This window comes from Clavibacter sp. VKM Ac-2873, from assembly GCF_015351075.1.
In the GTDB taxonomy this organism is placed as follows: Bacteria; Actinomycetota; Actinomycetes; order Actinomycetales; family Microbacteriaceae; genus Clavibacter.
Window position 1 is genome coordinate 1 of record NZ_JADKRS010000002.1, and the last position, 56,048, is coordinate 56,048.

Genomic DNA, 56,048 nt, shown 5'->3' on the forward strand with positions numbered 1-56,048 from the left:
GCACGACCGCCGTCACCGACCAGCTCGTCGTCGGCATCGCCAAGATCACCGTCAACACCAAGTAGCACCCCACCCGGCACGCCCGGGACGCACGACAACGAACGGCCCGGCCCTCGACGCCGGGCCGTTCGTCGTGCGCCGGGGAGGCGGCGACGGAGGCCGCACGTGCGGAGGGTCGCGGCCCCGCGCGCAGGGAAGCCCCCTCGCATGCGCAGCGAGGGGGCCCCTGCCGGGTGACTCGGACCCGGCGCTTGGGCTTCGGAACGGAGGGGCGATCGGGCGGGCGGCCCGGCCCGCGCGATCGGGAACGGACGACGCGCCTCGCCGCTCGCGGTAGCAGGGACTCCCGATGGGCGCCGCATCCATGCACATCGGAGACTTCCAGCCGCGGGCCGCACCCTACGTGCATGAGCGTTCAACGAATCCCCGTCTCCCTGCTCGCCCGCGGCACCGCCGCCCTCGCCGGCGTGGTCGTCCTCGCCGGCTGCTCGGCGCCGGGCGCGGCCTCGGCCGCCTCCGACACCACCCCCGACGCGACCACCGCCGTCGCCACCTCCGCCTCCGCCCCGGCGGGCGACGGCGGCACGACGGCCGACCGCACCGACTCCGACACGGAGGACCGGAACGCGACCGTCATCTCGACGCTGTTCACCGACGCGTTCCCGGATCCCGCCTCCGCCGGAGCGCAGGCCGCCGTGCTGGCGGCCGTCGCCCCGGACTCCACCGCGAACGGCGTCGGGGCGAAGGCCGGCCCGAGCGGAGTCCTCGACGAGTTCGCCACCGCGCACCAGCGCGTCCCCGGTGCGCACGCCGTGATCAAGCACATCGCCGCCGACGGCGACCTCGTGGCCGTGCACTGGCAGGTCGCCTCGAACCCGGACGACGAGCGCACCGGCGAGGCCGCGGTCGACCTCTTCCGCCTCGCGGACGGCAAGGTCACCGCGCGCTGGACGTTCGACCAGCCCATCCCCCAGGGCAAGCCCGCCAGCGGCAACACGAACACGATGTTCAGCGACCTCTACGAAGGCAAGGCCGACGCGCCCGAGCTGACCGAGCAGCAGGAGGAGGCGAACCGGCAGCTGGCCGTGGGCGCCTACGACACGCTCTTCCGGGATCACGACGCGAGCGTGCTCGACCGCTCGTTCGACCCGGCGTACCTGCAGCACAACACGGTCGCCGCGAACGGCACCGCGGCGCTCAAGGCGTTCTTCTCCGGGGGCGCGCAGTTCCCGGCGCAGCAGTCCGTGATCTCGCTCTCCGACGGCGACCTCGTCTGGACCTTCTCGCAGCCGGTCGGCGCGAAGGCGGACGACCCGTTCCTCGCGGCCGACATCTTCCGGGTGGACGGCGGCCTCATCCGCGAGCACTGGGACGTGGTGCCCGCGAGCTGATCCGACGCACGCACGCACACGACGGGACGGCCATGCGGCCGTCCCGTCGTCGCGTCAGCGGCCCGCGGTGTAGTGGTTCTGGACCTGCGTCGCCGTGAGCGCCGCGGAGTACACGGCGGCGAAGCGCATGCTGCCCGAGAAGTAGCGGCTCCCGGCGCCCGGCCAGGTGTCGAGGTTGTCGTAGCCGATGCGCCACCAGCCCGTCGTGCTCTCCGCCGTGCGATACGACGGGTTCGCCGCGACGGCCACCCCGTCGAGCCACAGGGTCATGCCCGCGGTGGGCGACATCGTCGAGACGACGTGGTGCCAGGCGCCATCCGTCACGGTGCCGGGGCTCGTGAGGGTCATGATCCCGGCGGCCTGCGTGAAGTCGCCGAACACGAGCTGGCCCGCGGTGTTGATGTAGGTGTGGCGGTCGTACGAGCCCGACAGGCCGGTCTGGCTGTCGCCGAAGCCGATGAGCTTCCCGCCCTTGACCGTGGTCTTGAACCACAGCTCGGTCGAGAACGCGCGCGGCGAGGTCTGCTGCAGGCCGTTGGTCACCTGGCTCGACGAGCCGTCGAGCAGGTAGGACGAGCCCGAGTCGCGCGCGCACGCCTGCGGGGAGGTGGCCGTGGTGCGCATGCTGCCGCGGTAGGTGCCGGGGTACGCACCCGAGTCGCTGTCCGTGGCGCGCGTGGAGCCAGCCGCCTCCGTGAACGCGTAGGCGAAGAGCGCGTCGGATCGGTCGGCCGCGAACGCGCTCGAGCACGTGAAGTACGCGGCGGAGGCGGCGGTGTCGTTCGAGTTGGTGATGGCCGCGGTGTACGCCCCGCTCGTGCCCGGCGCGAGGAGGAGCACGGCGCCGAGGGCGACCGCGGAGACGGACGCGGCGATCCCGGCGAGGCGGGCGGAGACGCTCACGCGCGACGCCGCTCGCGCTCGGCGGGCAGGCCCACGATCAGCGTGATGAGGAGGGGGAGCGCGCAGAGGACGGCGAAGAGGATCCAGCCCCAGAGCGGCAGGTCGAGCGTGGAGGACACGTCGTGGAAGCGACCCGCCTCGCCCGCGGGCGCGGTGATGGTGCCGACCTGGCCGGCGGCGAGGGTGGCGTGGGTGCCGCCCTCCGCGGCGATGCGGATGGGGAGCATGCCGGTGGAGACGACCGTCGCCTCCACGTCGCCGCCGCGGGTCGCGGCGTCGAGCACGACGAGTCCGACGAAGGGCTTGAGCAGGAAGACGGTGACGGCCGCGACGAGCGCGCTGCCGAGCATGCGCATCGAGGCGCGGTGGGTCGGCGAGCCGATGGGGCGGGTCAGCACCATGACGATGACGATGCCGGCGACGAGCAGCGGCACGCCCTTCGCGAGCCAGCCGAAGCCGGGGAGGATCGTGGTGGCCTGGCCGACGAGGTGCGCCTGGTCGGTCTTCCAGGGATCCACCGCGCCGTTGATGTCGCCGCGCGTGGTGAGCCCGTCGGCGTCGACCGCGATGACGCGGTGCGTGTAGGTCTCGTCCGGGGTCGTGGAGGGGTGGAAGCTGACGACGTCGCCGACCTGCACGTCCGGGAGGAGGACGGGGGTCGTGAGGAGCAGCGTGCCGACGGGGGCCGTGGTGCCCATCGACGGGGTCTGGACGACGAACCACCGCCCGCCGGACGCCTGGAAGAGGAGCGTCGTCGCGACGAGCGCGGTGAGGAGGACGGTGGCCGCCCACATGAGCACGGTGCGGCGGCGGATCGTGCGGGATGCGCGCGCGGTGCGGCGGGTCGCGGCACGCAGGGGGAGCTCGGGCGCGGGGCCGGTCGGCGCGAGGTGCGGGTCGTCCGCGAGGAGATCGAGCTCGTGGCCCAGCTCGAGGTCGAGGTCGAGGTCGAGCTCCAGCGCGAGGTCGAGCTCCAGGGCGTCGATCGCCGCGGTGTCGGTCGTCGGGACGGCGACCGCGGGGGCGGTCGGGCGGTCCTGGATGTCGGTCATGGGGCGCCTCCCGGGTCAGGGGCTCGTGGGGGACGGGGTGCGGGGCCGCCTCTCGGCGGCCCCGCGGGGGGATCCGGCGGGGAACCGGCGCAGGGGACTAGCTGGCGAAGGTCCAGGTGAGGGGCAGCGAGGCGCCGAGGCCCTGGTACGTGTTGCCGGCGGAGGAGTCGAGCGTGACGGCGAACGTGAAGTCGGTGCTGCCGTTCGCGGCGAGCGCGGTCAGCGTCTTGGCCGAGGAGCCGGCGAGCGCGGCGGCGGTGCCGGAGTAGACGGGCGCGCTGGTGCCGGCGGCGGTGATGACGACGTTGAGCTTGGCGCAGAAGTCGGTGGCCGAGCCGTTGACGGTGCCGTTCTTGGACTGCGAGCAGGCGGCGCCCGGGGTCAGCGTGAAGGTGGAGGCCTTCGACGAGCCGACGTTCTTGATGGTGACGACGCTCGTGACCGTCTGGCCGGGGATCATCGTGGTCGAGCCGCCGAACTTGTTGATGGTGGAGCAGGTGGCGGCGTTGGAGTCGACCCCGCCGGTGGCGCTCGTGCTGAGGCAGGTGACGGTCGGGGCGCCGTTGGCGCCGGCCTGCGACTCCTGCATGACGAGCGAGCCGGAGGCCGCCGTGTTGGTGTCGTTGGTGATCGAGGCGACGAAGCCCGACAGCGTGCCGGACATGGAGACGGAGAGGAGGACGGCGGCGGCGACGCCGGTGGCGATCGCGAGGGGCGCGAAGCGGACGCGGGCGGTCTTGGCGGTGGGGGCGATGTGGTGCGACATGGTCTGACTCCGGGAGGTAGGGGGAGGACGGGGCGGGTGAGCCCCTGGGGAGGGAGCTCGGTGACTCGCTGGGCAAGTACCTCGAATATACAGATACTCAGATTCCGTGCAATCACCCCACTGCGGGGGGCAGGCGTTCGCCGAGGGGATCGCGGCCGCGCGGGGCGCGTTACAGTCGCTGGACCGCCCCGGATCCGCCGGATCCCCCGACGCAGGGACACCCGACATGAGCCCGGAGAGATCCGCTCCCCGTCGCCGCGACGACGCCGCGGCCCTGGACGCGCTCGCCAACGCGCTGCACATGGTCGAGACCGCGCAGCGCCACCTGCGCACGCGCATCGCCCAGGACATCGGGGTGAACGTGACCGACCTGACCGTGATCAGCGTGGTCGGCGAGCTCCACCGGATGACCCCCAAGCACCTGGCCGCCGAGATCTCGATGGGCACCGGCGCCGTGACCGCCGTGATCGACCGGCTGGTCGGCGCCGGCCACCTCGACCGCGTGCCGAACCCGCGGGACCGCCGCAGCGTCTTCCTCGAGCTCACCGCCACCGGCCGGAAGACCCTCGCGCGCATGGAGGCCGACTACCGCACGGCGGCCGCCGTCGCGCTGCGGGCCTCCCCCGCGCTCGGCACCGAGGAGACGGCCGAGGACATCGCGCGCGCCGCGATCGCGATGACGGCGCACACCATCGACGGGCCGGACGCGGGCGCATCCGCGTGAGGGACGGCCGCGTGAGGGACGGCCGTGCCGGATCTCGCCGACCAGGTCGCGGCGCGGATCGCGCGCGGCGGAGGTCTCAGGCCGGGCCGGGGTGCGCGCGCTCGGCGTCGAGTATCCCGCGGAGGAACCCGGCGTCGGCCGAGTAGGAGGCGGCCTCGTCCCGGAGGTGCGGCTTCCCGAGCTCGTCGGCCTTCGCGAGCGAGATCTCCGCGAGGTCGTGGAGGCGCAGCATGGCGATGCGGATCACGTCGGTCCAGGTCGCGTCGGATCCGTACGCGTCGAGGAGCAGGGCCACCCGGCGGCGCGCGTCGTCCCTGCCGGGCGCGCCCTCCGGGGTGGATCCGGTGAGCGGCACCGCGCGCGTGGCGAGGTACGCGATGTCCCAGATGCGCGGGCCGGGCGAGCACATGTCGACGTCGATCACGCCGATCAGGCGGCCGTCGGCGAAGACCAGGTTGTGCGGCGCGAAGTCGTTGTGGCAGATCACCTCGGCGGGCACCTTGACCTCCGACTGCCAGACGGCGCCGCCCAGCATGAAGCCGATGCTCGCGTCGTGCAGCTCGCGCAGGCGGCGGCCGGCCTGCACGAGCACGTCGTCGGCCCAGATCCAGTCGGGCAGCGGGTAGACGGGCACGTCGCCGTGCATGAACGTGAGCCGCTCGCGGCCGCCCTCGATGCCGAGCGGCTGCGGGATCCTGTCGACGCCCGCGAGCGCCAGGTGCCGCAGGTACCGGTGCACGGTCGGGGTCCAGGGGCCGGCGTCGCGCGTGACGGTGTCGCCCTCGCGCTCGACGCGGTTCATGTTGCCGCCGGCGAGGGGTCCGTCCATCGGGCCAGCGTAGGGGCGGGCCCGTCCGCCCCGCGACCCTGCCGCGACACGTCCACCGACTAGGTTGCGACCATGAGCACCACCGCGCCCGGACGCATCGACGAGCCCGCCGCCCCTCCCCGCCGACGGGTCGCCGCGTGGGCGCTCTGGGACTGGGGATCCGCCGCCTTCAACGCGGTCGTCACCACCTTCGTCTTCAGCACGTACCTCGCCAGCAGCCTGTTCGTGGATCCCGCCATCGTCGCGGCCGCCGGGGACGACGCCCGGAACCCGGCGCTCGTGGCCGCCAAGGCCGACACCTCCGGCGTCATCTCGCTCGCGCTCACCATCGCGGGCCTGTTCATCGCCCTGCTCGCGCCCGTGCTCGGGCAGCGCTCCGACGGATCCGGGCGCCGTCGCCTCTGGCTCGGGATCAACACCGGGATCGTGGTGCTCGCGATGCTCGGCATGGTGTTCGTGGAACCCGTGCCCTCGTACCTGTGGCTCGGCGCCGTGCTGCTCGCCACCGGCAACGTGTTCTTCGAGTTCGCGAGCGTGAACTACAACGCGATGCTCGTGCAGGTGAGCACGCCGCGCACCGTCGGCCGCGTGTCCGGCCTCGGCTGGGGCATGGGCTACGTGGGCGGGATCGTGCTGCTCGCGCTGCTGCTCGGCCTGTTCCTCTTCGACTTCGGGACGCCCGGCGCGTCCGGGCTCCTCGGCCTGCCCTCGGGGGCCGCGGGCGGCGCGCTCGACGTGCGCATCGCGATCCTCGTGGCCGCGATCTGGTGCGCGGTGTTCTCCATCCCCGTGCTCGTGGGCGTGCCCGAGATCCCGGCGATGCCGGGTCGCGCGCGGCAGGGCATCGTGGCGTCGTACCGCACGCTGTTCCGCCGGATCGCCGAGCTGTACCGGGAGTCGCCGCGCGTGCTCGTGTTCCTGCTCGCGAGCGCCGTGTTCCGCGACGGGCTCGCGGCGGTGTTCACCTTCGGGGCGATCATCGCCGCGCAGGTCTTCGGGTTCACGACCACCGAGGTGCTGCTGTTCGGCGTCGCGGCGAACGTGGTGGCCGGCATCGGCACGTTCGCGGCCGGCTGGTTCGACGACCGGTTCGGCGCGAAGCCGGTGATCCTCGTGTCGCTCGCGTGCCTCATCGTCGGCGGGTCCGCGGTGCTCGCCGTCGGCGACGCCAAGGCCGGCTTCTGGGCGACGGGCCTGTTCCTCTGCCTGTTCGTGGGGCCCGTGCAGTCGTCGAGCCGCACCTTCCTGGCGCGCATCTCCCCCGCCGGCCGCGAGGGCGAGATGTTCGGCCTCTACACGACCACGGGACGCGCGGTCTCCTTCCTCGCGCCCGGCCTGTTCGGCATCGCGGTGGCGATCACGGGGGACACGCGCTTCGGGATCATCGGCATCGTGATCGTGCTGCTGGCAGGGCTGCTGCTCATGCTGCGGGTGCGCGGGGCGGACGCGCGGGTGGCGTGACGCGCCCGCGCCGTCAGGCCAGCTCGAAGTCGTAGAGCTCGGATCCCGCCCCGGCACGGCCTCGCGCGGCCCGGCGGTCGGCGAGCGGCATGATGACCCGGTCGCGCACCGCGGCGCCCGCCGGCCCGAGGAGCTTGATCCGATCGAGCCACTGCCCCTGCTGGATCACGTACGCGACCCTCTCCTGGCGGCGGCGGACGAGCTGCGCCACGACGCCGGCCGGGTCCGAGCCCGCGGCGAGGAGGCGACCGAGCACGGCCGCGTCCTCGAGCGCGAGGGACGCGCCCTGGCCCGATGACGGGGAGATGGGGTGCGCGGCGTCGCCGACCAGGACGACCCGGTGCGAGCCCCACGCGGGAGGGGCCTCCCGGCGCGGGAGGCGGGCGTCGAGGTCCGGCGTGGCGGGGATCAGCTGCGCGAGCGGCAGCCCGTCCCGGGCGCCGAGCCGCAGCAGCGGATCCGCCCAGTCCTCCGACGCGACGGGCGCGGCCGGGGCGGACCCGCGGCGGGTGACGGGGACGCGGGGGTTCGCGAACCAGCCGGTGGTGCCGTCCTCGAGGATCGCGTACGCGAGGAAGCAGTCGCGCCCGAAGCGGAACTGCAGGGTGCCCGGCAAGGAGGCGGAGGCGGGCAGCGCGCCCGCCCGGGCCGTGCCGCCGACGTAGACGAGGCCGGTGACGCGCTCCGCGGTGCGGGCCGCGTGCGCACCCAGACCCGCCCGGACCGCCGAGCCCACCCCGTCCGCGCCGATGACGAGGTCGCCCGCGTGCCGTTCCCCGTACTCCGTCACGAGGGTCGCTCCCCGCCCGTCCTGCTCGACGGAGGTCACGCGGGCCGCGTGCACCGTGCGCGCGCCGACGCGCGCCGCCTCCTCGCGCAGCAGCGCGTGGAGGTCCGCTCGCCGCAGCGAGCGGGTCATGAGGCCCTCACCCGGCTGGGGGCCGAGCGGCAGGTCCGCCGTGCGGCGCCCGTCGGCCGCGCAGATGCGGACCCGCGGGGTGGCCTCGCCGAGGGAGCCCGCCGCGTCGCCGAGCCCGATGGCGTCGAGCGCGACCATGCCGTTGCTCGCGATCTGGAGCCAGGAGCCCGTCGCCTCCGCGGCGCCCCGGCGTTCGAGGACGGTCGCCGCGTGCCCCGCGCGGCGGACGGCGATGGCCGTCGCGAGGCCGGCGATGCCGCCGCCCGCGATCACGACGTGCATGCGGGTGTCCCGAGGTCGAGCATGGTGAGCCTCTCAGGCGTCCCGGATCCGTGGCCGGCGTGACGCGCGGACAGAGGACGACGCCCGCGAGGGTAGGCGGCGCGACCCGGGAGCCGCTGGGCGGATCCCCAGGCCCGGGCGCGACGGAGGAGGTCCGCCGCGCCCGCGGCCCGCCGCTCAGTCGAGCGAGCCGCCGCCCACCTTCACGTCGGTCGCGGTCGCGAGCGTCGCGCGGACGACGGCCGTGAGGGCCGTCGCGATCCGGTCCATGCGCATGTAGGGGCGATCGGTGCCGATCGCCTCCTCCGTCGAGTAGGGGATGTGGACGAAGCCGCCGCGGGTGCCGGGGCGCGCGCGCAGCTCGTGCATCAGCAGGTAGAAGACGTGGTTGCAGGTGTAGGTGCCGGCGGTCTGCGAGACGACCGCGGGGATCCCCTTCGTGCGGACCGCGGCGACCGCCGCCTTGATCGGCAGGGTGCTGAAGTACGCCGCCGGGCCGCCGTCGACCACCGGCTCGTCGATGGGCTGGAAGCCCGTGTTGTCCGGGATGCGGGCGTCGTCGACGTTGATCGCGATGCGCTCCACCTCGAGCGTCTCGATGCCGCCGGCGAGGCCCACGGAGATCACGACGTCCGGATCCACCTCGGCGAGCGCCGCCCGCAGCGCGTCGTCCACCTTCGCGAAGTCGACGGGCAGCTGCCGCACCTGGATCTCCGCGTCGCCGTCCCAGCGGTCGCGCACCTCCTGCACGGCCGTCCACGACGGGTTGCTGGTGTCGCCGTCGAAGGGCTCGAATCCGGTGAGGAGGACGGTGGGCATGCGGGGGCTCCTGGGCGTTCGGGTCGGTGGGGAGACGGCCGCGCGAGACGCCTCGCGACAACGCTACGCCCCGGGCGAGGGCCGCCAGGACTGGGGTGGTGCGCCGCCCCATGGTCCGGAGAAGGATGCGCCGTGAGGGTCATCGGGGCCCGGGACGGAGCGCACCACCATGATCCGCACGACACGGAGACGACGTCTCCCCCTCACGGCGCTGGCCCTCGCGCTCGTCGCCGGCACGGCCCTCGCGGGGGCGGTGCCCGCGCAGGCGGCCGATGCTGCCGCGAGCAGCAGGACGCCCGGCGCATCCACCCCGGCGGCGGCCGCCATCCCCGCTCCGATCTTCTCCAGCGGGGAGAACCTCGGGAAGGGTCCGGAGCCGACCATCCGCGGGATCATCCGCCTGGGGCCGGGCACCCCGGACACCACGGGGCTGGACTACGAGTACCAGCTCGATGGCGCACCGTGGAAGGAGCTGACCTCCGCCGTCGACTTCGACATCGAGTACGACGTCCCCGCGCCGGCCGGGGATCACACCCTCGCCTTCCGGGTCGCGGGTGTCTGGGACGGCGTCCCGGTGGTCGGCGCGGCCTCCTCGACGCGGACCGTGCGCTCCTTCGGCGTCGCGCTGGCCTACACGCCGGAGGTCGTGGTGGACGGCCCGCGCATCACCGTCAGCTGGGACCTGCGGGCCGCGCTCAACGGGACACCGGATCCTGCCGTGTACTACATCGTGGGCGGCGAATTCGTCGACGTGGACGCGGTGGACTCGGTGACCTTCGAGCCCGGGTACGACGCCAGCGTCGACTTCACGCTGACCTACGGCCCGAACAGCGACGCCGCCCGCTCCTTCACCCGGGTGTACTACACGGGCAGCGCGCCGGGCGGCGCGGCGCTCACCTCGGTGCCCACCCCGGCCATCGTCGGCCGGCCGATCGTCGGCACGACGCTCTCCGTGCGCACCGGCCTCTGGCAGCCCGCGCCCGTGACGCTCTCCTACCAGTGGTACAGCGACGGCACGCAGATCCCCGGTGCGTCGGGGCCGACCCACACGGTCAGCGGCTACGACGCCCGCACGCGGATCACCGTCGAGGTGCGCGGGACCCGCGACGGCTACCGGGCCCAGACGCGCATGTCCGCGCCCACGCCGCGCGTACCCGTGCCCGTCGTCACCGCCGGGCGGCCGACGATCCGCGGGAAGGCCGTCGTGGGCGGCACGCTGATCGCGAACCCCGGATCGTGGAAGCCGGCGTTCCTGGAGCTCACGTACGAGTGGTTCCGCGACGGGGAGAGGATCGACGGAGCGACCGGCACCACCTACCAGCCGACCGCGGCCGATCGCGGCCACGACATCACCGTGCTGGTCTACTCGGATGACGCCTACTACAGCGGCACGACGGCGATCAGCGCGGCACGACGCGTCTCCTGACCCAGCGCCCCCGTCCGGCGAGCACGGCCCGGACGGGGGGATGCGCGGCGGCCACCTCGGCGAGAACCATGGACACGGGCGACCCGGCCCGCACGGAAGGAAGACCATGACCCGCACCTCACCGAGGCGACGCCTCCCCCTCACCGCCCTGACCGTCGTCGTCGCGGCCGGCACCGCGTTCGCGGGCGTCGCGCCCGCGCAGGCGGCCGACGCACCCGCACCCGCCGCCGGCTCCTTGACCGCCGCAGCGGTCCGCATCCCCGCCCCCACGGTGCGCGGCTACGGCTTCGACTACAGCGCCCAGGCGAACTTCCACGGCGTGATCTCGGTGGACCTCGCCGGCATCACCGACAACTCCGGCCTCCGCTACGAGTACCAGCTCGACGGCTCCGGACCCTGGCTCTCGGACGGGACCGGCAGCGTCTCCGGCGACGAGGACGAGGTCTACATCCCGGCCTCCCCCGGCGAGCACCTCATCAGCGTGCGCGTCGCCGGGACCGTGGACGGCGTCGCCGTCACCGGCACGGCATCCGCGCCCACGACGGTCCGGTCGGTCGGCGGCCCGGACGAGTACACGCCCGAGGTGATCGTGGACGGCCCGTCCGTCACGTTCCGCTGGGACGTGCGCGCGGCCCTCAACGGCTTCACGCCCGAGGAGAGCGACATCTTCTACCAGATCGACGGCGGCGCGCTCGTGGACGCCGGCGGCACCGGATCCGTCACCGTCACCCCGGGCTACGGCAAGCGCGTGGCCTTCGACCTGACCTTCGGCCCGATCCCGGACGCCTGGCGCTACGTGCACGTCGAGGCCGACACGGCGAGCGCGCCGGGCGCGCAGGCCCTCACGTCCGCCCCGCAGCCCCAGATCCTGGGCACGGTCGAGTACGGATCCACCCTCTCCGTGCGCACCGGCCTCTGGCAGCCCGCGCCCGTGACGCTCGAGTACCAGTGGTTCCGCGACGGCGAGCGGATCCCCGGAGCGACCGGCGCCACCCGCACGGTCGACGCATACGACGCCGGGCACCGCCTCACGGTGTCCGTGCGCGGATCCCGCGACGGCTACGTCCCCGTGACCCGCACGTCGGGGCAGACGAAGAAGGTCGCCGCGCCCGTCATCACGGCCGGCACGCCGCGGATCACGGGCAACCCGGTCGTCGGCCGCACGCTGAGCGCGCAGCCCGGCGTCTGGAAGCCGTCGTCGCTCGAGCTCGGCTACCAGTGGAAGCGCGACGGGAAGGTCATCACCGGAGCGACCGCGAAGACCTACACGCTCACCGAGGCGGACCGCGGGCACAGCGTGACCGTCGTGGTCAGCGCCGTCATCTACCTGTACGACAACCAGGCGCGCGCGAGCGCGGGCGTGAAGGTGCGCTGACCCGCGCATCCGACCCGCGACGGGCCCGGCTCCTCCACGGGGCCGGGCCCGTCGGCGTCCGCGCCCGTCCGGGTGATCGCTCGGGCGGGAGCGCTCCCGGCCGCTAGCTTCGGGGGATGATCCCCTCCGCCGCCGCCAGCATCGGCATCGCCCTCTACATCCTCGTGATCCTCGCGCTCGTGGCCCTCTCGGTCGTCGCGACCGTGGTGCTCATCCGGCTCGCGCTCACCGCCCGGCGCACGCTGCTCGTCACGACCGAGCTGCAGGAGGCCCGGCTCGAGCTGATCCGCGAGCAGACCGCCCGGCTGCAGGCGGACGACGGCGACGGCGACGCGGTCGGCGGCCCGTACGCGCCGGGCGCGGGCCCCGTCGGGCCGGGCGCCTGACCGTGGGCGGCACGTCCGACAGCATCCTGCTGCCGACCGCCTACGACATCGGCTGGTCGCTCGCGCTGCTCGCGGCCGTCGCGCTGGTGGCGCTCGGGGCGGTGCTGCTCGTCGTGCTGGTGCGGGTCGCGCTCGACGGACGCCGCACGCTCGCCGCGACGTCGGCGCTCGACGAGGCACGGATCGAGCTGGTGCGCGAGCGCACGGCCCGGCTGCGCGCGGGCCTGCCGGACGCGGCGGGCCCCGGGGCGGAGGATCCGGCCGCCTGACTCCCGGCCGAGGTCACGCCTGCGAGGGCTGCCCGTCGCTCGGCGTCGTACCGCCGTCGACCGGTCGCCGGCCCGCCCTCCGCCACCGGGGCCGCGGAGTGTAGTACCCCGTCCGGCACCCGGGAACCTCGGAGGAAGCGGGCGTCTAGTTGTGTCAGTGCAACTACTTTCGTCGATCACCTGGGAGGGCCTCCTCCCCGATTCCGTGGTCGTGACGACCGCGGAGCACGACGTGGAGGGGATCCTCGGGGACGACGAGAGCGACGCCGTCGCGACGGCTCTCCCGGGCCGGCGCGCGGAGTTCGTGACCGGTCGCGTGCTCGCCCGGCAGGCGCTCGCCGCGCTGGGCGTCCGATGCGGATCGATCCCGGTCGCGCGGAGCGGAGCGCCCGTGTGGCCGGCCGGGATCGTCGGCAGCATCACGCACTGCGCCGGGCTCCGCGCGTGCGCCGTCGGACGCCGCGACGAGCACGCCGGGATCGGCATCGACGCGACGCCCGCCCTCCCCCTCCCGGGAGGCGTGCTGGCGCGCGTGGCCGATCTCGGCAGCGCACCCGTCGCCGCGGGCCTCGACGCGCTCCGCGCCGCGGGGGTCGCGAGTGCGGACAGCGTGCTCTTCGCGGCCGCCGAGGCCGTCGCGAAGGCGCGGACGTCGGCGCATGGCGGGTGGTACGGCATCGACGGCGCGCACGTCGCGCTCCATGCGGACGGCTCCTTCGCCGTCCGCGCCCGTCGGGGACCGGCGTTCGCCGGGAACGGGAGATGGGCCGTGGCCGAGGGGATCGCAGTGGCGGGCATCGCGCTCGACGAGCACTGAAGCCGGCGCGCAGGAGCGCGCCGGGACGAACGAGGAGAGGACGAACACATTGGGGACCGAGCACATGGGGACCGAGCAGATGGGGACCGAGCACATGGGGAGCGAGCACGACGACACGTCGATCGAGGCGATCTTCGAGCGGCACGCCGACCGCACGGCGCTGCGGGAGCGGTCCGGGCCGGACATCGCGGACACGAGCTTCCGGGAGCTGTGGGACCGGGCGAGCGCGCTGGCCGCGGCGCTCGGGGAGACGGTGGCCGCCGGCGACCGCATCGCCGTGCTCGGCACCGCGACCGCGGACGCCGTCACGCTCGACCTCGCCACGTGGATCCTCGGCGCCGTGAGCGTGCCCCTGCAGGCGAGCGCGCCCGTGGCGGCCCTGCAGGCGATCGTGGGGGAGACGACGCCGGTCTGGATCGCCGCCACCGTCGAGCAGGCCGCGACGGCCCGGGCGGTCGCCGACGCATCGGGCGACGACATCCGGACGATGCTGCTCGACAGCGGACGCGACAGCGGCAGCGATACCGACCTGACGCTCGACGCGCTCGTCGCCCGCGGGGCCGGCCTCCCGCGCCGGAGCCCGTGGCACCCCGCACCCGGCGAGGATCCGCTCGCGCTCCTGCTGTACACGTCCGGCAGCACCGGCACGCCGAAGGGCGCGATGTACACGCGCTCCATGGTCGAGCGGATGTGGCACGTCCTCCGGCCCGACCCCGCCCGGGCCGCGGACGCCGCGGACGGCATCGTCGGGTACGCGTACCTCCCGATGAGCCACCTCACCGGCCGCTCCTCCCTGCTCGCCACGCTCGGCCGCGGCGGCACGGTCGCGCTCGCGACCTCGAGCGACCTGTCGACGCTCTTCGAGGACCTCCGGGCCTTCACCCCGACCGAGTTCGTCTTCGTGCCCCGCGTCGCGGAGATGCTGCGGCAGGAGGGCGACCGCGAGGAGCAACGGCGGCTGGCCGCCGACGGCGAGGACCCGGACGCGGTCCGCGCGGCGGTCCAGGCCGACCTGCGCGTGCGGGCGTTCGGCGGACGGATCCGCCAGGCGATCTGCACCAGCGCCCCGCTCACGCCCGGGCTCCGCACCTACGTGGAGGAGTGCCTCGGGCTGACCCTGCACGACCTGTACGGGTCGACCGAGGCCGGCGGGATCCTGCACGACGGGGTCGTCCAGCAGCCTCCCGTCACCGCGCACAAGCTCGTCGACGTGCCCGAGCTCGGGTACCGCACCACCGACCTGCCGCACCCGCGGGGCGAGCTGCTCATCAAGAGCACCGCCGTGATCGCCGGGTACTTCCGCCGGCCGGACGTCACCGCCGCGGTGTTCGACGAGGACGGCTTCTACCGGACCGGCGACGTCATGGCGCAGACGGCCCCCGACACCTACGAGTACCTCGACCGTCGGAACAACGTGATCAAGCTGTCGCAGGGCGAGTTCGTCGCGGTGGCGTCCCTCGAGGCGACCTACGGCGGGACGCCCGAGGTGCACCAGATCGCGCTGCACGGCGACAGCCGGCACGCGTTCCTCGTCGCGGTCGTCGTGCCGGCGACCGCCGGGGCGTCGGAGCGCGACATCCTCGCCGCCCTCCAGCGCACGGCCCGCGAGCACGGGCTCGCCCCCTACGAGGTGCCCCGCGGCGTGATCGTCGAACCGCAGCCGTTCACGGTCGACGACGGCATGCTCTCCGACGCCGGCAAGCTCCTGCGCCTGCGCCTCACGCAGCGGTACGGCGAGCGCTTCGCCGCCCTCTACGACGCGCTCGCGGAGCAGCAGACCGGCACGCTGGTGGCCGCCCTCCGCGAGCGCGTGGGCGACGAGCCGACGGTCGACACCGTGGTGCGCGCGGCCCTCCAGCTCCTCGGGGCCGAGGTGCCCCCCGCCACCGCCGCAGCCGCCCGGTTCCAGGACCTCGGCGGGGACTCGCTGTCCGCGCTGACGTTCTCCGGGATCCTCGAGGACGTGTTCGACGCCGAGGTGCCCGTCGGAGTCATCACCGACCCGACCAACGACCTTGCCGCCGTCGCCGCGTTCGTGGAGCGCTCCGCCTCCGACGACCGGCCGACCGTCACCCGCGTGCACGGCGCCGGCGCCTCCACCCTCCGCGCGAGCGACCTCCGTCTCGACCGGGTGCTCGGCGGCGTCCCGGCCCCGGTCCGCCGCGCCCCGGCCGGCCGGCCGGGATCCCGGACCGTCCTGCTCACCGGCGCGAACGGCTACCTCGGTCGGTTCCTGGCCATCGACTGGCTCGAGCGCCTCGCCCCGGAGGGCGGGTCGCTCGTGTGCATCGTGCGCGGCGCCGACGACGCCGACGCCCGGCGCCGCCTCGACACCGCGTTCGCGGCCGACCCCGCGTTCGCCCGGCGCTTCGCCGAGCTGGCGGGCTCGCTCGAGGTGCGGGCCGGCGACGTCAGCGAGCACCACCTCGGCCTCGACGACGCGCGGTGGGAGGATCTGGCCGCCCGGGTCGACCTCGTCGCGCACGCCGCGGCGCTCGTGAACCACGTCCTCCCCTACTCGGCGCTGTTCGGTCCGAACGTCGTCGGCACGGCCGAGGTGATCCGTCTGGCGATCGCCGCCGGCAGCGTGCCCGTCACCTTCGTCTCGAGCGTCGCCGTCGCGGGCGGCGCACGACCGAGCGCTGCCGCCGACGCCGCCCCGTCCGCGCCCGCCGCGCTCGACGAGCACGCCGACATCCGCGCCCGGATCCCCGAGTGGTCCGTCGGCGACGAGTACGCCAACGGGTACGGCGCGAGCAAGTGGGCGAGCGAGGTCCTGCTCCGCGAGGCGCACGACCAGCACGGCGTCCCCGTGGCCGTGTTCCGCTCCGACATGATCCTGGGGCACCCGCGCTGGCGCGGCCAGCTGAACCTCCCCGACGTCTTCAGCCGGCTGATGTGGAGCGTGCTCACCACCGGGCTCGCCCCGGCGTCGTTCGTCCGGCGCGGCCCCGACGGCGAGCGGCAGCGGTCCCACTACGACGGCCTGCCTGCCGACTTCACGGCGGCGGCGATCGACGGGATCGGCGCGGCGCTCACCGAGGGGCACCGCACCTTCAACGTCGTGAACCCCCACGACGACGGCGTCTCGCTGGACACCTTCGTCGGCTGGCTCCGGGAGGACGGCCACGACATCGAGCTCGTCCCCGACCACGCGGAGTGGGTCGCCCGGTTCCGCCAGGCGCTGGGGTCGCTCCCGGACGCGGATCGCGCCCGGTCGGTCCTGCCGCTGATGCACGCGTTCGCCGCACCGGAGGAACCGCACGCCGGATCGGCGATCCCCGCCGACGCGTTCGCCGAGGCCGTCCGCGCGGTCCGGCCGCTCGGATCGCCGGAGATCCCGACGCTCGACCACGCGCTCATCACCAAGGTGGCCGACGACCTCGCGTTCCTGGGGCTGCTCGCGCCGATGCCGGTGCCGGTGGCGGCCGCTTGACGCCCACGCACGGGGACTGAGTTCGAGGGGCCGGCAGCCACGCGCTGCCGGCCCCTCCTGTCGTGTCGGCGGCCGGCGACGACGACCGGATCCGTCGCCGGAGGAGAAGATACACGCCGGTAACACGAGGGAAACCGCGGTGATACGGGGCAGAACCACACTGGACGGAAATACCTATCAAACGATAGATACTCCGACCGGGCAACCGGATCCGCGGCGCATCCCCACCCCGCGCCCTCCGTGAGAGGCCAGCAGATTGAGCACCCCGCACACCCCATCGCCGGCGGCGACACCCGCCGCGGCCCCGACTCCGCTGATCCCGCCCGGCTACGCCCAGGAGCTGCACCGCGGTGTCGGCCCCTTCTCCTCGTTCGCGGCCGGGTTCTCCTTCGTCTCGATCCTCACGACGGTGTTCCAGCTCTTCGGCCTCGGCTTCGGGCTGGGCGGCGCCGCCTTCTTCTGGGCGTGGCCGATCGTGTTCGTCGGCCAGCTGCTCGTGGCGCTGAACTTCGCGCAGCTCGCCGCGTCGTGGCCCATCTCGGGCGCGATCTTCCAGTGGTCGAGCCGGCTCGCGGGCACGACGTTCGGCTGGTTCACCGGCTGGACCATGATCGTCGGCCAGATCCTCACGGTCGCCGTCGCGGCCATCGCGGTGCAGGCCGTGCTGCCGTCCATCTGGGCCGGGTTCCAGATCGTGGGCGGGCCGGACGCGGATCCGTCGGTCGCCTCCCCCACGGGATCCGCCAACGCCGTGCTGCTCGGGATCATCATGCTGGCGGTCACGACGGTCGTGAACATCCTCAGCGTGCGGCTCATGGCGCGGGTGACGACGGCGGGCGTCGCCATCGAGATGGTCGGCGTCGTCGCGCTCGTCGCCGTGCTGTTCCTGCTGCCGAAGCGCGGGCCCGAGGTCGTCTTCTCGACCGCGGGATCCGCGAGCGAGGAGCCGTACGTGTGGGCGTTCCTCGCCTCCTCGCTCATGGCCGCGTACGTGATGGTCGGCTTCGACTCCGCGGGCGAGCTCGCCGAGGAGACCCACAGCCCGCGGAAGACCACGCCCAAGACGATCATCCGCGCGCTCACGGTCTCCGGGCTCGGCGGGGCGCTGCTCATCGTGGGCGCGCTCGTCGCGGCGCCGAGCCTCACCGACGGCCAGCTCGCCACGCAGGGGCTCGCGTGGGTGATCACCTCGGTCGCCGGCGAGGTGGGCGGCCGCCTGCTGCTCTGCGCGGTCGCGGTCGCGGTGTTCGCGTGCACGCTCGCCGTGCAGACCTCGGGCACCCGCATGATCTACTCGATGGCCCGCGAGAGGGCCCTCCCCTTCCACCGCCAGCTCGCGCGGGTGTCGCCGCGCACGGGCACGCCGGTGCTCACCTCCGTCGTGGTCGGGGTCGGCGCGGTCCTCGCGCTCGTGGTCAACGCCGGGCAGTCCGCCATCTTCACGGCGCTCTCGAGCCTCTGCATCGCGATGCTGTACCTCGCCTACCTCGGGGTCACCGGGCCGCTGCTCGTGGCCCGGATCCGCGGGCGCTTCCCGGCGGGCGGCGTCGACGAGGACGGCAAGCCGCTGTTCACGCTCGGCCGCTGGGGGATCCCGGTCAACGCCGTCGCCGTGCTCTTCCAGGCGGCCATGGCCGTGAACCTCATCTGGCCGCGCCCCGAGATCTACGACCTCACGGGCGAATCCTGGTGGCTGCAGTACAGCGCCCTGCTCTTCATCGGCGCGACCCTCGCCGTGGGCTGGGGCTACCACGCGTGGCGGCACCGCTCCGACGGCCCCATCCGGCTCACCGAGGTGCCGACGACCGCGACCATCCCCGTGGTCGAGCCGGCGGCAGCGGGCATCCGATGAGGGACCTGCGCACCACCGACAGCGTCACCGCGTCCCGCGCCGACGCCCGCGCGCAGGCCGACCGCCGGAGCGAGTGGATGCCGTACGTGCCCGCGTCCTCGTCGCCGCACCGGCCGGACGGCGTGGCCGCGGACGCGCTCACCTGGGCCGAGACCGTGGCGCCCGGCGGGTACGCGCACCGGGTGCTGGCGCGCGGATCCCGCCTCCGCCTCGACGACCCCACTGGCGACGCGTGCGCGCACGTCGTGCTCTACGACGCGCTCGCGCCGTGGGAACGGCTGAACGTCGCCGACACCGTGAAGATCCCGTGGCAGGCGTACCTCGGCGAGGGCTCCCCGCTGCTGAGCGGCGACGGCCGGATCCTCGCGAGCGTCGTGGAGGACACGTCCGGCCACCACGACGCGCTCTGCGGCACCTCCACCGACGCGCTCAACGACCGGCGCTACGGCGGATCCGCGCCCGAGGGCCCCACGCCGAGCGGCCGGTCGCTGCTCGTGAAGGCCGCCGCCAAGCACGGCCTCACCCGGCGCGACCTGCCTCCGAGCGTCTCCTTCTTCCAGGGCGTGCGCGTGGAGGAGGACGGCGCGCTGCGGCCCACCGGGTCCGCGGGCGCCGGCACGCACGTGACGCTCGTGGCCGAGATGCCGCTCCTGGTGCTGATCGCGAACGTGCCGCACCCGCTCGACCCGCGGCCGGCCTACACGACGGGCCCGCTGCGGATCCATGCCTGGCGCGGATCCCCCACCGGGCCCGACGACGCGCGCTTCCACGCCACCCCCGAGCTCACGCGCGCCTACCTGAACGCGATCGACCACTGCGAAGCGAGAGGAACCCGATGACCCGCACCGTGGCATCCCCCGTCCCGACCGGCGCCGTCCACGCGCCCGACGCCGTGCTCGACTGGGGCTCGTCGCTCGTGGCGGGCCGGGTCGTGCGCGACGACCGCGTGGCGCCGCTCGCGCCCTGGTCCGCCGTCGTGCGCGCGGGCGAGGTGCTCACGATCGTGGACGTGGGCGGCAACCAGTCCGCCGACTGCCTGGTCTACGACGCCCAGGACACGCACGAGCGCTACAGCGTCCCCGACACCCTCGTGGCGCAGGGCAACGCGTACATCCGCACCGGCACCGTGCTCATGTCGAGCGAGGGCCGGCCGCTGATGACCGTGGTGGGCAACGAGATCGACCGCCAGGACACCCTCGGCGGCGCCTGCTCGAAGGAGTCGAACACGCTCCGCTACGGGCACCACACCGCGTACCAGCACGGCTGCCGCGAGAACTTCCTGACCGAGGCGGCGCGGCACGGGCTGGGCGCGCGCGACATCGTGTCGAACATCAACTGGTTCATGAACGTGCCCGTGGAGGCCGACGGATCCCTCGGCATCGTCGACGGCATGAGCGCGCCCGGCAAGCGGGTGGCCCTCCGCGCGGAGCGGGACGTGCTGGTGATCGTCTCCAACTGCCCGCAGATGAACAACCCGTGCAACGACTTCAGCTGCACGCCGCTGCGGATGATCGTGGTCGCGCCGTGAGCGCCCTCGTGAGCGGCGCCGGCGGCGAGCCCCGCGCGCTCGACCTCGACACCGTCCTCGTCGCGAACCGCGGTGAGATCGCGTGCCGCGTGATCCGCACCGCGAAGGCCATGGGGATGCGCACGGTCGCGGTCTTCTCCGACGCCGACCGCGCAGCCCCGCACGTGCGCGAGGCCGACGAGGCCGTGCGTCTGGGCCCGGCCGCGCCGCGCGAGTCGTACCTGCGCATCGACGCGATCATCGAGGCGGCGCGCGCGACGGGCGCCGGCCTCATCCACCCCGGCTACGGGTTCCTCAGCGAGAACCTGGAGTTCGCGTCGGCCTGCGAGGAGGCGGGGATCCGCTTCGTCGGGCCGACCGCCGACCAGATCCTCGCGTTCGGCGCGAAGCACACCGCGCGCGAGCTGGCCGAGGCCGCCGGGGTGCCCCTGCTCGCCGGGACCGGCCTCCTCGCGGACGCCGACGAGGCCGTGGGCGAGGCCGAGCGCATCGGCCTGCCCGTGATGCTCAAGGCCACGGGTGGCGGGGGCGGCATCGGCATGCAGGCGTGCGCGACGGCCGCCGAGGTCCGGGAGGCGTTCGGGCGGGTGACGCGGCTCGCGGAGTCGGCGTTCGGATCCACCGGCATCTTCCTCGAGCGGCTCGTGCGCCCGGCCCGGCACGTGGAGGTGCAGCTCGTGGGCGACGGCGCGGGCCGTGTCGCGGTCATCGGCGACCGCGACTGCTCGCTCCAGCGCCGCAACCAGAAGGTCATCGAGGAGGCGCCGGCGCCGGCGCTGCCCGACCGCGTGCGCGCGCAGCTGCACGCCTCGGCCCGCGCGCTCGCGGAGTCGGTCTCCTACCGCAGCGCCGGCACGGTCGAGTTCGTCTACGACCCGGTGCGCGAGGAGGCCGCGTTCCTCGAGGTGAACACGCGCCTGCAGGTCGAGCACCCCGTCACCGAGGAGGTGCACGGCGTCGACCTCGTGGAGCTCATGCTGCGGCTCGCGCGCGACGGCGCCGCGGGGCTGCCCGACGACCTCTTCACGCGGGAGTGGATCCCTGCGGGCCACGCCGTCGAGGCGCGCGTCTACGCGGAGGACCCGGCGAAGGGATCCCGGCCGTCGAGCGGCCTCGTGACGCAGGCCGTGCTGCCGTCAGGGCCCGGGATCCGCGTCGACGGCTGGATCGAGACCGGCCTCGAGGTCTCGGCCTCCTACGACCCGCTGCTGGCGAAGGTCATCGCCACGGGCGAGACCCGCGACGACGCGCTCGACCTCCTCGGCGAGGCGCTGGACGGCTCCCGGATCGACGGCATCGTCACCAACATCGGCCTGCTGCGGGCGCTCACCGACGACCTCGAGCTGCGCACGGCCACGCACTCCACGTCGACGCTCGACGTGACCGACGACCCGGCGCCGCGCATCGACGTGGTCTCCCCCGGCACCATGACCACGGTGCAGGACCTGCCCGGTCGGCTCGGGTACTGGCAGGTCGGCGTGCCGCCGAGCGGGCCGTTCGATCCCGTGTCGCTCGCGGAGGCGAACCTCGCGGTCGGCAACCCGGAGGGCGCGCCCGGGCTGGAGATCACGGCGGACGGGCCGACCCTCCGCTTCTCGACCGCGTCCGTGGTCGCGGTCACGGGCGCTCCCGCGCCCGTCACGATCGACGGGGAGCCCGCCCGGATGTGGGAGCCGCTCGAGGTCGCCGCCGGGCAGGCGCTCGCGATCGGCCGCGCTGACGGGCCCGGGCTCCGCCTGTTCCTGGCCGTCCGCGGCGGGATCGACGTGCCCGCGTACCTCGGATCCGCGTCCACCTTCACGCTCGGCCGCTTCGGCGGGCACGCGGGCCGGGCGCTCCTCGCGGGCGACGTGCTGCGGCCCGGATCCCCCGACTCCGACGCCGACCACCCCGCGTTCCCCGCGGGCGCGCGCCTCGGGATCATCGGCGGCCCGACCCCGGCGCACCGCCGGCCCGCGCTCACCTCCGCGTGGGAGATCGGCGTCACGGAGGGCCCGCACGCGGCGCCCGACTTCTTCACGCGCGCCGACATCGACGTGCTCTACGCCACCGACTACGGCGTGCACCACAACTCGGCGCGCACCGGGATCCGGCTCATCGGCCCGCGGCCCGGCTGGGCGCGCGAGGACGGCGGCGAGGCGGGCCTGCACCCGTCGAACATCCACGACACCCCGTACGCGGTCGGCGCGATCGACTTCACGGGCGACACCCCGATCATCCTCGGTCCCGACGGGCCGTCGCTCGGCGGGTTCGTGTGCCCGGCGGTCGTGGCGAGCGGCGAGCTGTGGAAGCTCGGCCAGCTGCGGCCCGGCGACACCGTGCGGTTCGTGCCCGTGACGGAGGCGGCCGCCGCGTCGCTCGTGGACGCGCGCTCCTCGCTCCAGGTGATCCGCGCGGGCGGCGACGGCGACGACGGCGTGATCGGACGGCTCGAGCCCACCGATGCGCGCCCGGGCGTCGCCTACCGCCGCGACGGCGACGACAACGTGCTCGTCGAGTACGGCGACATGACCCTCGACATCGCGCTCCGCATGCGCGTGCACGCGCTCATGACGCGCCTGCAGGAGCACACGCCGCCGGGCGTGCTCGAGGTGACGCCGGGGATCCGCTCGCTCCAGGTCCGCACCGACGCGCGCGTGCTGAAGGCGACAGCCGTCACGCGGCTGCTGCAGGAGCTGGAGGACGAGATCCCGCCCACCGGGCAGCTCGTCGTGCCGTCGCGGAAGGTCCGGCTGCCGCTCTCCTGGGACGACCCGGCGACGCGCCTCGCGATCGAGCGCTACATGGCGGGCGTCCGCGACGACGCGCCCTGGACCCCGTGGAACATCGAGTTCATCCGCCGCATCAACGGCCTCGACTCGGTCGACGACGTCTTCCGCACGGTCTTCGACGCGAGCTACCTCGTGCTCGGCCTCGGCGACGTGTACCTCGGCGCGCCCGTGGCCACGCCGTTGGATCCGCGCCACCGCCTGGTGACCACGAAGTACAACCCGGCGCGCACCTGGACCGCCGAGAACTCGGTCGGCATCGGCGGCGCGTACCTCTGCATCTACGGGATGGAGGGGCCGGGCGGGTACCAGTTCGTCGGCCGCACGGTGCAGATCTGGAACCGCTTCCGCCGCGGCGGGCTCTTCCAGGACGACCCGTGGGCGCTGCGCTTCTTCGACCGGATCGAGTGGTACCCGGTCGGCGCGGAGGAGCTGCTCGAACTGCGCGCCGAGACGGACGCCGGACGCGGTCACTACGAGACCGAGGACGGCGAGTTCTCCCTCGCCGACCACCACGCGTTCCTGGCGGCGAACGACGCGTCGATCCGCTCCTTCCGCCAGACCCAGACGCGCGCGTTCGAGGAGGAGAAGGCGCGCTGGCGCCTGTCGGGCGAGTTCGACGTGCGCGACGAGCCGCCCGTCGTCGAGGCCGCGACCGTGGCGATCCCGCCGGGCGCGACGGCCGTCACCGCGCCGTTCACGTCCACCGTCTGGCGGGTGGACGTGCGCCCGGGCGATCCCCTCGGCGTCGGCGACGCCGTGCTCGCGGTCGAGGCGATGAAGATGGAGTCCGTCGTGGGCGCGCCGGTCGCGGGCCACGTGCTCGACGTGCTCGTCCGCCCCGGCGAGCAGGTCGCGCCCGGGCAGGTGCTCGCCGTGATCGGAACAGCGTGATCCCCACCTGCGAGGATGGCCGGATGGCCAAGGACGACAAGCCGGCCCGCGTCGGCCGCCCCCGCGCGGTGCCCGACGCCGGGTCCCCGCTGAGCCCGCGCGAGCAGATCCTCGACGCCGCCGCCGCGCTCTTCGCGGAGCACGGGCTGAGCGGCACGTCCACGCGCGCGATCGCGGAGCGGGTCGGGATCCGGCAGGCATCCCTCTACTACCACTTCGCCGGCAAGGACGACCTGCTCGTCGAGCTGCTCACGCGCTCCGTGCGGCCCAGCCTCGACGTGGTCCGCGGCATCGAGGACCTCGTCCCCGACCGCGCCTCCGCGGCCGCCGCCCTGCACGCGCTCGTGATGGCCGACTTCCGCACGCTCGCCGACACCCCGCACAACATCGGCACGCTCTACCTGCTGCCCGAGGTGCAGGGCGAGCGCTACGACGGCTTCCGCCAGCAGCGCCGGGAGCTGCAGGACGCCTATGGCCGCATCGGCACGGCGGCGGCGAGCGCCGACGTCCGGTCGACCATCGGGCCGGAGGCGCTGGGGGCCGTGCTGATCCAGCTGGCCGAGCTCGTGATCCAGCTCCGCCGCCGCGGCGAGCCGGGCGACGCCGACCGCGACGCCATCGCCGCCACGTGCCTGCGGGCCTGCGGGCTGGGCACCGCCGAGATCTTCGAGGCGCGACGCGACGCGGAGCAGCTGCTGGCTGTCACGACATGAAGACCGACTCGTGCTTACGTGGGCGCGCTAATCGTGACACCCCTCCCGAACATCACCTGTCGTTGACTCAGTACCCGCAGGACCACCACAGAATATACTCGGTCGAGATTTTACTAGCGCTATGTCTTTGTGGGCGTTAGTACAAAGACGTGAATCGGCATTTATGCCGCAAGCCCGAGAGCCCGATGACAGTCATCGGCGAATTGCTTTAGTTCCACCTGCCCACCCTCGGTCGAGAGCCGAATGCGCCAGCAGTTTATAACGAGCTCATCTTCGGCCTGCCCGAGCCCTTGCGCTAGAATTGCTAGTCGATCGTGAGGATCCGTACCTATTGTTGCTTCTAATATATCACGCACGCGGTCGGGCGGGTAGCCATGTTCGATATTAACGTCGGCAAGAATGTCGATGGCCCCCTCCTCAGGAGACACTGAACCAGGAAGCGCGATCAGCATTGTCTTCGAGCTCTTGAGCTGCTCCCTCGCATCTCCATCGAGAACACCGACAAAACGTGACGTTGCGCCATTTACCTTTTGGGCCAAATCGCTGGCAGATATGACGCCTGCCGAATCCTTTGCCATCCAAACTTCCACAGCATCGTAGTCCGGAAAAGCAATATCAACCAGCAAGCGTCGAAGAAGCGCACGGGCGATCCGATCTTCGACAACAAAAACATATTTAATAGGTGCCGAGACACGCAGGGTTGTCCACAACTTGGCTTCCGATGCAGACTCAATACGACTATTGCCGTCGACGCCAAGGCGCACCATCACTTGCACCTCGACTGGAGTTCGAGATACTCCAAGGTAGCTATGCGAGGAAATTATTGTTGGCGTTTTGCGTTCGTTCGACCAGTTAGCCAGCATTGCAATAATTTTTGCGGACGAGTTCGGACTTAAAAACGCATCCGGTTCGTCCCAAAAGTACACGTCGCTAGCGCTTGCCTGTTTCATCAGCCAAAGAATGGTCAAGATGGATATTTCACCCCGACTTAGTTGATCAGAATCAACGGTTCTAGCGTACGATTCGACTCTGAAAACCGGAACGATCTCCGGACGGAAGGCGTGAGGATCGGCGCGGTAGGTGTCTACTTCAGTGTTATCAACTTCGGCGACAAAAATGGATTTATACTCACGACCCAGTACGAATGCGGCGTCCCGAACCTCACTGGCCTTAAACGCATAAAAACCGGCTTGATCTAGAAGATCCACGTAAGTCTCCTGTCGAAACAGTTTGACTTGCCTTTCAATAAGGTCAAAGAGGTCGATGAAATGACTATCTGCAGGCCGCGGGCCGACCCATTCCACACTTGCGCAAGCATCTTCAACGCCCGTAGTTTCACGATACAGTTCCCGCAGAAGACGAGACTTTCCGGAAGAATTGATTCCGGCGACCAGAGCAGCCCCACCCACTAGAGGCACGAATCCAGGCGAAAAACCAAGGCGGGTGTCTGTGATGCGTATCCCACCAATAGCCGTTTCACCAGACCAAGACTTGGAGACACGATTCCAGCTGTGTGCAAGTTGCACTTCCTTCATCGGAGCTTACTCCATTCAGGATGATCGACCAGGGCCTCCAGAACTGCGTCCGCGAAGCCTTCACGACCCCTGTGCACTTTCTGTCCCAAATATTGGACAAGGGGTTTTACGGTGCTTGGAAGGTGAACTCCTGAGTTGAAGTCTGCAATGGCCATCCATGCCACAGCATCGCGGGCCTGCACCGATAGGACATCCGTCACTCGAAGGCTAGCGCGATTTGCGTAGAGGGCTATCAAGGGCGCCGTTGTTGCGTCCGGCGCCAGGGAGGCATAGGCCTCGTCGACGTCGCGGCGCCCCAGGACAGCTCGACCGGCTTCCAGCAGATAGAGAGGCTGTCCGAGATTTATTCCTGATGCCGGCGTGCGCACCACCCTACTTGCGACCAATAGCCAGGTAAGTAGGGTGGCTTTATTCAGGCGCATTCGCTGCGGCATCCGCTTAAGAGCGTGTGTGATGGCTTCCATTGCACTTCCGACGACAGCTATGACATCGTCGTCAAACCCTTTGGAATCGCGGTAGAAGTCTTCCATGTTTCGCGGACTCAAGTCCGTTCGAAGAGTGTTCTGGTGCACATAGACGCAGGTTCGAGCGATGACGTCGTCGTATGCCATACGACCGTCACCGAAACCGAATAGTTCTCTACTCCAGCCGTATCCTTCGCCAAACACTACGAGGTGGCGAACCTGATCGCGCGTGCGCCCAGCCAGTGCATTTCGCTTTTCAGCCTGGGTCAAACCTGTAGGTAGATTTAGCCGAAAAAATAGCTCGTATGGCTCGTCGGGTGAGTAATCCGAGAGTCGGTAGCCGGATATTCTAGAGTCAAGTAGGCGGCGTTGTTGCTGAGACGATAGTTGTCCGAAGCTTTTGCCAGCCAGCGCTTGAGTTGCCTCATCCGTCGGAGGGAAGGCTTTCAACGGCCAATCTCCGTCAAGAAAATCAAAAATCGACTGCAGCCTTTGTTGCCCGTCGAGGATAGCTAGAGATTCGTCTTCGCCAACGAGAAAGTGGACAGGTGGAATGCGCCAACCGCGAATGAGGGTGTCAAGCAGACGTGCCTTTTTTTCTCTGTTCCACACTAGACCCCGCTGAAATGATGGCTGCAAGTCTAGACTGCCTTCGCGGTACCGGGCGTAGAGCGAGCGCAAGTCCGGATCCCAGCTCTCGACTTTCATGGTGTCTCCAATTGGTAAGTCTTCGCATGTAGCTTAAATCAAAAAACGGCTTGGACCCGGATGGCGAGCATGCAGGGAACCGCCGTGCTTAACGCGGGGCTGGTGGGATATTTATCGACGGATTATAGCGTGTCGCCGGAAGAGCCATCGACCATGTCGATAACCATAGTTGATACTCAGGCCCCGCTCAACCTTGCAATCGACTCGTAGGCAAGGTAAAAGACTTAGTCTTCAAGAAGATGTGCTGCACCATCTCTACTGCAACTCGACGCGGAGCGGCGCAACAATGGGCGATCAACCGGATCGATTTGCTTCCGCTCGATCTTCCGCAACCGCGTGAGCAAGGGCTTTAATGGCAGTGATGACTCTAGTACGCGATACCGGGTCACATTTCAGCTTAGGAGTAACGGGGGCACCAGCGACCGCTCGAGCATCAGGGCCGAGGCGACGGGATGCGACCGAAGCAGCGACTCGTCCGTAAGCAGGTGGGCGTCACCGTCGTAGAAGAGAACTTCCGGGCGACCTCAGTGACCAGTTCGCGCGCTCCGCTCGAGGTTGCTCTCGCCGGTGACTAACGGATCCCGCGACGTGCCGTGCACCGGCAACGGCAGGCGATGCCGGTCACTACGGCGTCGTTCGCGACGACCGGGTCACGACGCCGGCGGCAGCCCCGCCTGCTGGCGCACCCCGGCGAGCAGCAGGTCGAGCCCGGAGCGGAACACGTCGAGGTCGTCGTGGGTCGCCATCTCGGCCGCGGCGTCGTGGGCGAACGGGAACTCCTCGGGGTCGAGGTCCCGCCAGCGGTCGGCGAGCGTCCCCAGGTACCCCTCCCGGTCCAGCCCGCTCTCCAGGAACTCCTTCGGCGGCGGCTCGGCGAGGTCGGCCGCGACCCCGACCACGTAGCTGACGATGGACGACACCGCGTGGAAGCGCTGCCGCGGCGTGAGGTCGAGCCCCAGCAGCTGCTGGCCGATGCGGTCGTACATCCGCAGGGAGTTCGGCTGCAGCCCGTTGTTCCGGAGCATGTGCTGCCCGAACCAGAGCCGGCGCACGAGCTCGTCGAAGAGCGCCAGGGCGACGGCGCGCACGTTGTCGACCGGGTCGGATCCGCGGGTCAGCGGCTCCGTCTCCGCGAGGACCCGGCCCATCACCTCCTCGGTGCACCGCTCGAGCAGCTCGTCGCGGCTCGCGACGTACCAGTAGATGCTCGCGACGCCCCCGCCAAGCCGTGCCGCCAGGGCCCGGAAGGTGAGCGCCCGCTCCCCCGACTCGTCGAGGATCGCGATGGCCTCCGCCAGCACCGTGTCGAGCGAGTGCGACGCGCGCTGGCGTCCCCGTGCGCGGGCGGGCGCGGCGGTGCCGCCGCCCGTCTCCGTGGATCCGTCTGCCGCCATGGCTTGCATCCTACCGAACGCCGTTCCATACTATCGAACGTCGTACGGTTCTCGTACGGCGTTCGAGAGGAAGAGGATCCCGATGAGCACCCCCACGATCGCCTCCGCGCCACCCCGCGGCTACCCGTCCCTGCGTGCAGCAGCCATCCCGCTCGCCGCGCTCTGCCTCGCGTTCTTCGTCGAGATGGTCGACAACACGCTGCTCTCGATCGCCCTGCCGACGATCGGGCGGGCGCTCGACAGCGGCACGACGGGGCTCCAGTGGGTGACGGGCGCCTACTCGCTCGCGTTCGGCGGGCTGCTGCTCACCGCCGGATCGGCCGCCGACCGTTTCGGACGGCGCCGCGTCCTGCTGATCGGCCTCGCGGCCTTCGGCCTCATCAGCCTCGCCGTCGTGCTCGTCACCGACATCGGCCAGCTCATCGCCCTGCGCGCGGCGCTCGGTGCCGCCGCCGCGGCCATGGCGCCCGTCACGATGTCGCTGATCTTCCGCCTCTTCGACGACGAGAGGCTGCGCATGCGCGCCATCACCATCGTCATGGTCGTCGGCATGTCCGGGTTCGTCCTCGGCCCGCTCCTCGGCGGGTCGATCCTCGGCGCCCTGAGCTGGCAGTGGCTGCTCGCCGTGAACGCGCCCCTGGCGCTGCTGGTGTGGATCGGCGTCCGCACCGGCATCCCCGCCGACCGCCGCGAGGACCTCACCTCGGATCGCCTCGACCTGCCGGGCACGGCCCTCACGATCGCGGCGATCGGGCTCGGCTGCTACACGCTCACGAGCGGCGTGGAACGCGGCTGGCTCGCGCCCGTGACGGTCGCCTGCGCGCTGGGCTCGGTCGCCGCCGTCGCGGGCTTCATCGTCCGGGAGCGCCACGCCACCGCGCCCATGATCGACCTCGCGATCTTCCGCGCGGGGCCCGTCCGCGGCGCCGCGCTCACGCAGCTCGGGGCGTCGGTCGCGTTCGCCAGCATCATGTTCGGGCTGATCCTGCACTTCCAGTACGCGTACGGCTGGAGCCCGATGCGCGCGGGCTTCGCGAACCTGCCCATCATCGTCACGATGCTGGCCGCGAGCCCGATCGCCGAGCGCCTCGCCACGCGCCTCGGCCACCGCGTGGCCTGCCTCGTCGGCACCGGGCTCCTGGTGGGCGGGCTGGTCGGCATGGCGTGGGCCGTCGAGAACGGCTACCTCGCCATCCTGGTGATGATGGTCCTGTTCACCGTGGGCCTCCGGACCATCACGACCATCTGCGCGGTCGCCCTCGTCGCGTCGATGCCCGCGAACCGGACGTCCATCGGCGCCGCCCTCAACGACACCGCGCAGGAGCTCGGCACCAGCCTCGGCACGGCGGTCGTCGGCACCCTGATCGCGGCCCTGGTGACGACCGCGCTCCCGGCCGGCGCGTGGAGCGCCGACCTCATCCACTCGTTCTTCGCGGGCGAGCGCACCGCCTACCTCGTCGTCGCCGTCGTGGCCGGCGCGATCGCGACCGTGGGCTCGCTGTCCCTCACCGACTCCCGCGCGACCGAGGAGCCCGTGGCCGCGGCCGACGGGGCCGAGCCCGAGCCGTCCGATGCGCCCGGTGCGCCCGAGCCGTCGACCGCCGACCGCGTCGCGGACCGGACGGTCAGCGCAGCCGCGCCCCGGCCCGAGTGAGCGCCGCCTCGACGTCCGCGTCGAGGGGCGCGTCGGGATCGAGCACGAGACCCGTCACCTCGGCGAGGTCGAGCACGGGGAACGCGGAGGCGGCGCCGACCTTCTCGGCGCTCGCCAGCACGAAGGTCTCGGCGGACCGCTCGGCCATCGCCCGCTTCGTCGCGGCGTCGTCGAGCGAGCCCGTCGTGAGGCCGGCCTCCGGGTGCACCCCCGTCACGCCGAGGAAGCAGACGTCGGCCCGCACGCGACGGAGCGCCTCCGCAGCCAGCGATCCGCTCGCGACCAGGGAGTGCCGGGACAGGGTGCCGCCGACGAGCACGATCTCGACGAGCGGGTGCTCGGCGAGCGCGACCGCGACGAGCGGGCCGGGCGTCACCACCGTGAGCCGCAGGTCGGCGGGGAGGGCGCGGGCGACCTCGAGGGCCGTCGTGCCCGCGTCGAGGAGGAGCGTGGATCCGGGCCGCAGCAGCCGCACCGCCGCCCGGGCGACCCGCCGCTTGCTGTCCACCGCGATCGCCGCCCGCTCGCCGTGATCCCGGATCGCCGGCGACACGGGGAGCGCGCCGCCGTACACGCGCTGCAGCAGGCCCGCGTCGGCGAGCGTCCGCAGGTCGCGCCGGACGCTGTCCTCCGTCACGCCGAGCCGCGCGGCCGCGTCCTTCGCGACGAGCCGGCCGTCGCGGGCCAGCTCGCTGAGCATCCACTCGTGCCGCTCCGCAGCGAGCATTCGCATTCCTCCTGTGTTTTGCGCGTTCATGCGCGTTTCGTCTAGCGTACTCGGGTGACCGACCCGCAGCTGATCCTCATCGCCGGCCCCTATCGCTCCGGCACGGGAGGCGATCCCGAGCTCATCGCCCAGAACCTCGCCCGGCTCGAGCAGGCGGCCTGGCCCGTCTTCCAGCTCGGGCACGTGCCGATGATCGGCGAGTGGGCGGCGCTGCCGATCCTGCGGGTCGCGGCCGAGGCCGGGGCGGACACGGACAGCGGGCCCGACGTCATGTACGAGACCGCATCGCGCCTCCTCGCGCACTGCGACGGGGTGCTCCGTCTCCCCGGGGAGTCGTCCGGCGCCGACGCGGACGTCGCGATCGCCCGCCGCATCGGCCTCCCGGTCTACTCCGACGTGTCCAAGATCCCCGCCCGTGGCTGAGGCCGCGACCGCACCCCGGCCGCGCAAGCGCATGCGACGACCGCTGCGGATCACCCTCCGGATCGTCGCCGTGCTGGTGGCGCTGCCCGTCCTGACGCTGGCGACCACCGCGATCGTGAACGCCGTCGCCACGCCGCGCGACCTCGCCGCCATCGCGCCGTACGGCGAGCGCGTGCCCGTCGACGGCAAGGAGATGAACGTCGTCGACAGCGGCACGGGCGACCCCGGCGCGGAGACGATCGTCCTCCTGCCCGGCCTCGGCACCGCCGCACCCGCCCTGGACTTCCAGCCGCTCATCTCCGCGCTCGACGACACGCACCGGGTGGTCGCCGTCGAGCCGTTCGGCACCGGGCTGAGCGACCAGACCGACACCCCGCGCACGGCGGCGGCCATCGTCGACGAGGTCCACGCGGCGCTGCAGCACCTGGGGGTCGACCGCTACGTGCTGATGGGCCACTCGATCTCCGGCGTCTACGCCCTCGAGTACGCCGAGCGCTATGGCGACGAGCTCACGGCCTTCGTGGGCATCGACAGCAGCGTGCCCGACCAGCCCGGGTGGGACGCCCCGGCGGCGACGGACGGGCTCACGGCGCTCCGCGACCTCGGGATCCTCCGCGTGCTGAACGCGGTCGGCGGCGACGCGTACGCGGGACTCCCCTACGACGACGCCACGAAGGAGCAGATGCGCCTCCTCGCGACCCGGAACGCGACCGCCCCGACCCTCCTCGACGAGATGGACCGCGTGCCCGAGGCCTTCGCGTCGGTCAGCGGCGAGACGTTCCCGGCGGATCTGCCCGTCCTGCTCTTCGTCGTGCCGGACGCCGCGGGCGGCGAGGGCTGGGTCGCGCTGCACGAGGCCCAGGCGGCGAGCGTGGAGCACGGCGAGGTGATCCCGCTCGACGGCGACCACTACCTGCATCGCACGAGGTCGCCGGAGATCGCCGCCGCCACGGAGGAGTTCCTCGCGTCCCTCCCGGCCCGCTGACGGGGGACGCTGGCGGGAGGCGGCGTCACCCGATCCGGGCCAGCAGCTCCCGCGACCGCTCCAGCACGCGGGCCGTGGCGACGGGATCCGACGACGGAAGCGACGCGTCCGTGAACAGGTGCGCGTCGCCGTCGTAGACGAAGACCTCGGCGAGCTCGGGGCCGACCTCGGCGGCCAGCTCGCGCGCTCCGTCGAGGTCGCCCTCGCCCGCGAAGAACGGATCCCGCGCCATGCCGTGCACCTGCACGGGCACGCCGGCCGGCCACGGCCCGAAGGACCACTCGGCGGAGAGCGACACGAACGACTCGTAGAGGAGCGCGCAGCGGGCGCCCGGCCGGGTCTGCGCGAGGCGCTGGGCGATGGATCCGCCCCAGGAGAACCCGGCGTAGACCAGCTCGGCGGGCAGCCCGTCGAGGGCGCGCGCGGTGCGCTCGGCGACGACGTGGTCGGCGAGGCCCGCCATCAGCGCGAGGCCCGCCTCGATCGACTCGGGCAGCGCGCCCTCGAAGAGGTCCGGCACGTGCACCGTGTGGCCGCCGTCCCGCAGCGCGTCGGCGAACGCGTGGACGCCGGGGGTCGCGCCCTGCACGTGGTGGAACAGCACGATCTCGGCCATGGCGCGCCTCTCGTCGTCCGCGCACGGGCACGGATCCGGGCGCTCCCGTCGCGGGGCGCCGTGCCGCGAACCTACTCCGCGGCTCCGCTGCTCGATCGGCGCGGATGCGCGGATCCGGGACGGCGACGCCCGGTCACGATGCGGGCGGCCCCCACACGACGGAGTCCGTGGCCAGCTCCATGCACCGGAGGCGCGCCGGGGAGAAGTCGTAGGGCATCTTCGCGAACGCGTCCATCGCGCTCAGGGACCGGGCCGGCCGGCCGGACCGGCCGGTGCCGCCGCGGGCGTCGTCCTCGTCCTCGTCCACCCCGTCGGGGTGCAGCTCGTCCCACTCGTCGATGAGCTCCTCGTCGAGCCGCGGGAGGTCGGACGCCTCGATCGCCGCGTGCAGCGCCTCCTCGAACGCGCGCCGCTCGGCCGCGACCTCCGCCACGCGCGGATCGTCCACGGCGACCGTGTCGTCGAGCGCCTCCTCGGCGGCGTCGACCCGGTCGGACGCCTGGCGCAGGCCCGGCAGCGTGGCGACGGCGATGTACCGGGTGGCGTTGAGCGCCGCGACGAGCGGGCCGAGGCTCCGCTCCATGACCAGCAGGGCGTCGAGGTCGGCCTGGCGCAGGGATCCCTCCGGCAGCCCCTCGAGGCGGCGGGCGACGAGGTCGGAGAGGAGGCCCACCCGGCTGCCCCGGGCGCGCAGCCGCCGCACGGCCTCCCGCTGCCGCCGGAGCTCGACCTCCTGCGCCGCGAGGGTCGCCTCGAGCCGGCCGAGGACGTCGGCGACGTCGGCGACGTCGGCGTCCGGAGCCGCGGCCCCCGCGGCGTCCCCCGCCTCCGGGTCGGCGAAGGCGGCGCGGATGTCGTCGAGGGCGATCCCCGCGTCGGCCATCCGCCGGATCCACATCAGCCGGACCATGTCGGCGTACCCGTACCGGCGGCGGTCGTCGGCGCCCCGCTCGGGCTCGGGGATCAGGCCGATCTGGTGGTAGTGGCGGATGGTCCGCGGCGTCACGCCGACGAACGCGGCGGCGTCGCCGATCCGGACCCGGCGGGGTGGGGTGGGCATGGGGATCGGGGAGGCGCTCGCGACGGGGTCGCCCTCGGTCGGGTGGGTCTCGGCGGGGTGGGTCATGGGACCACCCGATCACATGACGCTACGGGAGGTGCAAGCCCGGCCGCCGGGCGAGGTGCGCGCCGAAGGAGGTGCGCCGGGCCTCGTCCATCGCGTCGTCGAAGCGGAGCTCCGGGTCGGCGAGCTGCGCGAGCACGGCGAGCGCGTGGATCCGCACGCGGGCGTCCGCCGCGCGCCGCGACCGCTCGAGCACCGGCAGCGCCGCCCGGCCGACGCCCGCGAAGGCCCGCGCGAGGCTCGCCTGCGTGTCGCGTCCGCCGCGGCCGAGCTGCGATGCGAGCTGCTGGGAGAGCCACCGAGCGCCGGCGGGATCGCGGTCGCCGTCGACGAGGCCCGACGACGTGCGCCACGCGGTGCGCGCCACGTGGTCGTCGGGATCCCGCAGCAGCGCCGGCGTGATCGCGGGCAGCGCGCGCCGGTCGCCGATCTTGGAGAGCGTGTGCAGCGCCTGGCTGCGCGCCTGCGGGATGGGCGAGGCGAGCTCGGCGATCAGCGGCGGGATCGTGATCTCCGGGTCGTGCCGGATCAGCGCCCACGTGAGCATCTCGCGCACGTTGAGGTCGGGCTCGACGCGGCAGCGGTGGATCAGGCCCTCGACGAGCGCGGGATCCGGCCGGGTGCCCGCGGTGAGCGCGGCCTGCAGCCGGGCGGACGCGTCGGGTGCGCGGAGGGCGGCGGCCAGTCGAGCGGCGATCTGGGCGTCGTCGGCGCGGCCCCGGCGCTGCGGGCGCTCGGCGTCGTCGTCGCGCGCGTCCGTCACCGCACGTCCTCGGTCGCCTGGAGCACCCGGTCGGGGTCCTCGAGCTGCCTGTCGTGGTGGATCCCCGGCAGCCGGCGGACGCCCCACCCGGCGTCCTCGAGACCGGCCGCGCGCGCGTCCGGCAGCACGGCGGGCGCCCCGGGCGCGCCGTCCGCGCCCAGCCCGTGGGAGAGACCGATGTGGCGCGCGCCGGCTCCGGCGGTGGCGCGGTGCAGCTGCATGGGTCCAGTCTCCTCCGACGGCACCCGTCGCCGGCACGGCGGGACGCGGGCGCACCGTGCCCGATCCGGGCCCCGTGCGACGGCGTGTACCCCGATCCCGCACGCGCACGCGCGTCCCGCGCCGAACGGCCCGCGGCCGCGGATCCCCACGGCGCCGGAGCTGTTCGGAGGGCGATCCGGGGGCGCCGGGGGTCGGCGCCCGGCCCGCCGGGGATCGGCGCCCGGCACCCGGGTGCCCGCGCGCACGGTGTTCGGCCCGGCCGAAGCACCTCGCCACGTCGTCACCTCCGAATGGCCGGTCGTGCCGGGATTCGGGAGCGCGTATCGGAGCGTCCGCAGTCCTCATTTGCGCCGACTACTGCGCCTCTCGGCACCCCGTCACGCTGGGCCCGCGCCGAACAGAAGGAGGACGCCATCCACGATGCAGAGACAGCGCGGACCATCACACGACGGAGCGTGGTGATCGGGTTCAGCACCGCCATAGCGGGCCTGGCGGTGACGCCGCAGTTCGCGACACCCGAGGCCGCCGCAGCCGCCACGCTCATCCCCTACCGATGGCCGTTCGACACGGTCATCCTCCCCCAGACCATCTACGGACAGCAATGGGACGCACCCCGTCCCAACGGCCGGCATCACGCCGGCGCGGACTTCAACGTCGGCAGCGTCAACGCCGGCACCCCCATCCACTCCATCGCCGCGGGCGTCGTCGTGCGGGGCGAGTACTCGCCGCAGCCCTCCGGGGTGCAGACGTACAAGTTCGGCAACTGGGTGACGATCCGGAACGACGACGGCATGTACACGACGTACGCGCACATGCAGGGCGCCCCGCTCGTGCAGCCCGGGGAGCGGGTCGCACTCGGTCAGCAGATCGGGAAGCTCGGCTCCACGGGGACGAACGTCTTCCACCTCCACCTGGAGATGCGGACGGGCGACGACGCCGGCTCCTTCACCATCCAGGACGACTTCGATCCCGTCCCCTACATCAATCAACGGCTCAGCATCCCCAAGCCCATCCCCACGATCGCCGTCTCAGCAGAGGCAGAGGAAGAGGAAGACATGTACATCACGCGAGCAGCCAACGGGACCGTGGCCGTCTTCGGCGGAGGATTCCGCTCCGACGGCGGCAACGCCGGACGGCACCAGTTCGGCAGCCAGACCGAGTACCAGCAGTGGCGCACGGTGCTGCTGGCCTACAACGACAACCTCGACAAGACCGGCCAGGATGCCCGCGGCAAGCGCATCGTCCCGCCCGCCGACCTCCGCGACGTCCTGGGCGTCGACGAGACGAACTGGGGCGTCATCTGCGGCATGTGGGGCGTCTGACCCACGCGCACGAACGAGGCCCGGCGCTCCTGAGCGCCGGGCCTCGTGTCGTCCTGCGGGTCGGTCGCTACAGCGTCGCCGCCGCCGGGTCCCAGTCCTCCGCGAGGGGCGTCGGCTTCCCGACGCTCGACGCGACCTGCACGACCTCGCGGCTCTCGGCCGCGTCGCGGATCGCGAGCAGCACGTCGAGCACGTGCGCCGCGACCTCGCCGGATGCGCGGATCGGGTCGCCGCCGCGGATGCTGCGCGCGAGGTCCAGCACGCCGGATCCGCGGCCGTACGTGGATCCAGCCGCCGTCAGCGTCTCCGGCTCCTGCTGCCCGAAGCGCCACAGCTGGCTGTCGCCCTCGAACGTGTTCGGGTCGGGGAGCACGATGGTGCCCTCGCTGCCCGAGATCTCGACGAAGCCCATGCGCGGCAGCGCGTTCTGGAAGCTGAACGTCGACTGCGCCGACTGCCCGCCCGCGAACGAGATGAGCGCCGCGTGGTGCGTCGGCACCTCCACCGGGAAGTCGGTGCCCGCGCGGGGCCCGCTGCCGATGGTGCGCGTGGTGCGCGAGGTCGAGGAGACCGCGCTCACCGTCTCCGCCGCGCCGAACGCGTGCACGAGCGTGGTGACGTAGTACGGGCCCATGTCGAACAGGGGTCCGGCGCCGCGCGCGAACAGGAACTCAGGGTTCGGGTGCCAGGCGTCGGGGCCGGGCACGTGGAACAGCGTCGTCGCGGTGAGCGGCTCGCCGATGTCGCCGCGGGCGATGGCGCGCATGGCCGACTGGATCCCCGCGCCGAGCACGGTGTCGGGCGCGCACGCGACCTGGACGCCGGCGGCCCGCGCCGCCTCGAGCAGGTCCTGGCCGGACTCGTGGTCGAGCGCCAGCGGCTTCTCGCTCCACACGTGCTTGCCGGCGGCGACGATGCGCCGGCCGACCTCGGCGTGCGTGGCGGGCAGCGTGAGGTTCACGACGATCTCGATCTCGTCCATGCGCAAGAGCTCGTCGACCGTGCCGTGGTGCGGCACGCCGTGCTCCTCGGCGCGCGAGCGGGCGCGGTCGAGGTCGATGTCGGCGACGAACAGGACCTCGAGGTCCGGCATCGCCGTCATGTTCTCCAGGTAGGTGCCCGAGATGACGCCCGCGCCGATGACGCCGACGCCGACGCGGCCGGTGCCGCCGGTCACTTGTCGTTCTCCTGCAGCCACGCGAGCGACGCCTGGATGCCGTCGAACACGTCGCCCGCGTAGTCGTCGAACTCGACGACGCGCAGCGCGTGGGGGGCGGCGGCGAGCACGGCGGCGACGTCGACGTCGCCCTGGCCCGCGGGCTCCTGCATCTTGAAGGCCTGCGCGAGCTCCGGCGGCACGACGAGCGCGGACTCCGCGCTCGGCAGGACCTTGGCGATCGCGTCGGAGATCTTGCCGTCCTTCACATGCAGGAACTGCACGCGGTCGCCGAGCTGGCGGAGGAGGGCGGGCGTGTCCATGCCGCCGACGGTCGACCAGAACGCGTCGAGCTCGAGCACGACGTCGGCGTCCAGACGCTCCACGAAGAGCTCGTAGATCGGCCGGCCGTCGACCTTGTTCGCGAACTCCCACTGGTGGTTGTGGTACCCGAAGGCGAGCCCGCGCGCGGCGGCCTGCACCTGCAGCTCGTTGACGCGGTCGGCGATCCGGTGCGCGTCGTCGGCGGTCTGCCAGCGCTCGGACGGGATGAAGGGGTCGATGACCGTCTGGATCCCGAGCTTCGCGGCGGCGTCGAAGGTGCGGGAGGCCTGGTCGTCGTCGCCGTCGATGACGGGCGCGTGGCCGGAGGGCGCGGTGACGCCGGACGCGGCGAACGCAGCGGCGAACTCGTCGGCGCGCTCGACGAACGCGTACGGCTCGACCTGCGTGTAGCCGATCTCGGCGACGCGGGCGACGGCGCCCTGCAGGTCCGCGGAGACAGCGTCGCGGACCGTGTAGAGCTGGACGGAGGGGGCGGTCATGGTCGCTCCTTTCAGGAGGTGACTGGTGGCCCTGTGTCCACCGCACGCTCCCGCCGTCGCGTACGACGGCTGAGCCACGATGCCCGCAGGGTTCGACCGGCGCGAGACGCGCCGTACGGTCAAACCTACCGGTGGTCGGGGTCGGGATCCCAGGGGCGCGGGCGGCGGATCCTGGTCAGGTCGCACCGCCAGCCGAGCCTGAGCTCCAGCGCGATCGACCCATTTAAATGGATACCGAGGCCCCGAAACAGCTCATCCCGCATCACTCACAACTTCAAAAATCTCACTCGCGATCTCATCAACGGTATTGATGGCCGTATTACGCGCGATTTTGTCGACTAATGATGGTGACTGTCTCGCGATGTCATCTCTTGAAATCTCGTGCCAGATCGGCAGCATTCGCTGGCCTCCATCTACACTTAGACCGATAATGCCATCAAGCTCATACTGCGGCCAGCCCTTGACGAAAAATGATTTGGAAAGCACGACCACGCCGAATGAGCTGTGAGCGAGTCCGTAGTCAATCTTCCTCCGCAAGCTGTCGCCTATCCGCAGCTCGGTCTTGTCGAGCCAGACTCGAAGACCAAGGATCCGAAGAGCTTCGGCTAACGGCTCCGCGACCGATGCCTTGTCCTCGCTGGCGTGAGAGATGAAGACATCCCAGGTCTCTCCCTCCTCGTCCGGGATGATCGGAGGTACTTCGTGTCGGATTGCACTCAGTGACGGCGCAGCAGCCGTCCTCGCCTGCGGAAGCGCAGGGGGCTCAATTGCGACAGTTGATCGGACCGACGTCGCCTTCAGACCCATGAGATCCACTGTGAGGTACCAGCTTCCCGTTCGGGGAACGACAATGCGAAAAGGCGACGCCTTGACCAACCCGCCGTGGAACTTGTGGGCCCGTCCGTTCTTGTAGGAGTTGAAGTTTGAGCTATCCATCAAGCGGACGTTCGCGGCTCTTGTTAACGTTACTACTACTGTCGCGCCTTTATCGAGCCGATTCCAGTGGTACTGAGTGAAGGGCAAGCCTGCCATCGCATTCCTCGCTTCATGCGACCCCCGCTTCGGGACCGCTTCTTCCATCTATGCAACCACAGGGGTCCGACACAGGCAGAAAACGCCTTGTTGCAAATTCACATGGCCGTCGAAGTTGAGGCGACAGTGCCGCAATAGCCGACCCCTGGAGCGGGGCGCGGAGGACGGATCCTGGTCGCGGCCCCCGCCGATGCCAGGCTCGCAGCACCCGCTCGACGACGAGAGAAGGAACGCGCATGAGGATCCGGCAGACGATCGTGGTGCTCGACGCACCGGACCTGGCCGCGGAGAGCGCCTTCTGGGCGGGGCTCCTCGACGGCGAGGTGCACGTGGGCGGTGACTGGCACTACGTGTCGTTCGACGCCGGATGGCAGATCGGGATCCAGCCCGCGCCCGACTTCGTGCCGCCCGTGTGGCCGGGCGAGGGCCCTCGGCAGCAGCAGCAGATCCACCTCGACTTCTACGTCGACGACCTCGACGAGGGCCGCGAGCGCGTGCTCGCCCTCGGCGGCCGCCTGCTCCAGCCGGCGGCGGACCCGACGGCACCCGACCGCTTCGACGTGTACGCGGATCCGGCGGGGCACCCGTTCTGCCTGTGCGTGTCGGGCGGGGACGCGCCGGCCTGACCGCACGTCGGGTCGGCGGACCCGCAGGCGCCGTGCCCTAGCGTGGACGCCTCGCGGATCGCACCCGACGACCCGCCCGCCGCAGGGGGCCCCGCATGACCGAGCACGGCAGCCCCGCGACGACCGTCCGCGTCACGCGCGTCGTGCACCGCGGCCTCACCGTGCGCATCAGCACCCTCGGCAGCCCCGACGGCCGCGCGTTCGTGCTCGTGCCCGGCATCGGCGTGAGCTCCGACTACTTCGAGCGCCTCGCACCGCGCCTCGACGCGCACGGCACCGTGCACGCGCTCGACCTGCCGGGCTTCGCGGGCGTGCGCCACCCCCGGCGGTCGCTCGCGATCCGCGAGTACGCCGATCTCGTGGACGCCGCGATCCAGGCGCTCGACCTCGACGACCCGGTGCTCGTCGGCCACTCGATGGGCACGCAGGTGGTGGCGGATCTCGCGGCCAGGCGCCCCGGGATCAGCACGCTCGTGCTGATCAGCCCGGTGGTGGATCCGGCCGCGCGCTCCGTGCCGGTCGCCGCGGCGCGGTTCCTGCGGTCGTCGTGGCACGAACCCCGCCGGATCCAGGTGCTCGCCGTCCGCGCCTACCTCGTCTGCGGGGTGCGCTGGTTCCTCCGGGTGCTGCCGCGCATGATGCGGTTCCCGATCGAGGACCGGCTGCCGGGGATCCGCGCGAGCGCCCTCGTGATCCGCGGCGAGCACGACGCCGTGGTCCCGCGTGCGTGGGTGGAGGAGATGGGCCGGCTGCTGCCGCGGGCGCGGGTGTGGGAGATCCCCGGCGCCGCGCACTCGGTGATGCACGACCACGCCGACGAGGTCGCCCGCCTCTGCGTCGCCCACCTCGAGCGCCCGCCGACCGAGGGCTCGACCACCGAGGACGCGTCGGCGGAGCTCCGCCGGTACCCCGCGGGCGAGGAGGAGCGCGACGAGGAGCACGCGGACTTCGCGCCGACGCTCGGCGACTCGCTCCGGGCGTTCCGCGCGCAGGTGGCCGAGGGCGTCGCCATCCGCCGCGACGACGACGCGGCGCTCGGCCGGGCCAAGACCGCCCACGCGGAGGCGATGGCGGACGCGGCGGAGCGGGCCCGGCGGCGCAGCGCGCGTCGGCGCGCGCGCACCCGCGGCTGGCGGGGCCAGCGCAGCCCCCGCGGCTAGCGGGGGGATCGCGTCCGGGCGACGCTCCCCGCGGACGTAACCGGGCCAGCCACGGGACGACGGTCGGAGCTCGAGCGCGGCTCGTCGCTACCGCGGGAATCGCACGCGCGATCTCCTGCCGCGACCGACGATGAGCGCTCCCGGACGCGGTGCTCCGCGGCCGCGCTCCGACAGCCAGCGGGACGTCCCACGACCCATGGCGTGCGAATCGGGTCGCCGCCCTCGAGCGTCATGCCCGACCGTCTCCACCGCCGGTGGCAGCTCTCCGACGCCCTCGGTCATCTCGGCGTGCTGCGATCCCCGTCGAGTTCGTACACGCGTGCGGAGACACCCGGAGACGAGGGGCGCATCTCGAGCCGGCCGTCCTCCGTCCCGGCGATCGTCCAGGCCGCCGCGGATGCCGGATAGATCTGCCGGAGCGAGGCCGGCGTCGCATCGGCGCCGAGGTCGAGGGCGAGGGTCTCGACGGTGGATTCGCTGCGGTGCCAGACGTAGAGGAGTGACCGGCCCGGGCAGCGAAGCCGCAGGGACAGCACCGGCGCGTCCCAGCCGGGGTAGCCGCTCGGCCACTCGGGGACGGCATCCGCGATGTCGGGACGCATCGCCTTGTGCATCCGGACCGCCTCGTCGACGAGGGCGAACTGCTCCTCCTCCATCCGATCCAGGAAACCGGACAGGTACAGGCGTCCGGACAAGCCCGTCACCATGGTGAACGCGATCTCCTCCTGGCTCATGCTTGCCTGCGGATAGGCCCAGCTGGCCGCCTGTTCCGGGAGCATCTGCATCGGCGCGGCGGCGGCGATGGGCGGGTACGACCGGAGATCCTGCTGGTCCGATGTCGACTGCAGGTCGAAGACCTCCATCATCCCGAAGTCGGAACGCATGGCGCCCGAGCTGCAGTTCTCGAACGCCACGTCCGGATGCCTGGCTCGGAGAGCGGCGAACCAGCTCAGGTGCGCACGGTTGTGCGCGAGCAGCCCCGCCCCGACCGAGAAGGCGTCGAGGTCCGTTCCCGCACCGGGAGTGACGTTGTAGTCGAGCTTGAAGAAGCGCACGCCGAAGTCGGCGATGAGTCGGTCGAAGGTCCGATCGAGGTGCGCTCGGGCTGCCTCGTTGCGCAGATCGAGGAAGTAGCGGTCGTGTTCGCGGACACGGATCCCGTGCCGCTGCATGAACGCGGCGGCGGGGAGCGTCTCGGCGAGGGGGCTATGGACGCCGATGACCTCGGGCTCGAGCCAGATGCCCACCTTCATCCCATGGGAGCGGATCGATTCCGTGAGTCGTGCCAGTCCGCCGGGGAAGCGCCGCGTCGACGGGAGCCACTCGCCGACGCTCGACCACCAGTCCCCCTCCTCGCTGTCGTCGTACCAGCCTGCGTCGATGCAGAAGCACTCCGCTCCGACTGCGGCGGCGGCAGCGATGAGCGGGAGCAGGCGCTCGGTCGTGGGATCCCCGAGGATCGTGTTCATGAAGTCGTTGAAGACCAGGAGCGAGGACGTGTCTCCTCGCTGCGCTCGTCGGAGCCAGCGACGGTGCCGTGTCAGCTCGGCGACCGCGCTTGCCGCGCCGGCGCTGCCGACGGTGAAGGACGCGGGGACGGACTCGAAGCTCGCTCCGGGCACGAGTTCCTCGGCCCAGTGATGATGGAGATCCGTCGGGCCGAGCAGGACGAGAGCCAGCGCGTCCTCGCCTTCGCGCTGGTTGTCGAGTTCCCAGCGCCAGCCGCCGTTGTGCTCCAGCTGCCAGGCGATCGCTCGACCGGAGACAGGGTGTTCGAGCACCCCTGTGGGCAGCGCGCGCGCGGTCGTCCAGGTCGATGTCCCTGTCGCGGCCGTGTACCCGCGCCCCGGCTGGTGGTTGATCCCGGAATGGAAGTCACCCAGCCCGGCCTGCGACCAGGCCTTGGTCACCACCCACCGATTCTCCGCGAGCTGCTCGCCGGAGCCCGAGTGCAGGAGCGCGTCGTGCGGATCATCGCCATGACTGACGAGCGCACCGACGGCTACCGTGGACAGCGCTTCCAGCACGACCGGCATCTGGCCCTCATTGCGGACCGACGTCCTCACGCGGGCACCCGCGATGTCGGGAGATGCCGTGAAGGTCACCGTCACGAGGAGACCCGTCCGAGCATCGCGCTGATCGATCTCGAGGCGCGCGACGCCGTCGACCGTCGCTTCTCGGACGTCGATCAGACGAAGGCGCGCGCCCACCCCGGTATGGGTGAACCGGGTCGTGTTCCGAGCGCGGCCGTCACCCGTGACGATGGCCTCGACGAGCGGCTGCGTCGCCTCGGTGACCACCTGCTCCGGCCCGGCGTCCATCCCCACGATCCGGACCGGGTGCTCCCCAGCACCGAAGGACACCGTCAGGGCGCCGGCTCGCCAGACGAAGATCTCCTCGGTCGGCGTCACGACATCGGCTACTGACGATGGCTCGCGAACGGCATCCGCGCCCGTACGTGCCCCCTCCGCGCGGATCACGCGCTCCTCACGCTCTCGCGACCGGAGAGGCGCTCCACTCCGAGCAGCAGAGCGGAGTGATCCAGCCCGCCGTCGCCCTGGGCGACCATCGACGCCATGAGCTGGCCGAGCAGTGCTCCGACCGGGACGACCACGCCCGCTTCCCGGGCGGCCGCCAGCACTATGCCGAGGTCCTTGTGGTGCAGTTCGATGCGGAAACCCGGCGCGAACGAGTGGGCGATCATCCCGGCCGCCTTGCGATCGAGGATGCGGTTGCCGGCGAGACCCCCGGCGAGCACGCTCACGGCGGCCTCGAGATCGGCGTCGTGGGCATCGAGGAAGGTGAGGGCCTCAGCGACGAGCTGGAGGGTGCCGGCGACGATGAGCTGGTTCGCGGCTTTCACCGTCTGGCCCGATCCGCTGGGTCCGACATGCACGATCGTGCTGCCGATCGCAGCGAAGACGTCGCGCGCGGCCTCGAAGTCCTCAGCCGCACCTCCGACCATGATGGACAGCGTGCCGTCGATGGCGCCCTGTTCGCCTCCGCTGACCGGGGCGTCCAACGCCCGCACGCCGACGTCTCCAGCCGCCTCCGCCACCCGGCGGGCCGTCACGGGCGCGATCGAGCTCGCATCGATGAGCAGCGCACCGCGCTTCGCCGAGTCGAGCACTCCACCCTCTTTGAGCACGACCTTCTCGACGTCGGGGGAATCGGGCAGCATGGTGACGACGACGTCGGCGTCTTCCACGGCATCGGAGACGCTGTCGGCCCGCTGCCCGCCGTACTCGACGAGAGCGTCGAGAGTGCCCCGGGAGCGGTTGAAGCCCGCGACGTCGAAGCCGGCGTCGACGAGGTTCTTCGCCATGGGCAGTCCCATGATCCCGAGTCCGATGAAGGCGATCTTCTGCATGAGGTTCCTGAATCTGTGTGTGGGTGTGACGGGATGGGAGAGGCGGTCAGGCCGGCTGTGCGGTCCGGCGTGCCGCGACGGACTCGACCACGAAGCGCGCGCGTCCACGCAGCTCATCGAGGCTGCCGTCGTCGAGGGCGTCGCGAAGGAGATCCCTGCTCAGACCGACGATCGACGCGCCAGCGTCGAGGTAGTCCGCGGCCTGACCGATCAGCACGCCGCCGGTGGGGAACAGGGAGACCTCGGGCAGGGGGCCGATGAGCTCTGAGAGGTAGTCGAGGCCGCCGACCGGCCCGATCGGTGACACCTTGACCGCTTCGACCCCGAGCTGCCAGGCATGGACGATCTCCGTCGGGGTGAGGGCGCCGGGAAGGAAGGGCACACCGCGCGCGGCGGCAGCCGAGACGAGTTCGGGAGAGGTGATCTGACTGACCAGGAACTGCGCCCCGGCGTCGATCGCCCCGTCGACCTGGGCGAGGGTTCGCACCGTGCCCGCGCCGACCACCGCGCCGGAGGGCATCCGCCTGCGGATGTCGGCGATGACCTGCAGGGCTCCCGGCGTCGTCATCGTGATCTCGACAGCCGGGAAGCCTTCGTCGAACAGCACGTCGCAGACAGGGAGGAAAGCGGTCGATCCGGACGCGCGCAGCACTGCCACGATCGGTCGGTCGCCGAGTCGACGGGTCAGCTCAGTCATGGGAGGGCTCCTTCGCGAGGGGTGACAGGGCAGTGCGGGTCCGGGAGGAGTCGGGGCAGGTCGGGCGCGACCGGTGACGAGTGACCACCGGCTGCGATCCCATCGGCGTGCGTCAGTGCGAGCCGGGACCGGCCGGTGATCATCGCGTGGCCCAGTGCATCGCGGGCCCCGGCGGACGAGTCGTGCTCGGCCCGTGCCGCACCGTCGCGGGGCGCGAGGCGTCGGCCTGCCCATGCGCGCTCCCGCACGGGGACGTCGAGGGGGGCGGCGGCGCCCTCGACGACGCGTCGCCGGGGATGTCGCGGCGTCGCCGCCCGGACGGAGTGGGAGGCGGCCGCCAGAGTGACGCTCGAGACACCCAGTCGTGCGATGCGCCGAGCGGCAGCGGGGGCGCCCACGACGTCCCACGGGTAGAGGTACGCCGTCGGGTCGACGCGCGAGCCTGTCTGGATCGCCGCCATCAGAATCGGGGAAGCGTCGGGTCGTAGTCGGGGTCGATCGAGCGCATGTAGACCGTGTCCGCGCGGGTGGTGCGGCCCGACTCCACGTACACGCGGTGCTGGCGCTCGAGGGCCTCGAGATCGAGCTCCACTCCGAGGCCCGGGCCGGTGGGCACGGCGACCGAGCCGTCTCGGATGGCCAGGACCCCGGGCTTCACGATCTCGTCCGCATGGTTCCACGGGTAGTGCGTGTCGCAGGCGTAGGTGAGGGTCGGTGATGCCGCAGCGACGTGCGTCATCGCGGCCAGCGAGATGCCGAGGTGCGAGTTCGAGTGCATCGACAGACCGATGCCGAGCGTGTCGCAGATGGCGCCGAGCTCTCGGGTGTGCCGGAGACCGCCCCAGTAGTGGTGGTCGCTCAGGATGATCTGCACGGCGTCCTTCTCGAGCGCCTCCCTGATCTGCTCGAACGCGACCACGCACATGTTCGTGGCGAGCGGGATGCCGGCGGACTCCGCCACGGCCGACATGCCGTCGAGGGTGAGCGTCGGGTCCTCGAGGTACTGCAGGACGTCCCGGAGCTCGTCCGCGACCATGAGGGAGGTCTCGACGGTCCAGGCGCCGTTCGGGTCGATGCGCAGCGGGTGATGGGGGAACGCCTCCGCGAGCGCGCGGATGGCCGCGATCTCCTGCTCGGGCGGGAAGACGCCGGCCTTGAGCTTGATCGATCCGAATCCGTACTCGTCGATCAGCTGCCGGGCCTGCTCCACGATCCCTGCGGGGTCGAGCGCTGCGCCCCATTCGTCGTCGGTCGTGCTGCCGTCGGCTGCCGGATGTCCGGCCCACTTGTAGAAGAGGTACGCGCTGTACGGCACCTCCGTGCGGACGGCGCCGCCGAGCAGTTCGCTGACCGGGACTCCGATGATCCTGCCTTGGGCGTCGTGGCAGGCGACGTCGACGATCGAGTAGACGACTCGGCGCTGGATGCGTGTCAGGTCGCCGGTGTCGCCGCCCAGTGCCGTGTTGATCGCCGCTTCGATGCCGTTGAGGTCGAAGACGCTGAGCCCGAGGACGGCTGGCCTGATGGCCTCGAGCCGGTCGAGGACCTCACGCTCTCCCGAGCCCTCTCCCAGGCCGATGACGCCACCGTCGCCGACGACCAGCTGGATGATCGTGCGGAGAGCGAGCGGTTCGTGGACGCCGTTGGAGTTCAGCAGCGCGGGGTCTCGGAAGGCGATCGGCGTGATGATGAGGTCCGTGATGCGGTGGTCCGACCTGCCGGTGGAGTCGAACTCGATCGGCTGCCCGTCGGGAGTCGAGGGGGTGGGCGTGAGGATGGTCATGGTCGTCAGCCTTTCGTTGCGCCGGACGTGATGCCGCGGATGAGCGACTTCTGCATGAGCAGGTACACGATGAGGCTGGGGATGAGAGCGAGCAGAGCGCCGAAGAGCAGCACGCCCGGGCCTGTCTGGGCGTCGGTGCGCAGAATGCTCAGGGCGACGGTGAGGGTGTAATCGCTCGGATCGTTCGCGGCGATCAGAGGGAGCAGGTACTGGTCCCAGATCATCATGAATCCGAAGATGGTCACGACGCCGAGCACGGGCTTGCACAGGGGCAGGATGATCGACCAGAGCATCCGCAGCTCGCCGACGCCGTCGAGGCGGGCCGCCTCCTCGATCTCCTTCGGGATGTCCTTCATGAACTCGGTCATGAGGAGGATCGAGAACCCCCAGACCGCGACCGGCAGGATCACGCCGAACACGGTGCCCCTGAGGCTGATGCCGAGCACGGGGATGTTTCCGATGACCTGCGAGAGCGGGATGGCGATGACCTCTTCGGGCAGCATCATCGTCAGCAGGAAGAGCAGCAGGACGATCGACTGCCCGCGGAAGCGGTGTCGGGCCAGCGCATAGGAGGTCAGGATCGAGATGGTGATCTGCAGCAGGAGTCCGCCGCCGACGATGACCAGCGAGTTCGCGAAGTACCCCCAGATCCCCTTGTCGGTGGCGACTTGAGCGGGCAGGAGGGACGGGTTGTTGGGCAGGAGGCTGACCCTCGTCGAGTCGGTGCTGGCGTCGAACGCTCCCGAGATGATGGTGACGAAGGGAGCGGCGAAGACGAACAGCACCACGGCGCAGATCAGGATGCGCACGGCGGTGGCGAAGCCGAGCCCGGGACGCCAGCCCAGAGCCGTGTCGAACTGCGTGTTCGCGCGGGTGGCCTTGTCCTTCGCCGGCCGCAAGGCGGTGATCGCCTTGTCGGGTGCGGCCTGAGGAGCGGGGATCATGCGGCGGCCTTCCTGGAGGTGATGATGCGGACCCCGAGGGTGAGGACCAGCGTGGCGACCAGCAGCAGCACGGACGCGGCCGACGCCACCCCGAGGTTGTTGTTCTGGAAGCCGAGCGAGTAGACCCGGGTCATCCACACCTCGGTCGAGCCGGCGGGACCACCACCGGTCAGCACGTACACCTCGGTGAACGTCCGGAGGCTGCGGATCGCCGCGAGGGTCAACACGACGGAGACCGCGGAGCGCAGTCCCGGCAGGACGATGTAGCGCATGCGCTGCCACACGGAGACTCCGTCGACGGCTGCGGCTTCGTAGAGCGTGCGATCGATCCCGGCGAGCCCGGCGAGGATGATGACCATGTTGTAGGGGGCGCCCGTCCAGATGCCGACGACCATGACGGAGAGGAGCGCCGAACTCGGGTCGCTCAGGAACTGCTGGGCGGGCAGGCCGAAGAAACCGAGGATCGAGTTGATGAACCCCGTCTCGGTGGGGAAGTAGAGGATGCGCCAGATCTCGCCGACCACCGCGAGAGCCGTGACCACGGGGAGGAAGACCGCCGTGCGCACCAGGAACAGGCTCCGCGACTGGCCTTCGAGCAGCAATGCGAGGAGGAAGCCCAGGAGGAGGGCTCCGATGGTCTGCCCCACGCCCAGCACGACCGTGTGCCCTAGCGAATCCAGGAAGCGCTGGTCGGAGAGCACCGCGCTGTAGTTCTTGAAGCCCACGAAGACGTCACCGAGGAAGGGCTGCACTTTGAATGCGCTCAAGCGGAAGCCCTCGACCATCGGGATGAACTTGAACACCAGCGCGAAGACCAGGCCGGGTACGAGGAACATCCAGGGGATCAGCGAGCGGAGCGTGAAGCGGGGCCGCCGGGTGCGATCTGCGTCAGCGCTCCGAACCGTGGGGGGCATCGACCGTCGGCTCTCGAGGCCGACACCCCCCGAGATGATCGGCCGTTCGGCGGGCGTCGAGGTCACTTCAGCAGATCCTGGTTCTTCAGTTCACTGGTGATGGTGCTGTCGATCGACGCCAGGCCGGCCCCGATGTCGCTGTTGCAGTCCGACATCATCGCGTTCATGCCGTCGGCGAGGGCCTGGCGGATGGGGTTGTAGTTGATCGACCACGTGAACGTCTTGGCGTCGTCGTCGTAGGAGTCCGCGACCACCTTCCACCTCGGGTCTCCGAGCACCTCGGCGACATCGACGTCCTTGTTCACCGGGAGACGCACGACGGGCTGGCTCACCGTCGTCGAATCGGCAGGCTGGACGTCCATGGCGAGCTTCTGAGCCTCCGGGGAGATCAGGTACTCGGCTAGGGCCTTCTGCTGCTCGGCCTTCGTCGAGCTCGCGCCGAAGTAGATGTTCTCGCCCTCGGCGAATGTCGTCGTGCTGGCAGGACCGGAGGGCATGGGGACGACCTCGACGTTGTCCTTCCCCACTGCGCGGTCGAAGTTCGGGATGTTGTAGGGCCCGGTCAGGTACATGCCCGCGGTGCCCTCCGCGAAGAAGGGCGAGTCGCCAGTGGTCAGGTTCAGCGACCCCGGCACGACGTTGCCCGGCGTGCAGAACTGCGTCCGGATGAACGACATCGCCTCGGCGGTCTCGGGAGAATCGATGACCGACTTGTAGGTGCCCTCGCCGTCGCTCTCGATGATGTCGCCACCGGCCTGCCAGATGTAAGGCGCACCCCAGCGGGCGATGTAGGCGCTCTTCGCGGTGCCGGGAACGACCATCCCGTAGGTGTCTGCCTTGCCGTCGCCGTCGGGATCCTGGTTCGCGAAGGCCGTGGCCATCGCCGTGAGATCGTCCCAGGTCCTCGGCTGGTCCAGGCCGAGCTTCTCGCGCCAGTCCTTGCGGACGATCAGCACGTTGGTCTGCCGCGAGAACGGCACACCGTAGATCGAGCCGTCGAGGCCCTTGTTCTGGTCCCAGGTGGACTGATCGATGTCGTCCTGGCCGTCGATGCTCGATTGGTCGATCGGCAGGAGCAAGCCCTGGGAGGTGTAGTTGCCGAGTGATGCGGCGTCATTGATCATGACGTCGGGAAGGTCCTTCTCCGACGCTCGCGCAGCGAGCTGCGTGTCGAACTCCTCCACTGCCTGGTAGTTGACCTCGATGCCGGTCTTCGCGGTGAAGTCGGCGAACACCTTCTCGTAGGTCTTGGCCGCATCGGCAGTGGACCGGGTCCATACCTCGAGGGGCTGACCGTCGTCGCTGCTGGACGAGCTGCCGCCGCCCGTCGAGCAGGCACTCACCGAGCCCGCCAACGCGAACGCTGAGACCACGGCGAGCGTCCTGCCAGCCAGAGAGAACTTCTTCATTGACGCTTCTCCATTCACGTACGTAAACACGTTCCATCTTTGTGAACGTGTGCGCTAAGGTACATATCAGATTCGGTGCCGTCAACAAGGGAGCGTGTGCGATGGGGCGACGCGTGCTCATGACCGGTGGTTCAGGAGAGGTCGCTTCGCTCATCCGGCCGATCCTGGCCGATGCCGGATGGTCCGTCGTGCTCCTCGACCTCGTGGAACCGCGCGAAGCACTGCGCTCGTCCGAGACCTTCGTCAGCGGCTCGATCACCGATTCGGAAGTGGTGACGACCGCCTCGAGGAGCGCTGATGTCGTGGTCCATCTGGGAGGCTTCCCGCAGGAGAGACCGTGGCCGGACATCCTCTCGACGAACGTCGACGGCACGCGAACGGTGCTCGAAGCGGCACGATCAGCCGGTGTCATGAAGATCCTGCTGGCGAGCTCGATCCACGTGGTCGGTCACGCCTCGGCGGCCGAGACGCGGTCGGCTGTCGAGCTCTCCCCGCGCCCCGACTCCTACTACGGCGTCAGCAAAGCGGCGATGGAGGCACTCGGCTGCTTGTACGCCGACCGCTTCGGCATGACCGTCGTCTCGGCGCGCTTCGGTACCACCGAAGCGCTGCCCTCGAATCGGCGTTCTCTCTCGGTGTGGCTGTCGCCTGGCGACCTCTGCCGGCTCATCGAGGCGACGGCGACCACCGCGCAACAGGGTGGCCACGTCATCTGGGGCACCTCGGCCAACACACGGGGATGGCTGAACCGCGAGGCCGGCGAGCGAATCGGATATCGTCCACAGGACGATGCTGAACAGTGGGCGGCCTCCCTGGGGAGCCCCGACCCGCTCCCGTCGACCGACCGGGTCGGCGGCGGCGTCATCGATGGTGCGCTCGGGGAGGCGTGGTGAAGAGGACGATCGAGGTCGATGCGGGGCCACGCGAACCCGAGGTCGCGGCCGACCTCGGTGCGGGTCCGGTGCGTACGGTGAAATCGGCCGAGCGCACCCTGACGATCCTCGAGACGCTCGGGAAGGCCCGCTCACCGATCTCCGTCACCGAATTGCACCGGCAGATGGGATACCCCCGGTCGAGCCTGCACCAGCTGCTGCACACGATGGCCGATGCGGGCTGGATCCAGTTCACCGATGACGGATCGGGCGTCGAGATCGGTCATCGGGCGCTTGTCGTCGGTACCTCGTACCTGGACCGCGACGGGGCGGTGCAGCGAGCGACTCGGTCGCTCGAGCTGATCCGGGACGCCTCGGGGTACACCGCCCACTACGCGCGGTTGCAGGGTCCCAACGTCATCTACCTCGCCACGCGCGAGGCGAGCGAGTCGCACCGGCTGACCTCACGCGTGGGCCGCCAGTTGCCCGCACACGCCACGGCGCTGGGAAAGGCGCTGCTCGCCGAGCTCAGCCCCGACGAGGTCTCGGACGTGCTGCCACCCGGCCGGCTGCCCGGCCTGACCGCCAATACGGTGATCACTGCCGTCCATCTGGCGGAGCAGCTGGAGGAGACGCGGGCGCGCGGCTACTCGATCGAGCGTGAGGAGAACACCCTCGGAGTGTCGTGCGTCAGTGCCGTGGTTCCGTACCGCATCCCCGCGACGGACGCGATCAGCTGCTCGATCCCGGTGGCAGAGGCGACAGCGACAGAGCTCGACCGGGTCGCGGTGATCGTGCGCCACCACTCCAGGGGCCTGGCTGAGGACCTGCGCAGGGCGGGGATCCGCTGAATGCCGCCTCGCTTCCGTCGCACGGACTCGGTTCGCGCGTCGTCCGAGGGATCCGCGGCGGTGCAGCGGACGTCGCACCCGTTCCCGATGATCGACGACGCACTCGGACGCGCCCGGCGCGAAGCCTGATGCCGCTCAGCGCCTCCGCGTCGAGATCGCGATCCGCTCGTGCCCCCAACCCACCTTCAGGCTCGCCCCCCCAGATGCCTCCGCGCCCGGACACGAAGGACAGCCCCGTCATGAAGCCCGGCCCGCGATGAAGATCGTCCTCGCACCCGACTCGTTCAAGGAGTCCATGACCGCAGCAGAAGCAGCCGCGGCCATGACCAGGGGCGTGCGCGCGGTGCTTCCCGGCGCGATCTGCGTCGAGGTCCCGATGGCGGACGGCGGCGAGGGAACCACCCGGGCGCTCGTCGCCGCGCTCGGAGGCCGGTACGAGGACGTCGCCACCCTCGACGCCCTCGGCCGGCCATGCGACGCGGTCATCGGGAACCTCGGCGACGGACGCGCCGTCATCGAAGTCGCCGCCGCTGTCGGCATCGAACGCATCCCACCGGAACAGCGCGACCCCCTCCGCAGCGACTCCCGCGGCGTCGCCGACCTGATCCGGCACGCCCTCGACTTCGGCGCCGACCACCTCATCGTCGGCCTCGGGGGATCTGCGACCAACGACGCCGGAGCAGGACTGCTCGTCGGGCTCGGAGCACGTCTGCTCGACCGTCATGGGGCTCCACTGGCGCCCCGTCCCGTCGACCTGCACCGCGTCGTCGACGTCGACCTCAGCGGTCTCGATCCCCGCCTGGCACGCACGCGCATCGAGCTCGCCTGCGACGTCAGCGCACCACTGCTCGGTCCCACCGGAGCCACGGCCGTGTTCGGCACGCAGAAGGGAGCAGGGCCCACCGACCTCGCCACCCTCGAGCAGGGCCTGACCGCATGGGCAGACGCGCTCGAATCGCGCCGAGGACGCCGCTACCGGGACGTCCCCGGCGCGGGTGCCGCTGGTGGGCTCGGGTACGCGCTCCTCGCTCTCGGAGCCATCCCACGCTCCGGCGTCGACGTCGTCATGGAGGCGGTCGGCCTCGACCGACAGCTGCAGGACGCCGACCTCGTGCTCACCGGCGAAGGCGCCCTCGACGCTCAGACCCTCACCGGCAAGACCCCCGCCGGCGTCGCCGCATGCGCGCGACGCCACGGCGTCCCCGTCCTCGCCTTCGCCGGTCGCGTGTCACTCGACGCGGACGTCCTGCTCCAGCACGGCTTCACCGCGATCGTGCCGATCCTCCACGAGCTGTCCGATCTCCCCTCGGCACTCGCCGGGGGCGCGCGTAACCTCGAGACGGCCACAGCCACCGCTCTTCGGATCCTCGGGCTCGGGCGAGCCCTGAACGCCGGACAGGCGCGCAGCACGAAGCTCTGACGAGACGGCACAGCGGGCTGTCCCGAATGGCACGAACGCGCCGAAGAGCCGTGACGACATCTACGACCGAGCTCGGCCCGAACGCACTCGGTGAGGATGCCCCGATGCCCGGCAGCGCCCCGCTTCGCGTCGTCGACCAGCCCTGCATCCTCGCCGGGCGGCGCCGCCCCGGCACCACTCGCGCGCCGCTGAGCGCAGGAGGACGTCGTCGCGCATCCATCCATCGGCCGCCCAGATCACGATCACCGTCCCGTCGCCCCCGGTGAGCTCCACCGCCGGGCGCGACGCCCGATCCGCCGGGTGACGATCTACCCATCCCCGCCCGGTGCCTGCGGTCGTCGTGGCATGAGCCGCGCCGGATCCAGGGGCTCGCCGTCCGGTCGCGCGCCCGTCTCCGCGGGGCCGGCCGGCGACGGGGTGGCTGCGTCGCGCGACGCCCGCTCCAGCGCCTCCAGCCGCTTCTCGATGCGCTCGGTCGCGCGCCGCGTCCGCACGACGGAGACCGCGATGACGATGCCGAGCGCCACGTAGGCGAGCGGGATCAGCGTCGACAGCAGCGCGCCGAAGAGAAGGGGACCTCCCGCCCCGCCGGGCACGGTCGGGGCCACGAAGGCCGGGACGGCGACGAGGTCGAGTGCGGTGATGGGGTCCTCCAGCTGTCGGCGGGCGCGTCCGGGCGACGCTACCCGCGGACCGGCGCAGGTGGAAGGGGTGTGGCCCGGCCTCCGTGCACGGAGGGCCGGGCGGTCGGACGCTCTCCCCCGAGAGGCCGACGCTGCGCGAGGACCGCCCACCCGAAGGGCTCGTCCCGCTGATCGACAACGTAGGCCGACCGAGAACTGCATGCATCTGCATCGACGTTCCGCGGCTAGTCCACCCGGTCAGCCGACGGTGTCGCGCGGATCCGTGCCCGCCTCCCGTGCCCGCCGCACGTCCCGGGAGACGAGCCGCTGGAAGAGCACGGCGAGCACGGCGATCCCGACCGGGATCCACCCCCGCGGGTTCCCGACCACCAGCCCGGCGACGCCCGCGAGCCCGACGGCGATCGCGGTGCCGTACGTGATCCAGCGGCTGCGGTGCAGGAAGGAGAGGTGCATGGGACCACCCGCGCAGATGCGTCGACGGCCCCGGGCGGGCTCCGGGGACGCAGCGGAGCGGGGCACCCGAGCGGGCGCCCACGGCCTCAGCCTCCCCGCGGAGCCGCGCCGTCGTCGAGCCGCGCCACGATGGCCCGCAGCGCGTCCGCCTCGATGCGCAGGGCGTCGGCGCCGCGCGGGGTGAGGGCGACCCACGACTTGCTCCGTCGGCCGTCGTAGCCGCGGCGCGTGGTGACGTGGCCGGCGCCGGAGAGCACCTCGAGGTGTCGTCCGAGGTTGCCGTCGGTGAGGTCGAGGGTCTGCTTGAGGAAGCGGAAGTCGGCCTCGCCGGCCTCGAGCAGCACGGTGAGGATCGCGAGCCGGGTCCGCTGGTGGACGGCGTCGTCGAGGGACCGGAAGTCGGCCGAGCGGTCGGGGCCCTCCGCGGCCCCGTCAGCCACGGGAGCCCCGCGTGATGCGGTCCTCCTCGCGCCAGGCGATGACGCCCAGGCCGACCACCGCGAGCCCCATGAGCATCAGGACGATGTCGTCGGCGGACGGCCGGATGAGCGGATCCCCGGTGATGAACCGCCCGTAGGGGGCGACCGCGTTCTCCAGCAGGAAGAAGCTGAGCGGGATGGAGACGACGGCGACGACGGCGCCCGTGATCCACTGCCGCCGGTCCTCCAGCCGCCAGCCGACCGCGAACAGCAGCGCCCCGAGGAGGAACGCGGGCCCGAGCAGGAGCGGGATCAGCAGGAAGGTCGCGACGACGCAGGCGACGAGCACCACGAGCCCGATCCGCTCGCGCCCCATCCCCATGCCCTTGCGCGCCGAGACGATGCGGAGGGAGAGCCAGAGCCCGACCGCCGCCAGGATCGTCGCGATGGATCCGGAGACGCGGCCCCCGATCGGCAGCTGGCTGCTCGTGAGGATCGCGACGAGGACGACGGCGAGGCCGACCGCGATGAGCGGGATCGAGGACACGCGCCGGAGGGCGTGCACGCGAAGGTGGAGGTGCGTCGTGGTGTCGGTCATCGTGCTCCCTCGTCGTGCGCTCTGTGATGCAGAGCTCCGCGCTCTGTAGGGCAGAGCTTGCCACTCTGCGATGCAGAGCGCAATGGATGCCCGCGCGGCGGCGGGCTGCCGGGGAGCTCCGACCGGCCTACCCTGGAGCGACCTCCGGAGGGGACGGGACGGCATGGTGGATCGAGCGGCGCCGCGGGACGACAGGTGGGCCAAGGTCGCGATCGTCACGGGAGCCGTGGCGCTCGGGGCGTACGCCGTGCTCTGGTCGCTCATGTGGATCCCGGCGTGGATCGACGGCACCGGGCTGCTGCTCCTCTACCCGCTGTTCCTCGTCGCGTG

General features: G+C 71.7%; 52 protein-coding genes (1 of these 52 running past the window's edge). 24 read left to right on the forward strand and 28 right to left on the reverse strand.

The genetic code is table 11. The features are described 5' to 3' along the window. Window positions 1-407: 407 nt before the first annotated feature. Window positions 408-1,391 carry a nuclear transport factor 2 family protein gene (locus ITJ44_RS07145; RefSeq protein WP_194634124.1) on the forward strand — a complete coding sequence of 328 codons (984 nt, stop codon included), beginning with the start codon at window positions 408-410 and terminating at the stop codon, window positions 1,389-1,391. Window positions 1,392-1,445: 54 nt separating this feature from the next. On the opposite strand, the gene ITJ44_RS07150 is transcribed toward ITJ44_RS07145, so the two are convergent. The 3 genes from ITJ44_RS07150 to ITJ44_RS07160 form a co-directional block, all read right to left on the reverse strand. Next, window positions 1,446-2,294 carry a LamG domain-containing protein gene (locus ITJ44_RS07150; RefSeq protein ID WP_194634126.1) on the reverse strand — a complete coding sequence of 283 codons (849 nt, stop codon included), beginning with the start codon at window positions 2,292-2,294 and terminating at the stop codon, window positions 1,446-1,448. Next, window positions 2,291-3,346 carry a S26 family signal peptidase gene (locus ITJ44_RS07155; protein ID WP_194634128.1) on the reverse strand — a complete coding sequence of 352 codons (1,056 nt, stop codon included), beginning with the start codon at window positions 3,344-3,346 and terminating at the stop codon, window positions 2,291-2,293. Before ITJ44_RS07155 ends, ITJ44_RS07150 begins: the two co-directional genes overlap by 4 nt. A gap of 97 nt (window positions 3,347-3,443) precedes the next feature. Continuing rightward, a complete protein-coding gene (locus tag ITJ44_RS07160) occupies window positions 3,444-4,112 on the reverse strand; it encodes a hypothetical protein (RefSeq protein ID WP_194634130.1) in 669 nt (222 codons plus the stop codon). Window positions 4,113-4,338: 226 nt separating this feature from the next. Between ITJ44_RS07160 and ITJ44_RS07165 the strand changes: the two genes are divergently transcribed. Next, on the forward strand, window positions 4,339-4,836 hold the full coding sequence (locus ITJ44_RS07165; RefSeq protein ID WP_194634132.1) for a MarR family winged helix-turn-helix transcriptional regulator: 498 nt from the start codon (window positions 4,339-4,341) through the stop codon (window positions 4,834-4,836). Between the two features lie 76 nt (window positions 4,837-4,912). Here ITJ44_RS07165 and ITJ44_RS07170 read toward each other — a convergent pair whose 3' ends face one another. Beyond that, window positions 4,913-5,665, reverse strand: a complete 753-nt coding sequence (locus ITJ44_RS07170; protein WP_194634135.1) for a phosphotransferase — start codon at window positions 5,663-5,665, stop codon at window positions 4,913-4,915. Between the two features lie 72 nt (window positions 5,666-5,737). Between ITJ44_RS07170 and ITJ44_RS07175 the strand changes: the two genes are divergently transcribed. Then, the gene (locus ITJ44_RS07175) at window positions 5,738-7,126 is read left to right on the forward strand and encodes an MFS transporter (protein WP_194634136.1); all 1,389 of its coding nucleotides are present in this window, start codon (window positions 5,738-5,740) and stop codon (window positions 7,124-7,126) included. 13 nt (window positions 7,127-7,139) lie between these two features. On the opposite strand, the gene ITJ44_RS07180 is transcribed toward ITJ44_RS07175, so the two are convergent. Both ITJ44_RS07180 and pcp read right to left on the reverse strand, forming a co-directional pair. Then, complete coding sequence (locus tag ITJ44_RS07180) at window positions 7,140-8,327, reverse strand: NAD(P)/FAD-dependent oxidoreductase (RefSeq protein ID WP_194634138.1); 1,188 nt, start codon at window positions 8,325-8,327, stop codon at window positions 7,140-7,142. 177 nt (window positions 8,328-8,504) lie between these two features. After that, window positions 8,505-9,146: a pyroglutamyl-peptidase I gene (gene pcp / locus ITJ44_RS07185; RefSeq protein ID WP_194634140.1), complete on the reverse strand. Its 642-nt coding sequence runs from the start codon at window positions 9,144-9,146 to the stop codon at window positions 8,505-8,507. A gap of 169 nt (window positions 9,147-9,315) precedes the next feature. On the opposite strand from pcp, the gene ITJ44_RS07190 reads away from it, so the two are divergent. The 11 genes from ITJ44_RS07190 (at window position 9,316) to ITJ44_RS07240 (ending at window position 24,610) form a co-directional block, all read left to right on the forward strand. Further along, a complete protein-coding gene (locus ITJ44_RS07190; protein ID WP_194634142.1) occupies window positions 9,316-10,572 on the forward strand; it encodes a hypothetical protein in 1,257 nt (418 codons plus the stop codon). 106 nt (window positions 10,573-10,678) lie between these two features. Then, complete coding sequence (locus ITJ44_RS07195; protein WP_194634144.1) at window positions 10,679-11,947, forward strand: hypothetical protein; 1,269 nt, start codon at window positions 10,679-10,681, stop codon at window positions 11,945-11,947. A gap of 116 nt (window positions 11,948-12,063) precedes the next feature. Further along, on the forward strand, window positions 12,064-12,333 hold the full coding sequence (locus ITJ44_RS07200; RefSeq protein WP_228494833.1) for a hypothetical protein: 270 nt from the start codon (window positions 12,064-12,066) through the stop codon (window positions 12,331-12,333). Between the two features lie 2 nt (window positions 12,334-12,335). Beyond that, entirely contained in the window at window positions 12,336-12,602 is a 267-nt protein-coding gene (locus tag ITJ44_RS07205; RefSeq protein WP_370551643.1) for a hypothetical protein, read from the forward strand. A gap of 157 nt (window positions 12,603-12,759) precedes the next feature. After that, window positions 12,760-13,419 carry a 4'-phosphopantetheinyl transferase gene (locus ITJ44_RS07210; protein WP_370551644.1) on the forward strand — a complete coding sequence of 220 codons (660 nt, stop codon included), beginning with the start codon at window positions 12,760-12,762 and terminating at the stop codon, window positions 13,417-13,419. Between the two features lie 64 nt (window positions 13,420-13,483). Then, a complete protein-coding gene (locus ITJ44_RS07215) occupies window positions 13,484-16,855 on the forward strand; it encodes a thioester reductase domain-containing protein (RefSeq protein ID WP_194634149.1) in 3,372 nt (1,123 codons plus the stop codon). Between the two features lie 256 nt (window positions 16,856-17,111). Beyond that, entirely contained in the window at window positions 17,112-18,707 is a 1,596-nt protein-coding gene (locus ITJ44_RS07220; RefSeq protein ID WP_228494835.1) for an APC family permease, read from the forward strand. Beyond that, window positions 18,704-19,546, forward strand: a complete 843-nt coding sequence (locus ITJ44_RS07225) for an urea amidolyase associated protein UAAP1 (RefSeq protein WP_194634151.1) — start codon at window positions 18,704-18,706, stop codon at window positions 19,544-19,546. The genes ITJ44_RS07220 and ITJ44_RS07225 overlap by 4 nt, the downstream gene beginning before the upstream one ends. After that, window positions 19,543-20,235, forward strand: coding sequence for an urea amidolyase associated protein UAAP2 (locus ITJ44_RS07230; RefSeq protein WP_194634152.1), 693 nt, complete (start codon window positions 19,543-19,545; stop codon window positions 20,233-20,235). Before ITJ44_RS07225 ends, ITJ44_RS07230 begins: the two co-directional genes overlap by 4 nt. Continuing rightward, entirely contained in the window at window positions 20,232-23,897 is a 3,666-nt protein-coding gene (gene uca / locus ITJ44_RS07235; RefSeq protein WP_194634154.1) for an urea carboxylase, read from the forward strand. The genes ITJ44_RS07230 and uca overlap by 4 nt, the downstream gene beginning before the upstream one ends. 23 nt (window positions 23,898-23,920) lie before the next feature. Beyond that, complete coding sequence (locus ITJ44_RS07240) at window positions 23,921-24,610, forward strand: TetR/AcrR family transcriptional regulator (RefSeq protein WP_194634156.1); 690 nt, start codon at window positions 23,921-23,923, stop codon at window positions 24,608-24,610. Window positions 24,611-24,771: 161 nt separating this feature from the next. On the opposite strand, the gene ITJ44_RS07245 is transcribed toward ITJ44_RS07240, so the two are convergent. The 3 genes from ITJ44_RS07245 to ITJ44_RS07255 form a co-directional block, all read right to left on the reverse strand. Beyond that, window positions 24,772-26,145, reverse strand: a complete 1,374-nt coding sequence (locus tag ITJ44_RS07245; protein ID WP_194634158.1) for an AAA family ATPase — start codon at window positions 26,143-26,145, stop codon at window positions 24,772-24,774. Continuing rightward, window positions 26,142-27,317, reverse strand: coding sequence for a DUF262 domain-containing protein (locus ITJ44_RS07250; RefSeq protein WP_194634160.1), 1,176 nt, complete (start codon window positions 27,315-27,317; stop codon window positions 26,142-26,144). The genes ITJ44_RS07245 and ITJ44_RS07250 overlap by 4 nt, the downstream gene beginning before the upstream one ends. Window positions 27,318-27,967: 650 nt before the next feature. Further along, on the reverse strand, window positions 27,968-28,711 hold the full coding sequence (locus ITJ44_RS07255; RefSeq protein WP_194634162.1) for a TetR/AcrR family transcriptional regulator: 744 nt from the start codon (window positions 28,709-28,711) through the stop codon (window positions 27,968-27,970). Between the two features lie 82 nt (window positions 28,712-28,793). Here ITJ44_RS07255 and ITJ44_RS07260 point away from each other — a divergent pair, with 82 nt between their 5' ends. Beyond that, window positions 28,794-30,365 (forward strand): MFS transporter, encoded by a 1,572-nt coding sequence (locus tag ITJ44_RS07260; RefSeq protein WP_194634164.1) that lies wholly within the window; start codon window positions 28,794-28,796, stop codon window positions 30,363-30,365. Here ITJ44_RS07260 and ITJ44_RS07265 read toward each other — a convergent pair. After that, window positions 30,337-31,092: a DeoR/GlpR family DNA-binding transcription regulator gene (locus ITJ44_RS07265; RefSeq protein ID WP_194634166.1), complete on the reverse strand. Its 756-nt coding sequence runs from the start codon at window positions 31,090-31,092 to the stop codon at window positions 30,337-30,339. The genes ITJ44_RS07260 and ITJ44_RS07265 overlap by 29 nt on opposite strands. A 54-nt stretch (window positions 31,093-31,146) precedes the next feature. Between ITJ44_RS07265 and ITJ44_RS07270 the strand changes: the two genes are divergently transcribed. Both ITJ44_RS07270 and ITJ44_RS07275 read left to right on the forward strand, forming a co-directional pair. Continuing rightward, the gene (locus tag ITJ44_RS07270) at window positions 31,147-31,515 is read left to right on the forward strand and encodes a DUF4406 domain-containing protein (protein WP_194634168.1); all 369 of its coding nucleotides are present in this window, start codon (window positions 31,147-31,149) and stop codon (window positions 31,513-31,515) included. Next, complete coding sequence (locus tag ITJ44_RS07275) at window positions 31,508-32,500, forward strand: alpha/beta fold hydrolase (protein WP_370551645.1); 993 nt, start codon at window positions 31,508-31,510, stop codon at window positions 32,498-32,500. The genes ITJ44_RS07270 and ITJ44_RS07275 overlap by 8 nt, the downstream gene beginning before the upstream one ends. A 25-nt stretch (window positions 32,501-32,525) precedes the next feature. On the opposite strand, the gene ITJ44_RS07280 is transcribed toward ITJ44_RS07275, so the two are convergent. The 4 genes from ITJ44_RS07280 to ITJ44_RS07295 all read right to left on the reverse strand — a co-directional run bounded on the left by ITJ44_RS07280 (window position 32,526) and on the right by ITJ44_RS07295 (window position 35,223). After that, window positions 32,526-33,116, reverse strand: a complete 591-nt coding sequence (locus ITJ44_RS07280; protein ID WP_194634170.1) for a dienelactone hydrolase family protein — start codon at window positions 33,114-33,116, stop codon at window positions 32,526-32,528. 133 nt (window positions 33,117-33,249) lie between these two features. Beyond that, a complete protein-coding gene (locus tag ITJ44_RS07285) occupies window positions 33,250-34,242 on the reverse strand; it encodes a MerR family transcriptional regulator (RefSeq protein WP_228494836.1) in 993 nt (330 codons plus the stop codon). 22 nt (window positions 34,243-34,264) lie between these two features. Further along, complete coding sequence (locus tag ITJ44_RS07290) at window positions 34,265-35,002, reverse strand: HEAT repeat domain-containing protein (protein WP_370551646.1); 738 nt, start codon at window positions 35,000-35,002, stop codon at window positions 34,265-34,267. Further along, window positions 34,999-35,223 (reverse strand): hypothetical protein, encoded by a 225-nt coding sequence (locus ITJ44_RS07295; protein WP_194634173.1) that lies wholly within the window; start codon window positions 35,221-35,223, stop codon window positions 34,999-35,001. The genes ITJ44_RS07290 and ITJ44_RS07295 overlap by 4 nt, the downstream gene beginning before the upstream one ends. Before the next feature lie 456 nt (window positions 35,224-35,679). On the opposite strand from ITJ44_RS07295, the gene ITJ44_RS07300 reads away from it, so the two are divergent. Continuing rightward, a complete protein-coding gene (locus ITJ44_RS07300) occupies window positions 35,680-36,546 on the forward strand; it encodes a M23 family metallopeptidase (protein WP_194634175.1) in 867 nt (288 codons plus the stop codon). A gap of 67 nt (window positions 36,547-36,613) precedes the next feature. Here the strand turns inward: ITJ44_RS07300 and ITJ44_RS07305 are convergent, their stop codons facing one another. From ITJ44_RS07305 to ITJ44_RS07315, 3 genes are all read right to left on the reverse strand, one after another. Continuing rightward, window positions 36,614-37,723: a Gfo/Idh/MocA family protein gene (locus tag ITJ44_RS07305; RefSeq protein WP_194634177.1), complete on the reverse strand. Its 1,110-nt coding sequence runs from the start codon at window positions 37,721-37,723 to the stop codon at window positions 36,614-36,616. Continuing rightward, the gene (locus ITJ44_RS07310) at window positions 37,720-38,526 is read right to left on the reverse strand and encodes a sugar phosphate isomerase/epimerase (RefSeq protein WP_194634179.1); all 807 of its coding nucleotides are present in this window, start codon (window positions 38,524-38,526) and stop codon (window positions 37,720-37,722) included. The genes ITJ44_RS07305 and ITJ44_RS07310 overlap by 4 nt, the downstream gene beginning before the upstream one ends. Before the next feature lie 252 nt (window positions 38,527-38,778). After that, on the reverse strand, window positions 38,779-39,558 hold the full coding sequence (locus ITJ44_RS07315) for a DUF1883 domain-containing protein (protein WP_194634181.1): 780 nt from the start codon (window positions 39,556-39,558) through the stop codon (window positions 38,779-38,781). A gap of 236 nt (window positions 39,559-39,794) precedes the next feature. Between ITJ44_RS07315 and ITJ44_RS07320 the strand changes: the two genes are divergently transcribed. Both ITJ44_RS07320 and ITJ44_RS07325 read left to right on the forward strand, forming a co-directional pair. Further along, on the forward strand, window positions 39,795-40,184 hold the full coding sequence (locus ITJ44_RS07320) for a VOC family protein (RefSeq protein WP_194634183.1): 390 nt from the start codon (window positions 39,795-39,797) through the stop codon (window positions 40,182-40,184). Between the two features lie 95 nt (window positions 40,185-40,279). After that, window positions 40,280-41,344: an alpha/beta fold hydrolase gene (locus ITJ44_RS07325; protein ID WP_194634185.1), complete on the forward strand. Its 1,065-nt coding sequence runs from the start codon at window positions 40,280-40,282 to the stop codon at window positions 41,342-41,344. Window positions 41,345-41,622: 278 nt separating this feature from the next. Here the strand turns inward: ITJ44_RS07325 and ITJ44_RS07330 are convergent, their stop codons facing one another. The 7 genes from ITJ44_RS07330 to ITJ44_RS07360 all read right to left on the reverse strand — a co-directional run bounded on the left by ITJ44_RS07330 (window position 41,623) and on the right by ITJ44_RS07360 (window position 50,461). Beyond that, window positions 41,623-43,824, reverse strand: a complete 2,202-nt coding sequence (locus ITJ44_RS07330; RefSeq protein ID WP_370551647.1) for a glycoside hydrolase family 36 protein — start codon at window positions 43,822-43,824, stop codon at window positions 41,623-41,625. Further along, window positions 43,821-44,714: a 2-hydroxy-3-oxopropionate reductase gene (locus ITJ44_RS07335; RefSeq protein ID WP_194634187.1), complete on the reverse strand. Its 894-nt coding sequence runs from the start codon at window positions 44,712-44,714 to the stop codon at window positions 43,821-43,823. Before ITJ44_RS07335 ends, ITJ44_RS07330 begins: the two co-directional genes overlap by 4 nt. Before the next feature lie 46 nt (window positions 44,715-44,760). Then, entirely contained in the window at window positions 44,761-45,411 is a 651-nt protein-coding gene (locus ITJ44_RS07340; protein ID WP_194634189.1) for a bifunctional 4-hydroxy-2-oxoglutarate aldolase/2-dehydro-3-deoxy-phosphogluconate aldolase, read from the reverse strand. Between the two features lie 460 nt (window positions 45,412-45,871). Continuing rightward, window positions 45,872-47,194, reverse strand: coding sequence for a glucarate dehydratase family protein (locus ITJ44_RS07345; protein ID WP_194634191.1), 1,323 nt, complete (start codon window positions 47,192-47,194; stop codon window positions 45,872-45,874). A gap of 5 nt (window positions 47,195-47,199) precedes the next feature. Continuing rightward, a complete protein-coding gene (locus tag ITJ44_RS07350) occupies window positions 47,200-48,138 on the reverse strand; it encodes a carbohydrate ABC transporter permease (protein ID WP_194634193.1) in 939 nt (312 codons plus the stop codon). Continuing rightward, window positions 48,135-48,974 carry a carbohydrate ABC transporter permease gene (locus ITJ44_RS07355; RefSeq protein ID WP_228494838.1) on the reverse strand — a complete coding sequence of 280 codons (840 nt, stop codon included), beginning with the start codon at window positions 48,972-48,974 and terminating at the stop codon, window positions 48,135-48,137. Before ITJ44_RS07355 ends, ITJ44_RS07350 begins: the two co-directional genes overlap by 4 nt. Window positions 48,975-49,114: 140 nt before the next feature. Continuing rightward, window positions 49,115-50,461: a sugar ABC transporter substrate-binding protein gene (locus ITJ44_RS07360; RefSeq protein ID WP_194634197.1), complete on the reverse strand. Its 1,347-nt coding sequence runs from the start codon at window positions 50,459-50,461 to the stop codon at window positions 49,115-49,117. Window positions 50,462-50,580: 119 nt separating this feature from the next. On the opposite strand from ITJ44_RS07360, the gene ITJ44_RS07365 reads away from it, so the two are divergent. The 3 genes from ITJ44_RS07365 to ITJ44_RS07375 all read left to right on the forward strand — a co-directional run bounded on the left by ITJ44_RS07365 (window position 50,581) and on the right by ITJ44_RS07375 (window position 53,604). After that, window positions 50,581-51,354, forward strand: a complete 774-nt coding sequence (locus ITJ44_RS07365; protein WP_228494872.1) for an NAD(P)-dependent oxidoreductase — start codon at window positions 50,581-50,583, stop codon at window positions 51,352-51,354. After that, window positions 51,351-52,184, forward strand: coding sequence for an IclR family transcriptional regulator (locus tag ITJ44_RS07370; protein WP_370551648.1), 834 nt, complete (start codon window positions 51,351-51,353; stop codon window positions 52,182-52,184). Before ITJ44_RS07365 ends, ITJ44_RS07370 begins: the two co-directional genes overlap by 4 nt. 256 nt (window positions 52,185-52,440) lie before the next feature. Then, complete coding sequence (locus ITJ44_RS07375; RefSeq protein WP_194634201.1) at window positions 52,441-53,604, forward strand: glycerate kinase; 1,164 nt, start codon at window positions 52,441-52,443, stop codon at window positions 53,602-53,604. Between the two features lie 308 nt (window positions 53,605-53,912). On the opposite strand, the gene ITJ44_RS07380 is transcribed toward ITJ44_RS07375, so the two are convergent. The 4 genes from ITJ44_RS07380 to ITJ44_RS07395 form a co-directional block, all read right to left on the reverse strand. Then, window positions 53,913-54,212 carry a hypothetical protein gene (locus ITJ44_RS07380; RefSeq protein WP_194634202.1) on the reverse strand — a complete coding sequence of 100 codons (300 nt, stop codon included), beginning with the start codon at window positions 54,210-54,212 and terminating at the stop codon, window positions 53,913-53,915. A 273-nt stretch (window positions 54,213-54,485) separates the two neighbouring features. After that, window positions 54,486-54,701 carry a hypothetical protein gene (locus ITJ44_RS07385; protein WP_194634203.1) on the reverse strand — a complete coding sequence of 72 codons (216 nt, stop codon included), beginning with the start codon at window positions 54,699-54,701 and terminating at the stop codon, window positions 54,486-54,488. An 86-nt stretch (window positions 54,702-54,787) separates the two neighbouring features. Then, window positions 54,788-55,141 (reverse strand): transcriptional regulator, encoded by a 354-nt coding sequence (locus tag ITJ44_RS07390; protein ID WP_194634204.1) that lies wholly within the window; start codon window positions 55,139-55,141, stop codon window positions 54,788-54,790. After that, the gene (locus ITJ44_RS07395; RefSeq protein WP_194634205.1) at window positions 55,134-55,718 is read right to left on the reverse strand and encodes a hypothetical protein; all 585 of its coding nucleotides are present in this window, start codon (window positions 55,716-55,718) and stop codon (window positions 55,134-55,136) included. The genes ITJ44_RS07390 and ITJ44_RS07395 overlap by 8 nt, the downstream gene beginning before the upstream one ends. Window positions 55,719-55,881: 163 nt before the next feature. On the opposite strand from ITJ44_RS07395, the gene ITJ44_RS07400 reads away from it, so the two are divergent. Beyond that, on the forward strand, window positions 55,882-56,048 hold the beginning of the coding sequence (locus ITJ44_RS07400) for a hypothetical protein (protein ID WP_194634206.1). 187 nt of this gene lie beyond the right edge of the window; only the first 167 of its 354 coding nucleotides appear in the window; it begins with the start codon at window positions 55,882-55,884; its stop codon lies off the right edge, out of view.

Bases quoted from the DNA above. Each gene is read 5' to 3' on its own strand.
- ITJ44_RS07355 (WP_228494838.1), bottom strand. From the start codon at position 48,974: ATGTTCCTCGTACCCGGCCTGGTCTTCGCGCTGGTGTTCAAGTTCATC.
- ITJ44_RS07340 (WP_194634189.1), bottom strand. From the start codon at position 45,411: ATGACTGAGCTGACCCGTCGACTCGGCGACCGACCGATCGTGGCAGTG.
- ITJ44_RS07335 (WP_194634187.1), bottom strand. From the start codon at position 44,714: ATGCAGAAGATCGCCTTCATCGGACTCGGGATCATGGGACTGCCCATG.
- ITJ44_RS07265 (WP_194634166.1), bottom strand. From the start codon at position 31,092: ATGCTCGCTGCGGAGCGGCACGAGTGGATGCTCAGCGAGCTGGCCCGC.
- ITJ44_RS07180 (WP_194634138.1), bottom strand. From the start codon at position 8,327: ATGCACGTCGTGATCGCGGGCGGCGGCATCGCCGGCCTCGCGACGGCC.
- ITJ44_RS07155 (WP_194634128.1), bottom strand. From the start codon at position 3,346: ATGACCGACATCCAGGACCGCCCGACCGCCCCCGCGGTCGCCGTCCCG.
- ITJ44_RS07395 (WP_194634205.1), bottom strand. From the start codon at position 55,718: ATGACCGACACCACGACGCACCTCCACCTTCGCGTGCACGCCCTCCGG.
- ITJ44_RS07165 (WP_194634132.1), top strand. From the start codon at position 4,339: ATGAGCCCGGAGAGATCCGCTCCCCGTCGCCGCGACGACGCCGCGGCC.
- ITJ44_RS07260 (WP_194634164.1), top strand. From the start codon at position 28,794: ATGAGCACCCCCACGATCGCCTCCGCGCCACCCCGCGGCTACCCGTCC.
- ITJ44_RS07295 (WP_194634173.1), bottom strand. From the start codon at position 35,223: ATGCAGCTGCACCGCGCCACCGCCGGAGCCGGCGCGCGCCACATCGGT.
- ITJ44_RS07280 (WP_194634170.1), bottom strand. From the start codon at position 33,116: ATGGCCGAGATCGTGCTGTTCCACCACGTGCAGGGCGCGACCCCCGGC.
- ITJ44_RS07230 (WP_194634152.1), top strand. From the start codon at position 19,543: ATGACCCGCACCGTGGCATCCCCCGTCCCGACCGGCGCCGTCCACGCG.
- pcp (WP_194634140.1), bottom strand. From the start codon at position 9,146: ATGCCCACCGTCCTCCTCACCGGATTCGAGCCCTTCGACGGCGACACC.
- ITJ44_RS07170 (WP_194634135.1), bottom strand. From the start codon at position 5,665: ATGGACGGACCCCTCGCCGGCGGCAACATGAACCGCGTCGAGCGCGAG.
- ITJ44_RS07285 (WP_228494836.1), bottom strand. From the start codon at position 34,242: ATGACCCACCCCGCCGAGACCCACCCGACCGAGGGCGACCCCGTCGCG.
- ITJ44_RS07345 (WP_194634191.1), bottom strand. From the start codon at position 47,194: ATGACCATCCTCACGCCCACCCCCTCGACTCCCGACGGGCAGCCGATC.
- ITJ44_RS07145 (WP_194634124.1), top strand. From the start codon at position 408: ATGAGCGTTCAACGAATCCCCGTCTCCCTGCTCGCCCGCGGCACCGCC.
- ITJ44_RS07385 (WP_194634203.1), bottom strand. From the start codon at position 54,701: ATGCACCTCTCCTTCCTGCACCGCAGCCGCTGGATCACGTACGGCACC.
- ITJ44_RS07375 (WP_194634201.1), top strand. From the start codon at position 52,441: ATGAAGATCGTCCTCGCACCCGACTCGTTCAAGGAGTCCATGACCGCA.
- ITJ44_RS07225 (WP_194634151.1), top strand. From the start codon at position 18,704: ATGAGGGACCTGCGCACCACCGACAGCGTCACCGCGTCCCGCGCCGAC.
- ITJ44_RS07240 (WP_194634156.1), top strand. From the start codon at position 23,921: ATGGCCAAGGACGACAAGCCGGCCCGCGTCGGCCGCCCCCGCGCGGTG.
- ITJ44_RS07215 (WP_194634149.1), top strand. From the start codon at position 13,484: ATGGGGACCGAGCAGATGGGGACCGAGCACATGGGGAGCGAGCACGAC.
- ITJ44_RS07190 (WP_194634142.1), top strand. From the start codon at position 9,316: ATGATCCGCACGACACGGAGACGACGTCTCCCCCTCACGGCGCTGGCC.
- ITJ44_RS07325 (WP_194634185.1), top strand. From the start codon at position 40,280: ATGACCGAGCACGGCAGCCCCGCGACGACCGTCCGCGTCACGCGCGTC.
- ITJ44_RS07315 (WP_194634181.1), bottom strand. From the start codon at position 39,558: ATGGCAGGCTTGCCCTTCACTCAGTACCACTGGAATCGGCTCGATAAA.
- ITJ44_RS07320 (WP_194634183.1), top strand. From the start codon at position 39,795: ATGAGGATCCGGCAGACGATCGTGGTGCTCGACGCACCGGACCTGGCC.
- ITJ44_RS07245 (WP_194634158.1), bottom strand. From the start codon at position 26,145: ATGAAGGAAGTGCAACTTGCACACAGCTGGAATCGTGTCTCCAAGTCT.
- ITJ44_RS07365 (WP_228494872.1), top strand. From the start codon at position 50,581: ATGACCGGTGGTTCAGGAGAGGTCGCTTCGCTCATCCGGCCGATCCTG.
- ITJ44_RS07255 (WP_194634162.1), bottom strand. From the start codon at position 28,711: ATGGCGGCAGACGGATCCACGGAGACGGGCGGCGGCACCGCCGCGCCC.
- ITJ44_RS07160 (WP_194634130.1), bottom strand. From the start codon at position 4,112: ATGTCGCACCACATCGCCCCCACCGCCAAGACCGCCCGCGTCCGCTTC.
- ITJ44_RS07310 (WP_194634179.1), bottom strand. From the start codon at position 38,526: ATGACCGCCCCCTCCGTCCAGCTCTACACGGTCCGCGACGCTGTCTCC.
- ITJ44_RS07195 (WP_194634144.1), top strand. From the start codon at position 10,679: ATGACCCGCACCTCACCGAGGCGACGCCTCCCCCTCACCGCCCTGACC.
- ITJ44_RS07175 (WP_194634136.1), top strand. From the start codon at position 5,738: ATGAGCACCACCGCGCCCGGACGCATCGACGAGCCCGCCGCCCCTCCC.
- ITJ44_RS07200 (WP_228494833.1), top strand. From the start codon at position 12,064: ATGATCCCCTCCGCCGCCGCCAGCATCGGCATCGCCCTCTACATCCTC.
- ITJ44_RS07360 (WP_194634197.1), bottom strand. From the start codon at position 50,461: ATGAAGAAGTTCTCTCTGGCTGGCAGGACGCTCGCCGTGGTCTCAGCG.
- ITJ44_RS07350 (WP_194634193.1), bottom strand. From the start codon at position 48,138: ATGATCCCCGCTCCTCAGGCCGCACCCGACAAGGCGATCACCGCCTTG.
- ITJ44_RS07250 (WP_194634160.1), bottom strand. From the start codon at position 27,317: ATGAAAGTCGAGAGCTGGGATCCGGACTTGCGCTCGCTCTACGCCCGG.